72 protein-coding genes (2 of these 72 running past the window's edge) are annotated in these 53,403 nt (G+C 45.5%); 61 read left to right on the forward strand and 11 right to left on the reverse strand.

Features of this window, described 5'->3' with window-relative positions; translation table 11 throughout:
• From rpsJ to dsbD, 31 genes are all read left to right on the forward strand, one after another.
• Positions 1-268, forward strand: partial view of a 30S ribosomal protein S10 gene (rpsJ, locus tag NHB35_RS00300; RefSeq protein ID WP_011901899.1) — the 3' portion only. 44 nt of this gene lie to the left of the window's left edge; the window shows 268 of its 312 coding nt (coding positions 45-312); the start codon falls outside the window, past its left edge; it ends in the stop codon at positions 266-268.
• 198 nt (positions 269-466) lie between these two features.
• Entirely contained in the window at positions 467-1,123 is a 657-nt protein-coding gene (rplC, locus tag NHB35_RS00305; RefSeq protein ID WP_173956647.1) for a 50S ribosomal protein L3, read from the forward strand.
• An 11-nt stretch (positions 1,124-1,134) separates the two neighbouring features.
• On the forward strand, positions 1,135-1,755 hold the full coding sequence (rplD, locus tag NHB35_RS00310; RefSeq protein ID WP_114639433.1) for a 50S ribosomal protein L4: 621 nt from the start codon (positions 1,135-1,137) through the stop codon (positions 1,753-1,755).
• On the forward strand, positions 1,752-2,066 hold the full coding sequence (gene rplW, locus NHB35_RS00315) for a 50S ribosomal protein L23 (protein ID WP_068947693.1): 315 nt from the start codon (positions 1,752-1,754) through the stop codon (positions 2,064-2,066). Before rplD ends, rplW begins: the two co-directional genes overlap by 4 nt.
• 2 nt (positions 2,067-2,068) lie before the next feature.
• Entirely contained in the window at positions 2,069-2,899 is an 831-nt protein-coding gene (gene rplB / locus NHB35_RS00320) for a 50S ribosomal protein L2 (protein ID WP_353432395.1), read from the forward strand.
• Positions 2,900-2,918: 19 nt separating this feature from the next.
• Positions 2,919-3,197, forward strand: coding sequence for a 30S ribosomal protein S19 (gene rpsS, locus NHB35_RS00325; RefSeq protein ID WP_011901904.1), 279 nt, complete (start codon positions 2,919-2,921; stop codon positions 3,195-3,197).
• A 7-nt stretch (positions 3,198-3,204) separates the two neighbouring features.
• Positions 3,205-3,537, forward strand: a complete 333-nt coding sequence (gene rplV / locus NHB35_RS00330; RefSeq protein WP_215317762.1) for a 50S ribosomal protein L22 — start codon at positions 3,205-3,207, stop codon at positions 3,535-3,537.
• An 8-nt stretch (positions 3,538-3,545) separates the two neighbouring features.
• On the forward strand, positions 3,546-4,373 hold the full coding sequence (rpsC, locus tag NHB35_RS00335; protein ID WP_353432396.1) for a 30S ribosomal protein S3: 828 nt from the start codon (positions 3,546-3,548) through the stop codon (positions 4,371-4,373).
• A 2-nt stretch (positions 4,374-4,375) separates the two neighbouring features.
• Complete coding sequence (gene rplP, locus NHB35_RS00340) at positions 4,376-4,789, forward strand: 50S ribosomal protein L16 (protein WP_011901907.1); 414 nt, start codon at positions 4,376-4,378, stop codon at positions 4,787-4,789.
• A 14-nt stretch (positions 4,790-4,803) separates the two neighbouring features.
• A complete protein-coding gene (gene rpmC / locus NHB35_RS00345) occupies positions 4,804-4,998 on the forward strand; it encodes a 50S ribosomal protein L29 (protein ID WP_068947697.1) in 195 nt (64 codons plus the stop codon).
• 12 nt (positions 4,999-5,010) lie between these two features.
• On the forward strand, positions 5,011-5,280 hold the full coding sequence (rpsQ, locus tag NHB35_RS00350) for a 30S ribosomal protein S17 (RefSeq protein WP_114639437.1): 270 nt from the start codon (positions 5,011-5,013) through the stop codon (positions 5,278-5,280).
• 183 nt (positions 5,281-5,463) lie between these two features.
• Positions 5,464-5,832 (forward strand): 50S ribosomal protein L14, encoded by a 369-nt coding sequence (gene rplN / locus NHB35_RS00355; RefSeq protein ID WP_173954853.1) that lies wholly within the window; start codon positions 5,464-5,466, stop codon positions 5,830-5,832.
• Between the two features lie 9 nt (positions 5,833-5,841).
• The gene (gene rplX, locus NHB35_RS00360; RefSeq protein ID WP_173954854.1) at positions 5,842-6,150 is read left to right on the forward strand and encodes a 50S ribosomal protein L24; all 309 of its coding nucleotides are present in this window, start codon (positions 5,842-5,844) and stop codon (positions 6,148-6,150) included.
• Between the two features lie 16 nt (positions 6,151-6,166).
• Positions 6,167-6,709 (forward strand): 50S ribosomal protein L5, encoded by a 543-nt coding sequence (gene rplE / locus NHB35_RS00365; protein ID WP_173954855.1) that lies wholly within the window; start codon positions 6,167-6,169, stop codon positions 6,707-6,709.
• Positions 6,710-6,718: 9 nt separating this feature from the next.
• The gene (gene rpsN, locus NHB35_RS00370; RefSeq protein WP_353432397.1) at positions 6,719-7,024 is read left to right on the forward strand and encodes a 30S ribosomal protein S14; all 306 of its coding nucleotides are present in this window, start codon (positions 6,719-6,721) and stop codon (positions 7,022-7,024) included.
• A 24-nt stretch (positions 7,025-7,048) separates the two neighbouring features.
• Positions 7,049-7,444 (forward strand): 30S ribosomal protein S8, encoded by a 396-nt coding sequence (gene rpsH, locus NHB35_RS00375; RefSeq protein WP_068947700.1) that lies wholly within the window; start codon positions 7,049-7,051, stop codon positions 7,442-7,444.
• Between the two features lie 10 nt (positions 7,445-7,454).
• On the forward strand, positions 7,455-7,988 hold the full coding sequence (gene rplF / locus NHB35_RS00380; RefSeq protein ID WP_173954857.1) for a 50S ribosomal protein L6: 534 nt from the start codon (positions 7,455-7,457) through the stop codon (positions 7,986-7,988).
• Positions 7,989-8,001: 13 nt separating this feature from the next.
• The gene (rplR, locus tag NHB35_RS00385) at positions 8,002-8,355 is read left to right on the forward strand and encodes a 50S ribosomal protein L18 (protein ID WP_353432399.1); all 354 of its coding nucleotides are present in this window, start codon (positions 8,002-8,004) and stop codon (positions 8,353-8,355) included.
• A 17-nt stretch (positions 8,356-8,372) separates the two neighbouring features.
• Complete coding sequence (rpsE, locus tag NHB35_RS00390; RefSeq protein ID WP_114639443.1) at positions 8,373-8,891, forward strand: 30S ribosomal protein S5; 519 nt, start codon at positions 8,373-8,375, stop codon at positions 8,889-8,891.
• A 23-nt stretch (positions 8,892-8,914) separates the two neighbouring features.
• A complete protein-coding gene (rpmD, locus tag NHB35_RS00395) occupies positions 8,915-9,103 on the forward strand; it encodes a 50S ribosomal protein L30 (RefSeq protein WP_068947704.1) in 189 nt (62 codons plus the stop codon).
• Between the two features lie 27 nt (positions 9,104-9,130).
• Positions 9,131-9,571: a 50S ribosomal protein L15 gene (gene rplO / locus NHB35_RS00400; RefSeq protein WP_173954859.1), complete on the forward strand. Its 441-nt coding sequence runs from the start codon at positions 9,131-9,133 to the stop codon at positions 9,569-9,571.
• An 18-nt stretch (positions 9,572-9,589) separates the two neighbouring features.
• Positions 9,590-10,927: a preprotein translocase subunit SecY gene (secY, locus tag NHB35_RS00405; RefSeq protein ID WP_353432400.1), complete on the forward strand. Its 1,338-nt coding sequence runs from the start codon at positions 9,590-9,592 to the stop codon at positions 10,925-10,927.
• A 4-nt stretch (positions 10,928-10,931) separates the two neighbouring features.
• Entirely contained in the window at positions 10,932-11,150 is a 219-nt protein-coding gene (gene infA, locus NHB35_RS00410) for a translation initiation factor IF-1 (protein ID WP_068320132.1), read from the forward strand.
• Positions 11,151-11,184: 34 nt separating this feature from the next.
• Positions 11,185-11,301 carry a 50S ribosomal protein L36 gene (gene rpmJ / locus NHB35_RS00415; RefSeq protein ID WP_012357167.1) on the forward strand — a complete coding sequence of 39 codons (117 nt, stop codon included), beginning with the start codon at positions 11,185-11,187 and terminating at the stop codon, positions 11,299-11,301.
• A gap of 24 nt (positions 11,302-11,325) precedes the next feature.
• The gene (gene rpsM / locus NHB35_RS00420) at positions 11,326-11,691 is read left to right on the forward strand and encodes a 30S ribosomal protein S13 (RefSeq protein ID WP_173954861.1); all 366 of its coding nucleotides are present in this window, start codon (positions 11,326-11,328) and stop codon (positions 11,689-11,691) included.
• 18 nt (positions 11,692-11,709) lie between these two features.
• Positions 11,710-12,117: a 30S ribosomal protein S11 gene (rpsK, locus tag NHB35_RS00425; RefSeq protein ID WP_173954862.1), complete on the forward strand. Its 408-nt coding sequence runs from the start codon at positions 11,710-11,712 to the stop codon at positions 12,115-12,117.
• A gap of 115 nt (positions 12,118-12,232) precedes the next feature.
• The gene (rpsD, locus tag NHB35_RS00430; RefSeq protein ID WP_173954863.1) at positions 12,233-12,856 is read left to right on the forward strand and encodes a 30S ribosomal protein S4; all 624 of its coding nucleotides are present in this window, start codon (positions 12,233-12,235) and stop codon (positions 12,854-12,856) included.
• A gap of 23 nt (positions 12,857-12,879) precedes the next feature.
• Complete coding sequence (gene rpoA / locus NHB35_RS00435) at positions 12,880-13,860, forward strand: DNA-directed RNA polymerase subunit alpha (protein ID WP_173954864.1); 981 nt, start codon at positions 12,880-12,882, stop codon at positions 13,858-13,860.
• 16 nt (positions 13,861-13,876) lie between these two features.
• Entirely contained in the window at positions 13,877-14,272 is a 396-nt protein-coding gene (gene rplQ, locus NHB35_RS00440; RefSeq protein WP_215384400.1) for a 50S ribosomal protein L17, read from the forward strand.
• A gap of 77 nt (positions 14,273-14,349) precedes the next feature.
• A complete protein-coding gene (cutA, locus tag NHB35_RS00445) occupies positions 14,350-14,706 on the forward strand; it encodes a divalent-cation tolerance protein CutA (protein ID WP_353432401.1) in 357 nt (118 codons plus the stop codon).
• 2 nt (positions 14,707-14,708) lie between these two features.
• On the forward strand, positions 14,709-16,385 hold the full coding sequence (dsbD, locus tag NHB35_RS00450; protein ID WP_353432402.1) for a protein-disulfide reductase DsbD: 1,677 nt from the start codon (positions 14,709-14,711) through the stop codon (positions 16,383-16,385).
• 42 nt (positions 16,386-16,427) lie between these two features.
• Here the strand turns inward: dsbD and hemB are convergent, their stop codons facing one another.
• Positions 16,428-17,456, reverse strand: a complete 1,029-nt coding sequence (hemB, locus tag NHB35_RS00455) for a porphobilinogen synthase (protein ID WP_353432403.1) — start codon at positions 17,454-17,456, stop codon at positions 16,428-16,430.
• Positions 17,434-18,099, reverse strand: coding sequence for a ribosome biogenesis GTP-binding protein YihA/YsxC (gene yihA, locus NHB35_RS00460; protein WP_353432404.1), 666 nt, complete (start codon positions 18,097-18,099; stop codon positions 17,434-17,436). Before yihA ends, hemB begins: the two co-directional genes overlap by 23 nt.
• 114 nt (positions 18,100-18,213) lie before the next feature.
• On the opposite strand from yihA, the gene NHB35_RS00465 reads away from it, so the two are divergent.
• Positions 18,214-18,945, forward strand: coding sequence for a c-type cytochrome (locus tag NHB35_RS00465; protein ID WP_353432405.1), 732 nt, complete (start codon positions 18,214-18,216; stop codon positions 18,943-18,945).
• Positions 18,946-19,029: 84 nt separating this feature from the next.
• Here NHB35_RS00465 and lysA read toward each other — a convergent pair whose 3' ends face one another.
• Both lysA and NHB35_RS00475 read right to left on the reverse strand, forming a co-directional pair.
• Entirely contained in the window at positions 19,030-20,328 is a 1,299-nt protein-coding gene (lysA, locus tag NHB35_RS00470; RefSeq protein ID WP_353432406.1) for a diaminopimelate decarboxylase, read from the reverse strand.
• On the reverse strand, positions 20,328-20,531 hold the full coding sequence (locus NHB35_RS00475) for a lipoprotein (protein WP_353432407.1): 204 nt from the start codon (positions 20,529-20,531) through the stop codon (positions 20,328-20,330). Before NHB35_RS00475 ends, lysA begins: the two co-directional genes overlap by 1 nt.
• Between NHB35_RS00475 and cyaY the strand changes: the two genes are divergently transcribed.
• Entirely contained in the window at positions 20,530-20,961 is a 432-nt protein-coding gene (cyaY, locus tag NHB35_RS00480; protein WP_353432409.1) for an iron donor protein CyaY, read from the forward strand. The genes NHB35_RS00475 and cyaY overlap by 2 nt on opposite strands.
• Before the next feature lie 13 nt (positions 20,962-20,974).
• Here cyaY and aroB read toward each other — a convergent pair whose 3' ends face one another.
• Genes aroB through NHB35_RS00505 form a run of 5 tightly spaced genes read right to left on the reverse strand, consistent with a single transcriptional unit; the run spans position 20,975 to position 24,395 of the window.
• Positions 20,975-22,057 carry a 3-dehydroquinate synthase gene (gene aroB / locus NHB35_RS00485; RefSeq protein ID WP_353432410.1) on the reverse strand — a complete coding sequence of 361 codons (1,083 nt, stop codon included), beginning with the start codon at positions 22,055-22,057 and terminating at the stop codon, positions 20,975-20,977.
• Positions 22,058-22,065: 8 nt separating this feature from the next.
• Positions 22,066-22,590, reverse strand: a complete 525-nt coding sequence (locus NHB35_RS00490; protein ID WP_353432411.1) for a shikimate kinase — start codon at positions 22,588-22,590, stop codon at positions 22,066-22,068.
• 12 nt (positions 22,591-22,602) lie between these two features.
• Entirely contained in the window at positions 22,603-23,703 is a 1,101-nt protein-coding gene (locus NHB35_RS00495) for a secretin and TonB N-terminal domain-containing protein (RefSeq protein WP_353432412.1), read from the reverse strand.
• Complete coding sequence (locus NHB35_RS00500) at positions 23,700-24,200, reverse strand: hypothetical protein (RefSeq protein WP_353432413.1); 501 nt, start codon at positions 24,198-24,200, stop codon at positions 23,700-23,702. Before NHB35_RS00500 ends, NHB35_RS00495 begins: the two co-directional genes overlap by 4 nt.
• 18 nt (positions 24,201-24,218) lie before the next feature.
• Entirely contained in the window at positions 24,219-24,395 is a 177-nt protein-coding gene (locus NHB35_RS00505; RefSeq protein ID WP_353432414.1) for a hypothetical protein, read from the reverse strand.
• 120 nt (positions 24,396-24,515) lie between these two features.
• On the opposite strand from NHB35_RS00505, the gene NHB35_RS00510 reads away from it, so the two are divergent.
• The 17 genes from NHB35_RS00510 (at position 24,516) to NHB35_RS00590 (ending at position 44,306) form a co-directional block, all read left to right on the forward strand.
• Positions 24,516-26,852, forward strand: coding sequence for a penicillin-binding protein 1A (locus NHB35_RS00510; RefSeq protein ID WP_353432416.1), 2,337 nt, complete (start codon positions 24,516-24,518; stop codon positions 26,850-26,852).
• 12 nt (positions 26,853-26,864) lie between these two features.
• Positions 26,865-27,569, forward strand: coding sequence for a transposase (locus NHB35_RS00515; RefSeq protein ID WP_353432417.1), 705 nt, complete (start codon positions 26,865-26,867; stop codon positions 27,567-27,569).
• Between the two features lie 183 nt (positions 27,570-27,752).
• Positions 27,753-32,498 (forward strand): glutamate synthase-related protein, encoded by a 4,746-nt coding sequence (locus NHB35_RS00520; RefSeq protein ID WP_353432418.1) that lies wholly within the window; start codon positions 27,753-27,755, stop codon positions 32,496-32,498.
• 45 nt (positions 32,499-32,543) lie between these two features.
• Positions 32,544-34,007 (forward strand): glutamate synthase subunit beta, encoded by a 1,464-nt coding sequence (locus tag NHB35_RS00525; RefSeq protein ID WP_353432419.1) that lies wholly within the window; start codon positions 32,544-32,546, stop codon positions 34,005-34,007.
• 9 nt (positions 34,008-34,016) lie between these two features.
• Entirely contained in the window at positions 34,017-34,865 is an 849-nt protein-coding gene (locus tag NHB35_RS00530; protein WP_353432420.1) for an ABC transporter ATP-binding protein, read from the forward strand.
• Positions 34,865-35,665 (forward strand): lipid asymmetry maintenance ABC transporter permease subunit MlaE, encoded by an 801-nt coding sequence (mlaE, locus tag NHB35_RS00535; protein ID WP_353432421.1) that lies wholly within the window; start codon positions 34,865-34,867, stop codon positions 35,663-35,665. Before NHB35_RS00530 ends, mlaE begins: the two co-directional genes overlap by 1 nt.
• 21 nt (positions 35,666-35,686) lie before the next feature.
• Entirely contained in the window at positions 35,687-36,169 is a 483-nt protein-coding gene (mlaD, locus tag NHB35_RS00540) for an outer membrane lipid asymmetry maintenance protein MlaD (RefSeq protein WP_215316721.1), read from the forward strand.
• A gap of 29 nt (positions 36,170-36,198) precedes the next feature.
• Positions 36,199-36,927 (forward strand): VacJ family lipoprotein, encoded by a 729-nt coding sequence (locus tag NHB35_RS00545; RefSeq protein WP_353432422.1) that lies wholly within the window; start codon positions 36,199-36,201, stop codon positions 36,925-36,927.
• Positions 36,928-37,021: 94 nt separating this feature from the next.
• Positions 37,022-37,663 (forward strand): ABC transporter substrate-binding protein, encoded by a 642-nt coding sequence (locus NHB35_RS00550; protein WP_353432423.1) that lies wholly within the window; start codon positions 37,022-37,024, stop codon positions 37,661-37,663.
• 12 nt (positions 37,664-37,675) lie between these two features.
• Positions 37,676-37,933: an STAS domain-containing protein gene (locus tag NHB35_RS00555; RefSeq protein ID WP_353432424.1), complete on the forward strand. Its 258-nt coding sequence runs from the start codon at positions 37,676-37,678 to the stop codon at positions 37,931-37,933.
• 19 nt (positions 37,934-37,952) lie between these two features.
• Positions 37,953-38,705 (forward strand): ABC transporter ATP-binding protein, encoded by a 753-nt coding sequence (locus tag NHB35_RS00560; RefSeq protein ID WP_353432425.1) that lies wholly within the window; start codon positions 37,953-37,955, stop codon positions 38,703-38,705.
• The gene (locus tag NHB35_RS00565) at positions 38,702-39,508 is read left to right on the forward strand and encodes an ABC transporter permease (RefSeq protein ID WP_353432426.1); all 807 of its coding nucleotides are present in this window, start codon (positions 38,702-38,704) and stop codon (positions 39,506-39,508) included. Before NHB35_RS00560 ends, NHB35_RS00565 begins: the two co-directional genes overlap by 4 nt.
• 57 nt (positions 39,509-39,565) lie before the next feature.
• Positions 39,566-39,814, forward strand: coding sequence for a BolA family protein (locus NHB35_RS00570; RefSeq protein ID WP_215316732.1), 249 nt, complete (start codon positions 39,566-39,568; stop codon positions 39,812-39,814).
• 51 nt (positions 39,815-39,865) lie between these two features.
• Positions 39,866-41,140, forward strand: coding sequence for a UDP-N-acetylglucosamine 1-carboxyvinyltransferase (gene murA / locus NHB35_RS00575; protein WP_353432428.1), 1,275 nt, complete (start codon positions 39,866-39,868; stop codon positions 41,138-41,140).
• A gap of 42 nt (positions 41,141-41,182) precedes the next feature.
• Positions 41,183-41,809 carry an ATP phosphoribosyltransferase gene (hisG, locus tag NHB35_RS00580; protein ID WP_353432429.1) on the forward strand — a complete coding sequence of 209 codons (627 nt, stop codon included), beginning with the start codon at positions 41,183-41,185 and terminating at the stop codon, positions 41,807-41,809.
• 14 nt (positions 41,810-41,823) lie between these two features.
• Positions 41,824-43,161: a histidinol dehydrogenase gene (gene hisD, locus NHB35_RS00585; protein ID WP_353432430.1), complete on the forward strand. Its 1,338-nt coding sequence runs from the start codon at positions 41,824-41,826 to the stop codon at positions 43,159-43,161.
• Between the two features lie 5 nt (positions 43,162-43,166).
• Complete coding sequence (locus NHB35_RS00590; protein ID WP_353432431.1) at positions 43,167-44,306, forward strand: glycosyltransferase family 4 protein; 1,140 nt, start codon at positions 43,167-43,169, stop codon at positions 44,304-44,306.
• Positions 44,307-44,342: 36 nt separating this feature from the next.
• Here the strand turns inward: NHB35_RS00590 and hisC are convergent, their stop codons facing one another.
• A complete protein-coding gene (gene hisC / locus NHB35_RS00595) occupies positions 44,343-45,419 on the reverse strand; it encodes a histidinol-phosphate transaminase (protein ID WP_353432432.1) in 1,077 nt (358 codons plus the stop codon).
• A 116-nt stretch (positions 45,420-45,535) separates the two neighbouring features.
• Between hisC and hisB the strand changes: the two genes are divergently transcribed.
• From hisB to tatC, 10 genes are all read left to right on the forward strand, one after another.
• Positions 45,536-46,123, forward strand: a complete 588-nt coding sequence (hisB, locus tag NHB35_RS00600) for an imidazoleglycerol-phosphate dehydratase HisB (protein WP_173954894.1) — start codon at positions 45,536-45,538, stop codon at positions 46,121-46,123.
• Between the two features lie 47 nt (positions 46,124-46,170).
• Entirely contained in the window at positions 46,171-46,827 is a 657-nt protein-coding gene (hisH, locus tag NHB35_RS00605; RefSeq protein ID WP_353432433.1) for an imidazole glycerol phosphate synthase subunit HisH, read from the forward strand.
• 24 nt (positions 46,828-46,851) lie between these two features.
• On the forward strand, positions 46,852-47,613 hold the full coding sequence (gene hisA, locus NHB35_RS00610) for a 1-(5-phosphoribosyl)-5-[(5-phosphoribosylamino)methylideneamino]imidazole-4-carboxamide isomerase (RefSeq protein WP_353432434.1): 762 nt from the start codon (positions 46,852-46,854) through the stop codon (positions 47,611-47,613).
• Entirely contained in the window at positions 47,613-48,371 is a 759-nt protein-coding gene (gene hisF / locus NHB35_RS00615; protein WP_353432435.1) for an imidazole glycerol phosphate synthase subunit HisF, read from the forward strand. The genes hisA and hisF overlap by 1 nt, the downstream gene beginning before the upstream one ends.
• Before the next feature lie 38 nt (positions 48,372-48,409).
• On the forward strand, positions 48,410-48,835 hold the full coding sequence (gene hisI, locus NHB35_RS00620) for a phosphoribosyl-AMP cyclohydrolase (RefSeq protein ID WP_353432436.1): 426 nt from the start codon (positions 48,410-48,412) through the stop codon (positions 48,833-48,835).
• Positions 48,836-48,900: 65 nt separating this feature from the next.
• Entirely contained in the window at positions 48,901-49,302 is a 402-nt protein-coding gene (locus NHB35_RS00625; protein ID WP_353432437.1) for a phosphoribosyl-ATP diphosphatase, read from the forward strand.
• Positions 49,303-49,330: 28 nt separating this feature from the next.
• On the forward strand, positions 49,331-49,696 hold the full coding sequence (locus NHB35_RS00630; RefSeq protein WP_353432438.1) for a histidine triad nucleotide-binding protein: 366 nt from the start codon (positions 49,331-49,333) through the stop codon (positions 49,694-49,696).
• A gap of 68 nt (positions 49,697-49,764) precedes the next feature.
• Positions 49,765-49,986, forward strand: a complete 222-nt coding sequence (tatA, locus tag NHB35_RS00635) for a Sec-independent protein translocase subunit TatA (RefSeq protein WP_353432439.1) — start codon at positions 49,765-49,767, stop codon at positions 49,984-49,986.
• 56 nt (positions 49,987-50,042) lie between these two features.
• Positions 50,043-50,519, forward strand: a complete 477-nt coding sequence (gene tatB, locus NHB35_RS00640; protein ID WP_353432441.1) for a Sec-independent protein translocase protein TatB — start codon at positions 50,043-50,045, stop codon at positions 50,517-50,519.
• A 56-nt stretch (positions 50,520-50,575) separates the two neighbouring features.
• Positions 50,576-51,346: a twin-arginine translocase subunit TatC gene (gene tatC, locus NHB35_RS00645; protein WP_353432442.1), complete on the forward strand. Its 771-nt coding sequence runs from the start codon at positions 50,576-50,578 to the stop codon at positions 51,344-51,346.
• Here tatC and NHB35_RS00650 read toward each other — a convergent pair.
• Positions 51,343-52,803 carry a tetratricopeptide repeat protein gene (locus tag NHB35_RS00650; protein ID WP_353432443.1) on the reverse strand — a complete coding sequence of 487 codons (1,461 nt, stop codon included), beginning with the start codon at positions 52,801-52,803 and terminating at the stop codon, positions 51,343-51,345. The genes tatC and NHB35_RS00650 overlap by 4 nt on opposite strands.
• A 208-nt stretch (positions 52,804-53,011) precedes the next feature.
• Between NHB35_RS00650 and NHB35_RS00655 the strand changes: the two genes are divergently transcribed.
• Positions 53,012-53,403: the 5' end (the start) of a porin gene (locus tag NHB35_RS00655; protein ID WP_353432444.1), read on the forward strand. Its footprint extends 862 nt past the window's final position; only the first 392 of its 1,254 coding nucleotides appear in the window; it begins with the start codon at positions 53,012-53,014; the stop codon falls past the right edge of the window.

Here is a 53,403-nt window from a genome sequence, read left to right on the forward strand (position 1 = left end):
CCGTTTAATCGACCAGTCTGCAGCTGAAATCGTTGATACAGCTAAACGTACTGGTGCAGTTGTAAAGGGTCCAGTACCTTTGCCAACTCGTATTGAGCGTTTTGACATCTTGCGTTCACCACACGTAAACAAGACATCTCGTGATCAGTTAGAGATCCGTACCCATCTGCGTTTGATGGATATTGTTGATCCTACAGAGAAAACCGTAGATGCTTTGATGAAATTAGACCTCCCAGCAGGTGTGGACGTCGAAATTAAGTTGCAATAATTTGCTGTTTCCAGTCTCGGCACTTGCCAAGACTGGGTTTTCGGGATAGAATCTATGGCTCTGCTGAGTGAAATTTGGCAGATTTAGTGGTTTTATTAGCATTAAAAACGTTGTAAGTTATTGATTTAGAAGTACTTTTACTTGTAAATCACTTAAATTAATTTTGCCGACCAATCGAAGTCGGCGTGGAGCATGAATATGAGCTTAGGCTTAATCGGCCGCAAGGTCGGCATGACCCGTCTTTTTACGGACGAAGGGGAAGCGATTCCTGTCACCGTAATTGACGTGAGCGACAACAGAATCGCTCAAATCAAGACCCAGGCAACTGATGGCTATGACGCTATCCAGTTGGCACATGGCACACGTAGAGCTACTCGCGTTACCAAATCAATGGCTGGTCACTTTGCTAAAGCAGGTGTGATGGCTGGTAATGCACTTAACGAATTCCAATTAGATGCAGCAAAAATCGCAGAAATGACGCCAGGACAAGTAATTCCTGCTGACGCTGCGTTCACTGCTGGTCAAAAAGTGGATGTGCAAGGCGTAACAATCGGTAAGGGTTACGCGGGTACCATCAAGCGTTATCACTTCGCTTCTGGTCGCGCATCACACGGTAACTCTAGATCACACAACGTACCAGGCTCTATTGGTATGGCCCAAGATCCAGGTCGTGTTTTCCCAGGTAAGCGCATGACTGGCCACCTTGGTGACGTTACACGTACCGTACAAAATTTAGTCATCGCACGCATTGATGCAGAACGCAATCTCATCATGGTTAAAGGCGCTATTCCAGGTGCCCCAGGCGGTAAAGTTATTGTTACTCCAGCGGTTAAAACACCGTTGAAGAAGAAATAAGGAGAGCGAATATGGAACTTAAGCTTCTCCAAGACAACGGTACTTTAGGTGCGGGTGTACAAGCTTCACCAGAAGTATTCGAGCGTGAATATAACGAAGCATTGGTACACCAAGTTGTAGTGGCTTACCAAGCAAATGCACGTAGCGGTAACCGTGCACAAAAAGACCGTGAGCAAGTTAAGCACACAACCAAGAAGCCTTGGCGTCAAAAAGGCACTGGTCGTGCACGTGCTGGTATGAGCTCATCCCCGCTGTGGCGTGGAGGTGGTCGTATATTCCCGAATTCTCCAGAAGAGAATTTCAGCCAAAAAGTAAACAAGAAAATGTACCGCGCTGGCATGAGATCGATTTTGTCTCAGTTAGCTCGCGAAGGTCGTTTGAATGTGGTTGATCAATTCAATCTTGACGCTCCAAAGACCAAAGTTTTAGCTGAGAAAGTAAAAGCAATGGGCTTGGATTCAGTCTTGATCATCGTTGATCAAGTTAGTGAGAATTTGTACTTGGCATCACGTAACTTGCATAAAGTTGCCGTGGTTGAGCCACAGCACGCTGATCCATTGGCTTTGGTTCAATACAAAAAGGTATTGGTAAGCAAAGCTGCGATCGCAAAAATTGAGGAGTTGCTGAAATGAGCCAAGTCCGTAAAAACGATCACAACCTGATGAAGGTTCTGCTTGGTCCTGTTATCTCTGAGAAAGCCACTATGGTTGCAGAGAAAAACGAACAAGTAGTTTTCCAAGTAGCTCGCGATGCAAACAAGAGCGATGTGAAACAAGCAGTTGAATTGCTCTTCAAAGTGCAAGTTGACTCAGTTCAAATCGTGAATCAAAAAGGTAAGCCTAAGCGCTATGGCCGTTTTGAAGGTCGTCGTGACCACACCAAGAAGGCCTACGTGAATTTGAAGCCAGGTCAAGAAATTAACTTTGAAGCGGAGGCGAATTAATCATGCCTTTGATGAAAACTAAACCGACCTCGCCAGGTCGTCGCTCAATGGTCAAGGTGGTTAATCCCGACCTCCATAAAGGTAAGCCTTTTGCACCATTGTTAGAGCCGCAGTTTCAAAAAGCGGGTCGTAACAACAACGGCCACATTACTACTCGTCATAAAGGTGGTGGTCATAAGCATCACTATCGTGTTGTTGACTTTAAGCGCAACGACAAAGATGGTATTCCAGCAAAAGTTGAACGCTTGGAATATGATCCAAACCGCAGTGCAAATATTGCATTGATCGTGTTTTCTGATGGTGAGCGTCGCTACATCCCAGCTGCTAAAGGTATGACTGTTGGCCAGGCAATCATGAATGGCTCTGAAGCGCCAATCAAGTCTGGTAACAATTTGCCAATTCGTAACATTCCAGTTGGTAGCACTATTCACTGCGTAGAAATTCTCCCAGGCAAAGGTGCTCAGGTTGCTCGTTCTGCTGGTGGTTCAGCAGTATTGTTGGCGCGTGAGGGTGTTTACGCTCAAGTACGTTTGCGCTCTGGCGAAGTTCGCCGTGTGTTGATAGAGTGCCGCGCCACTATTGGTGAAGTTGGTAACGAAGAGCACAGCTTGCGTCAAATTGGTAAAGCAGGTGCAAATCGCTGGCGTGGTATTCGCCCAACCGTTCGCGGTGTGGCAATGAACCCAGTAGATCACCCACACGGTGGTGGTGAAGGTAGAACTGGCGAAGGCCGTGTACCTGTATCTCCATGGGGCACCCCAACCAAAGGTTATCGCACACGTCGCAATAAGCGCACAACTTCGATGATCGTTCAACGTCGTCAAAAACGTTAAGCGATAAGGATAAATAGATATGACACGTTCAGCTAAAAAAGGCCCATTCTGCGACGCCAGCTTAGTAAAAAAAGTTGAAGTTGCACAAGCCAATAAGGACAAAAAGCCGATCAAAACTTGGTCACGCCGTTCAACAATCCTCCCAGACTTCATTGGTCTGACGATTGCTGTGCATAACGGTCGCCAACACGTTCCGGTTTATGTATCAGAAAACATGGTGGGTCATAAGTTAGGCGAGTTCGCCTTGACCCGTACTTTCAAAGGTCACGCTGCTGACAAGAAAGTAACGAAGAAGTAAGGGGATGATGATGGAAGTTAAAGCTATTCACAAGGGTGCCCGCATTTCAGCGCAAAAGACACGTTTGGTCGCTGACCAAATCCGTGGTTTGCCGATTGCTCGCGCATTAAACATTTTGAACTTCAGCCCCAAAAAAGCTGCCTTCATTGTGAAAAAAGTAGTTGAGTCAGCGATCGCAAATGCTGAACACAACAAAGGTGCTGACATTGATGAGCTCAAGGTATCAGCGGTCATCGTTGATAAGGCAACATCCTTAAAGCGCTTCACAGCGCGCGCTAAGGGTCGTGGCAATCAAATTGAAAAACAAACTTGTCACATTAGCGTGACCTTGAGTAACTAAGGAAAAATATGGGCCAAAAAATTAACCCTACCGGATTCCGACTCGCGGTAACGAAGAATTGGACATCACGTTGGTATGCAAACAATACTGACTTCGCAAAGATGCTGAAAGAGGACGTAGATGTTCGCAGCTATTTGAAGAAGAAGTTAAAGAATGCATCTGTTAGCAAGGTTGTGATTGAGCGTCCTGCGAAGAACGCACGCATCACTATCTATAGCTCACGTCCTGGCGTTGTGATTGGTAAAAAGGGCGAAGATATTGAAGTTCTCCGTCGTGAATTACAAAAGCGTATGGGCGTTCCAGTTCACGTCAACATCGAAGAAATCCGTAAGCCAGAAGTTGACGCACAATTAATCGCTGACTCTATCACTCAACAGTTAGAGAAGCGCATTATGTTCCGCCGTGCCATGAAGCGTGCTATGCAAAACGCAATGCGTCTTGGTGCACAAGGCATCAAGATTATGTCTTCTGGTCGTTTGAATGGCGCAGAAATTGCACGTCGCGAATGGTATCGTGAAGGTCGCGTTCCACTTCATACATTGAAGGCGGATATTGATTACGCAACATCAGAAGCTGAAACTACATACGGCATCATCGGTGTAAAAGTTTGGGTTTACAAAGGTGACACATTGGGTCGCGGTGCAGAAGCTCAGGTAGCTGCTCCAGCTGCTGAACCTGCTGCAGAAGAAAAGAAAACTCGTCGTGCTCCAAGCAAAACAGCTGCTCGTAAACCAGCTGCTGGTGCTGACAAGCCATTAGTTGCTGCTAAGCCAGCAGTAAAGCGCGTGCGTAAGGTTGAAACACCTGCCGCTGATGCGCAGAAGTCAGGAGAGTAAGCATGCTACAACCAAAGCGTCGCAAGTATCGTAAGGAACAAAAAGGCCGTAACACTGGCGTGGCAACACGCGGTAGTTCTGTAGCCTTTGGTGACTTTGGATTGAAGGCCGTTGGTCGTGGACGTTTAACTGCTCGTCAAATCGAGTCAGCACGTCGCGCAATGACCCGTCACATTAAACGTGGTGGCCGTATTTGGATTCGTATTTTCCCAGATAAGCCAATTTCACAAAAACCTGCTGAAGTACGTATGGGTAACGGTAAAGGTAACCCAGAGTACTACGTAGCTGAAATTCAACCAGGTAAAGTGCTTTACGAGATGGATGGTGTGGATGAGCAATTGGCGCGCGAAGCTTTCAAGCTTGCCGCAGCTAAGTTGCCTTTACAGACTACCTTCGTGATTCGCCACTTAGGTTGATCGGGATAGAGATTATGAAAAATAAAGAATTAGCAGCGAAAGATCTGACTGCCTTAAATGCAGAATTGACAGAGCTCTTAAAGACTAACTTTAAGCTCCGTATGCAAAAGGGTACTCAGCAACTGACCAATACCAGCCAATTGGGTAAAACGAAGCGCGATATTGCTCGCGTGAAGACGTTTATTGCTCAAAAGACTGCTCAGAAATAAGGAAAAAGGGATATGACAGAATTATCTAAACCCTTGCGCCGTACCCTCGTGGGCCGCGTTGTTAGCGACAAAATGCAAAAAACTGTGACCGTGTTGGTTGAGCGTCAAGTTAAGCATCCAGTGATTGGTAAGTATGTTGGCCAGTCGAAAAAGTACCATGCTCATGACGAAGCAGGCACATACAAGATGGGTGATACCGTTGAAATTGCTGAATCTAAGCCAATTTCACGTACTAAATCTTGGGTTGTGACCCGTTTGGTTCAGGCTTCAAAGGGTATTTAAGGCTTTTTATAGGGTTTTGGAGAAGTTTCTTTCCAAAACCTTGTTTTTCGTAGTAGAATAGAAGGCTTCTCTGGTTTTATTGGAGAAGCAGTGTTTTTCATTAATTCCGGGTTTTAGCTTTCGTTAAAGCCCATAGACGGAACCAAGACTGTTTGCCTTTGGCTAATAAGTTGGGGATTAGAAATGATACAAACCGAAAGTAGATTGCAGGTTGCCGATAACACAGGCGCCAGTGAAGTGTTGTGCATCAAGGTATTGGGCGGCTCTAAGCGTCGTTACGCCAGTATTGGTGATGTAATCAAAGTCACTGTGAAGTCAGCTGCTCCACGCGGCCGTGTAAAAAAAGGTGATATTTATAACGCTGTTGTTGTTAGAACAGCTAAGGGTGTACGCCGTCCAGACGGTTCATTGATTAAGTTCGATGACAACGCTGCGGTATTGCTCAACGCTAAGTTAGAGCCAATTGGCACACGTATCTTTGGACCTGTCACACGCGAATTGCGTACTGAGAAGTTCATGAAGATCGTTTCTCTTGCCCCCGAAGTAATTTAAGAGGCTGACATGAATAAGATTCGTAAAGGTGATTCCGTCGTTCTATTGACTGGCCGTGATAAAGGCAAGCAAGGAACTGTAACGGCTGTTCTCGATGACAAACTCGTTATCGAAGGCGTAAATGTTTACAAGAAGAGTGTTAAACCTAATCCAGCTGCTGGTGTTACCGGTGGCTTGATTGATAAGACTATGCCCGTTCACATTTCTAATGTGGCTTTGGTTGACGGTAACGGCAAGCCATCACGTGTTGGTATAAAGCTCGTTGATGGCAAAAAGCAGCGTTTCCTCAAAACCACTGGTGCAACATTGAGCGCATAAGGGGCGGAGAGAGATTATGAGCACACGTTTTCAAGAGCACTATCAAGCTAAAGTTGTTGCAGATTTGATCGCTAAGTTTGGTTACAAGTCTGTAATGGAAGTTCCACGCATCACCAAGGTGACCCTCAATATGGGCTTGGGCGAAGCAGTGAACGATAAAAAAGTTATCGAAAATGCAGTTGGCGATTTAACTAAAGTTGCAGGCCAAAAGCCAGTTGTAACAAAAGCTAAAAAAGCGATTGCAGGTTTCAAAATTCGTCAAGGCTACCCAATTGGTGCCATGGTGACATTGCGTGGTCAACGCATGTACGAATTTTTAGATCGTTTTGTAACTGTTGCTTTGCCACGCGTACGTGACTTCCGCGGTATTTCTGGTAAAGCATTTGACGGCCGCGGTAACTACAACATCGGCGTTAAAGAACAGATTATTTTCCCTGAAATCGAATACGACAAGATTGATGCCCTCCGTGGTCTCAACATCAGTATTACGACGACTGCTAAGACTGACGAAGAAGCAAAAGCTTTGTTGGCGGCATTCAAATTCCCTTTCCGTAATTAAGAGGCTAACGTGGCAAAAGTATCCCTAATTGAGCGCGAAAATAAGCGCGCAAAAACAGTAGAGAAGTACGCTGCTAAGCGTGCCGAACTCAAGGCAATCATTGCTGATCAATCACGCAGTGATGAAGAGCGTTATGAAGCTCGTTTGAAGCTCCAGGCTCTCCCACGTAACGCAAGCCCGATTCGTCAAAGAAATCGTTGTTCATTAACCGGTCGTCCACGTGGCACATTCCGTAAATTCGGCTTGGCTCGCGGCAAGATTCGTGAAATCGCCTTCCGTGGCGAAATCCCCGGTTTAACCAAGGCCAGCTGGTAAGCGGCGAAAGAATTAGGAGAACTCATGAGTATCAGCGATCCAATCGCCGACATGTTGACCCGGATCCGCAATGCGCAAGCAGTGCAGAAGCCTTTGGTCACAATGCCGTCGTCAAAAGTTAAAGTAGCCATCGCAAAGGTATTGCAAGACGAAGGCTATATCGAGAGTTTTGAAATCAAAGGTGAAGCAGCTAAGCCAGTGCTCCACATTGATCTCAAATACTATGCAGGCCGTCCTGTTATCGAGCGTATCGACCGTGTATCAACACCAAGCCTACGTATCTATAAAGGCCGCCATGACATTCCAGAAGTTATGAATGGCTTGGGCATTGCAATTATTTCAACCCCTCAAGGCGTAATGACAGACCGTAAAGCACGTGCAACAGGCGTGGGCGGCGAAGTTATTTGCTACGTAGCCTAAGGAGAGAAATATGTCCCGCGTAGGTAAATCACCCATTACAGTTCCGAAGGGCGCTGAAATCAGCATCAACGGTGCAAACATTACTGTTAAGGGCCCATTGGGTACATTGACACATAACTTGCATCCTTCTGTTGGTTTGAAACAAGAAGATGGTGTACTGACAGTTGTTTTGAATAACGACTCACCAGAAGCTGGTGCTCAGTCAGGTACAGCACGCGCATTGGTTAACAACATGGTTGTTGGCGTAACTACTGGCTTTGAGCGCAAGCTTAGCTTGGTAGGCGTTGGTTACCGTGCTCAAGCTCAAGGCGAAACATTGAAGTTGCAGTTGGGTTTTTCTCACGACATCATTTACAACCTGCCAAAGGGTGTGAAGGCTGAGACTCCATCGCAAACTGAAATCATTATCAAAGGCTCCAACAAGCAACAAGTTGGCCAGGTTGCAGCAGAAGTTCGCGCATACCGTTCACCAGAGCCATACAAAGGCAAGGGTGTTCGCTACGTGGATGAGGTTGTGCATCTGAAAGAAACTAAGAAGAAGTAAGCGAGATTAGAAAATGAATAAAGACGAATCTAGACAAAGACGCGCTCGGCAGACTCGTATTCGCATTGCCGAAGCTCAGGCAAATCGCTTAACAGTTATCCGTAGCAATTCGCATATTTCTGCACAGGTTTATAGCCCATGCGGAACCAAAGTTGTCGCAGCTGCTTCAACAATGGAAAAAGATTTGCGCCAAGCAATCAAAAACGGCGGTAACGCTGAAGCAGCTAAACAAATCGGCAAGTTAGTTGCTGAGCGTGCCGTTAAGGCGGGCGTTGTGGATGTTGCTTTTGATCGCTCTGGTCATCGCTACCACGGCCGTATTAAGGCCTTAGCTGAAGCTGCGCGTGAAGCCGGCTTGAAGTTCTAATAGGTTTAGGAAAAAACATGGCAAAAATGCAAGCTAAGATGCAAAACGAAGAGCGTGATGATGGTCTTCGCGAGAAGATGATTGCTGTTAATCGTGTAACTAAAGTGGTTAAGGGTGGTCGTATTCTCGGCTTCGCTGCGCTCACTGTAGTTGGCGATGGTGATGGCCGCATCGGTATGGGTAAGGGCAAGTCAAAAGAAGTTCCAGTTGCTGTTCAAAAAGCAATGGACGAAGCTCGCCGCAAGATGATCAAGGTGCCTTTGCGTAAAGGTACATTGCAGCATTCAGTGATTGGTCAACATGGCGCTTCACGCGTTTTGATCTCTCCAGCTAAAGACGGTACTGGCGTTATTGCTGGTGGCCCAATGCGCGCTATTTTTGATGTGATGGGTGTAACAAACGTTGTAGCAAAGTCACTTGGCTCAACAAACCCTTACAACATGGTTCGTGCAACGATTGATGGTTTAAGCAAGATGAGTACTCCTGCTGAGATTGCTGCCAAGCGCGGTAAGTCAGTTGAAGAGATTCTCGGCTAAGACCCAATATTAGGAATCTACAAATGACAAAATCAAACTCCAAAGTCAAACTGCAATTAGTGCGCAGCTTGATTGGTACACGCGAAAGCCACCGTGCAACGGTACGTGGTTTAGGTCTTGGTCGCATCAACTCAGTTTCCGAGTTGGAAGACACCCCAGCTGTTCGCGGCATGATTAATAAAGTTTCTTATCTAGTGAAAGTCATTGGCTAATAACTAGCTAGTAAATAGGCGAAGAATATGCAACTCAATACACTCAAACCCGCAGAAGGCTCTAAGAAGGCACGTCGTCGCGTAGGTCGCGGCATTGGCTCTGGTCTTGGTAAAACTGCTGGCCGTGGTCACAAAGGTCAAAAATCCCGTTCTGGTGGTTTCCACAAAGTTGGATTCGAAGGCGGTCAGATGCCTATGTATCGTCGTTTGCCAAAACGCGGTTTCGTATCCTTGACACGTCGTCATGTTGGTCAAATTACATTGAACGACTTAGCAAAAATCAATTTGCCTGAAGTTGACCTCTTGGTTTTAAAAGCTCATGGTTTTGCTGGTGAGCAAATCAATGCAGTGAAAGTCATTAAAACTGGCGAACTCAAAATTGCTGTAACCCTCAAGGGTATTACAGCTACTGCTGGCGCAAAAGCAGCGATTGAAGCAGCTGGTGGCAAATTAGTTGAGTTGGCTTAACAGGTTTTCTGAGTAAACATGGCATTAGCACCTACCAATAGCGCAAGCGCTGCTTCAGCAGGAGGCAAGTTCGGCGACTTACGTCGTCGCTTGGTTTTCCTGGTGCTGGCATTGCTCGTTTATCGTTTGGGCGCACATATTCCAGTTCCTGGTATTGATCCAGACCAATTGGCCCAGTTATTTGCTGGTCAAAAAGACGGCATCTTGGGAATGTTTAACTTGTTCTCTGGCGGCGCCTTGTCTCGCTTCACCGTGTTTGCGTTGGGAATCATGCCTTACATTTCTGCATCAATCATCATGCAGTTAATGACCATCGTTCTCCCATCATTGGAAGCATTGAAAAAAGAGGGTCAAGCCGGTCAGCGCAAGATTACTCAGTACACCCGTTATGGCACTGTATTCTTGGCAACATTCCAAGCATTAGGAATTTCTGTTGCATTACAGGCGCAACCAGGCTTGGTGATCAATCCAGGTCTGATGTTTGAATTAAATACAGTTGTTACTTTAGTTACTGGCACGATGTTCTTGATGTGGCTCGGTGAGCAAATTACTGAGCGCGGCTTAGGTAACGGTATCTCCATCATTATTTTTGGTGGTATTGTGTCTGGCTTGCCAAATGCATTAGCTAGCCTTTTAGAGCTAGTTCGTACTGGTTCAATGAATATTATTTCTGCTCTCTTGATCGTGGTGATCGTTGTAGCAGTAACTTATTTTGTAGTGTTTGTAGAGCGTGGTCAGCGCCGTATTTTGGTGAATTACGCTAAACGGCAAGTTGGTAACAAGATTTACGGTGGCCAATCTTCATACTTCCCATTGAAGTTGAATATGGCTGGTGTTATCCCTCCAATTTTTGCTTCCTCGATTATTTTGTTCCCTGCAACTATTGCTGGCTGGTTTACATCAGGCGAGCCAACCAATATGTTTAGCAGAATCATTAAGGACTTGGCAGCTACTTTGGCTCCAGGCCAACCTGTTTACACCATTTTGTATGCAGCAGCGATCATTTTCTTCTGTTTCTTCTATACCGCTTTGGTATTTAACAGCCGTGAAACTGCTGAGAATTTGAAGAAGAGCGGCGCATTTGTTCCTGGTATTCGTCCTGGCGATCAAACAGCGCGTTATATCGATAAGATTTTGGTGCGCCTGACTTTGGCTGGTGCAATTTATATGGTTCTGGTTTGCTTGTTGCCAGAATTCTTGGTGTTGAAGTACAACGTGCCGTTCTATTTCGGTGGTACTTCATTGTTGATTATTGTGGTTGTTGCAATGGATTTCATGGCTCAAGTTCAGTCATTTGTCATGCAGCAGCAATATGGCTCTTTGATGAAAAAAGCCAACTTTAAGATGGGCGCTTAACTGAATGTCTAAAGACGATGTAATTCAGATGGCGGGAGAAGTTGTAGAGAATTTGCCGAACGCAATGTTTCGCGTGAAGCTAGAAAACGGACATGTGGTTTTAGGGCACATTTCTGGAAAGATGCGGATGCACTATATCCGTATTCTGCCTGGAGATAAGGTGACGGTGGAGATGACTCCTTACGACCTGACGCGCGCCAGAATCATTTTCCGTGCGAAGTAAAGATTAAGTAGTACCTATTTTTAAGAGGTGAGTTATGAAAGTTTTAGCATCCGTTAAGTGTATTTGCAGAAATTGCAAGATCATTAAGCGCAAACGCGTTGTGCGCGTGATCTGTTCTTCAGACGCACGTCATAAGCAGCGTCAAGGCTGATCTGGTTAATTAAGAGGAAATCTCATGGCACGTATCGCTGGGGTAAATATCCCAAATCATCAACATACTGTTATCGGTTTAACAGCAATCTTTGGTATTGGCACAACTCGGGCACATCAAATTTGCAAAACCACAGGTGTTGCAATTGACAAAAAAGTTAAAGATCTTACTGACGCTGACTTGGAAAAGTTACGTGATGAAGTAGGTAAGTTCATCACCGAGGGTGATCTTCGTCGTGAAGTAACTATGAGCATCAAGCGTTTGATGGACTTGGGTTGCTACCGTGGCGTTCGTCATCGCAAGGGCTTGCCTGTACGTGGTCAACGTACTAAGACAAATGCGCGCACTCGTAAGGGTCCGCGTAAGTCTGGCATCGCACTGAAGAAATAATCAAGAAAGTTTATTGACATGGCACAACAAAAATCCGCTTCCGCTGCTGCACAGCGCGCTCGTAAGAAGGTTAAAAAGAACGTTGCTGACGGTATTGCGCACGTTCACGCTTCTTTCAACAACACCATCATTACGATTACTGATCGTCAAGGAAATGCGCTTTCATGGGCAACTTCTGGTGGCCAGGGCTTCAAGGGCTCACGTAAATCAACACCTTTTGCTGCTCAGGTAGCTGCAGAAGTTGCTGGCAAAGTGGCTATTGAATGCGGTATCAAGAATTTGGAAGTTCAGATCAAGGGTCCAGGCCCAGGTCGTGAATCAGCAGTTCGAGCATTGAACTCATTGGGCATCAAGATCACTGAGATTCAAGACGTAACTCCAGTTCCACACAATGGTTGCCGCCCCCCTAAGCGTCGTCGTATTTAAGCTAGGAAGTTGGTAGTACAAGTTTTAGTAGTTTTTATTAAAGCCCACTGTTCGCCTGATTTAAAGGGCGAACTCACCGCCGGTCGCAAGACTGCGGCAAAGAAAGGAAAACATCGTGGCACGTTACTTAGGCCCTAAGGCCAAATTAGCACGTCGGGAAGGTACCGACTTATTTTTAAAGAGCGCACGTCGCGCCCTGTCAGACAAGTGCAAGTTAGATACTAAGCCTGGTCAACATGGTCGTACATCTGGCTCAAGAACATCGGATTACGGTAATCAGTTGCGTGAAAAGCAAAAGGTTAAGCGTATCTATGGCGTATTAGAGCGTCAATTCCGTCGTTACTTCGCAGAAGCTGAGCGTCGTAAAGGTAATACAGGTGAAACATTGCTTCAGCTGTTAGAGTCACGTCTCGATAACGTGGTCTATCGCATGGGCTTTGGTTCAACACGCGCAGAAGCACGTCAGTTGGTTTCTCATGGCGCCATTATGTTGAATGGTAGCGCGGTGAATATTCCATCGATTCAGGTTAAACCTGGCGATGTTGTTGCAATTCGTGAAAAAGCGAAGAAGCAAGCCCGTATTACAGAATCACTCAATTTGGTTCAGCAAATGTCTGCAGTTACCTGGGTTTCAGTTGACGCAGCTAAGCTGGAGGGAACATTTAAGCAAGTGCCTGACCGCGAAGATATCAGCGGTGAAATTAATGAAAGTTTGATCGTCGAATTGTATTCACGTTAATTAGGCACTCTCAAGGAAAAAATATGCAAACAAATTTGCTCAAGCCAAAAATTATTTCTGTTGAAGCGCTTACCGCCAACCAAGCTAAGGTTGTTATGGAGCCGTTCGAGCGTGGCTATGGTCACACACTCGGCAATGCACTACGTCGTGTACTTTTGTCCTCGATGGTTGGTTATGCTCCAACTGAAGTAGCTATTGCAGGTGTAGTCCATGAATATTCCACTTTGGATGGTGTGCAAGAAGACGTTGTAAACCTCTTGCTTAACCTCAAAGGTATCGTGTTTAAGTTGCAGTCACGTGACGAAGTCACTATCAATTTGCGTAAAGAAGGCCCAGGCGTCGTTACCGCTAAAGATATTGATTTGCCACACGATGTAGAAATTATTAATCCTGATCACGTGATCGCTCACTTGTCTGCTGGTGGCAAGTTGGATATGCAAATCAAAGTTGAAAAAGGTCGTGGCTATGTTCCTGGTAACGTTCGTCAATACAACGACGAAACTTCTAAGATCATTGGCCGCATCGTTTTAGATGCTTCATTTAGCCCGGTTAGCCGTGTTAGCTATGCTGTTGAATCTGCTCGTGTTGAGCAACGCACTGACCTCGATCGTCTCGTTATGACTATCGAAACGAATGGTGTGTTGTCTCCTGAAGAGGCAATTCGTCAAGCTGCAAGTATCTTGGTTGACCAATTGGTTGTATTTGCAGCTCTTGAGAGCAGCGAAGTTTCTGGCGATCTCGCACCAAGCCGCTCTTCAATGGTTGATCCAATGTTGATGCGCCCAGTAGATGATCTTGAGCTAACAGTTCGCTCTGCGAACTGCTTGAAGGCTGAGAACATTTACTACATCGGTGATTTGATCCAACGTACAGAGAATGAATTGTTGAAGACGCCTAATTTGGGCCGTAAGTCCTTGAATGAAATCAAAGACGTATTGGCTGCTCGTGGCTTAAGTCTCGGCATGAAACTCGAAAGCTGGCCTCCAGCTAACCTCGAGAAATAATTAGAAAGGAAGCATCATGCGTCACGGAAACGGCTTACGCAAACTAAACAGAACATCTTCGCATCGCTTGGCGATGCTACGCAATATGTCCAATTCTCTTTTGGAGCACGAAGTGATTAAAACCACTTTGCCAAAAGCAAAAGAATTGCGTATGGTTGTTGAGCCTTTGATTACCTTGGGTAAAAAAGACAACTTAGCAAACCGTCGTTTGGCATTTAATCGCACTCGTGATCGCGATATCGTGACTAAGCTCTTTACAGAACTTGGCCCACGCTATGCAACACGTCCAGGTGGCTACCTTCGTATTTTGAAGTTTGGCTTCCGTCATGGCGACAATGCTCCAATGGCATTGGTTGAGTTGGTTGATCGCCCAGAAGTTGAAGAAACAGCAGCTGTAGCTGAAGAGGCTTAAGCCCTTTAGTTGTGCGGTAAATTAAAAAAGCCAGGCCTCGGTCTGGCTTTTTTCATTGATCGGTTTATAAATACGATATGCCTCAAAACCCTTCCGAAATGCTCTCAGTAAAGCCCAACCAGCTATTGGTGGTAGTTACCAGTCTTCCTAGCTTGGAAACCGCTCAAAGCCTTGCTCATGCGCTTGTAGAGAAAAGGATTGCGGCTTGCGTTCAGCTTAGTAGTGGCATCCAATCGATCTATCGTTGGGAGGGTAAAGTTTGCGAGGAAGCGGAAGTATTGCTATCTGCCAAAACAACTGTGAATCAATGGCGAACCATCTCCAGTTTTATTGAAAAAAATCATCCTTATGATTTGCCGGAGATTTTGGCGTTTACTCCGGAACAACATTCAGAGCAATATGGCGCATGGGTAAGTTCAGAGGTAAATTCCTAGTCATGAAATTGCATTTATTAATTACGAGAGTTCTCGCACTCCTATTGCTCGCATCCACTCAACTGTTTGCAGCCCCAGAATTTTTACCTCCTGAAAAAGCGTTTCGTGTAGAAGCTACTTGGTTGGAAAATTCTAATCAAATTGAACTCGAATTTTTCCCTGCTAAAGGCTATTACATTTATCAAGAGTCCCTAAAATTTCAAATCGGGCAACAGACAGCAAAGCTAAGCAATATAAGGCCCTCACTGCCATCTGGTGTTGAGAAGTTTGATGAAACATTTGGAAAAAAACTGCAAGTCTACAAAGAGCCATTTTTGGTATTTGTAGATACAAAAGTAAATCCAAGTAAACCAATTCATTTAGAAGTAACGCTGCAGGGTTGTGCAGAAGCTGGGATTTGTTATCCGCCAATGACTTTGAAATTGCTTCTCTCAGGTCCTGGTGTTAAGGTGTCGCCAATTCCAGAAGTAATTGATCCGCAAGCACAGGGGCAAGTTTTTTTATCTACAGAATTTAGTTTGAGCGATTTGTGGCGCGAGCGTGATGATGTTAGTGCGATTGGACGCTTTCTAGAAAATGCCTCAACCCATTATTTATTCTTGGCGTTCTTTGTTTTGGGTCTTGCCTTGGCGTTTACGCCCTGTGTATTGCCAATGCTGCCGATTTTGTCTAGCGTCATATTTGGTGTGCAAGATGGCAAAGCTATATCCAAGGGGCGCGCTAGTGTTTTAGCCCTCGCCTATGTATTTGGCATGGCTTTGATATATGCGTTGGCGGGTGTCCTGATGGCTGCTCTTGGTGGAAGCGTGCAGCGTGTTTTGCAAAGCCCAATCGCCCTAATCGCCTTTGCAGTATTGCTTCTCGTCTTGTCGGGCAGTCTATTTGGACTATATGACCTACGTTTACCTCAAGCCTGGCATCAGCGCATTGATAGACTAGCAGGGCGCCAAAAAGGGGGTAGCGTCTTTGGTGCCTTTGCCTTAGGCGGTATTTCTACATTGGTGGCCAGCCCCTGCATTACGGCCCCATTAGCCGGTGTCTTGGCCTTTATTGCTCAAACAGGTTCAATGAGTCTTGGCGCAAGTCTGCTCTTTGTAATGGCTCTTGGTATGGGTTTGCCTTTGTTTTTCATTGCGATTGAAGCGCGCATATTAATTCCCTCAACCGGTATCTGGATGGTATGGCTACAGCGCACCCTCGGAGTTTTATTAGTGGCAACCGCAGCATGGATAGCGTCACCCTTAATGCAAAAAAATGATGTCGGCGGACTTGCCAAAATCAGCAACGATCAAAGTGTTCATCAGGTAGGCGATTTATCTTTTGTTGTAATTCACTCACTAGCAGAGTTGGATGCGCAATTAGTAAAAGCAAAACAAGAAAAGAAGTTTGTCATGCTTGATTTTTATGCCGACTGGTGTATTAGTTGCAAAGAAATGGAAGTGAATACCTTCGCAAATGCAGAGGTCAGCAAGCAATTAAAACAACTAGTTTTAGTGCAAGCCGATGTGACTGCGAATAGCCCTGAGAACCAGGCATTACTTAAGAAATTTGGTTTGTATGGCCCGCCTGGAATTTTGTTTTTCAATCAAGATTCTGAAGAGCAAAAAGACCAAAGGGTGATCGGCTACATGTCGCCACAGCGTTTTATTGACCGCTTAAAACAGGTGATAACGCAGTAAAAAAGCCAGCAGGCAAACAGAAACAACAGCAAATAAATAAAATTATTTGCTGTTTGCTTTTATTAAACGCGCTGCTTCTAGCGCAAAATAAGTTAATACACCATCTGCTCCAGCGCGCTTAAATGCGAGCAGTGATTCCATCATGACAGCGTTGTGATCGAGCCAGCCATTTTGAGCTGCTGCTTTGAGCATGGCGTATTCACCGCTAACTTGGTAGGCATAGGTAGGGTAATCAAACGCTTCGCGTACTCGGCGCACAATATCCAAATAAGGCATACCAGGTTTGACCATAACCATGTCAGCGCCTTCGCTAATGTCGAGAGCAACCTCCCGCAAAGCCTCGTCGCCATTGGCGCAGTCCATTTGGTAGGTTTTTTTATCTGCTTTGCCAAGATTTTTTGCTGAGCCAACAGCATCTCTAAATGGACCATAAAAAGCGGACGCGTACTTAGCTGAATAAGCCATGATGCGCGTGTGAATCAAACCATGCTCTTCAAGTGCTTCACGAATTTTTCCGATACGTCCATCCATCATGTCGGAGGGCGCAACGATATCTACGCCTGCTTGCGCTTGTGCAATTGCTTGCTTAACTAGGATGGCGGTAGTTTCATCATTGAGAATGCGACCTTGTTCATCTAGAACACCATCTTGACCGTGACTTGTGTAAGGATCAAGCGCAACATCCGTCATGATTCCTAAATTAGGAAAATGTTTTTTGAGTTCACGAACCGCATTTGGGATCAAGCCATTAGGATTAAATGCTTCTTTGCCATCGGGCGTTTTTAGTGAGACATCGATCACAGGAAAGAGTGCTAGAACCGGAATGCCCAAATCAACACACTCTTGTGCGACCGGAATAAGCAGGTCTAAGGAGAGGCGGTTCACTCCTGGCATAGAAGCGACAGCCTCGGACTTGCCTTTGCCCTCTAACAAGAAGACGGGATAAATCAAATCATTTGCAGAAACAGTATTTTCTTGCATGAGGCGACGAGACCAGTCGTCGCGGCGCATACGGCGAGGACGATGATTGGGAAAGCTGAGCAAAGCGTTAACTTGGGTTTTGGTCTTCATGGTTTTGTGGTTCAAATAGCCATTTAATAATGAGATTATCTGCCTCTTCTAGGCCGATACGCTTGGTGCTTGAAAATAATTGTGCCGTAAGCTGCTTTGACTCTCCAGTGCCGTCGGGTAGTGCTGGATCGTATTGTTGAAGCTGTTTAAGAACCGCCTCCAGCGCGTGCTTGCATTCACTTTTATTGAGTTTGTCGCACTTACTTAATAAAACATGAATAGGTTTGCCTGTTGGCACAAACCATTGAATCATCTGCTCATCCAAATCCGTGAGTCCACGCCTTGAGTCCACAATCAGGATCATGCCAACCAATTGCTCGCGCTCTTGGAGATAGTCGCTAAGTAGGGTATTCCAGTGGTATTTGGTCTCGTGATTGACTGCTGCATAGCCGTACCCCGGTAAATCGACTAAATAGGCCAAAAGCTCGTCTTTTGAGAAAAGACCGAAATAGTTGATGTGCTGGGTGCGGCCCGGGGTTTTACTGGCAAAGGCGAGCCTTTTTTGATTGCATAGGACATTAATTGCGCTGGATTTACCCGCATTTGAGCGACCAGCAAACGCTACCTCCCTCAGGGGGGCGGCAGGCAGGCAATGGGTGTCATTGACTGTGGTGGCGAATCGGGCTTGAAAGAGTTTAGACATGTCTAGAAGCTATTGTAAAATCACGCAAAATCATGAAATATCTCATGGTGTTGGGTAAAAGGTTGTAAAAGTAGGGCCCAAACACTTTTAGGAATTTTTGCCAAGGTAAACATAATGCGTCAAACCTCCCAAATCTCCAAATTCACTAGCTTGCGCGCCGGTTTTGCTGCCCTCTCCATTTTCGCCTTGATTGGCGTTTCTGGATTGGCAATTGCAAATGATGCTGCTCCGGCTGCTGCAGCTCCTGCAGCTGAAGCAAAGCCTGCAGTTCCAGGTAAGCCTAAAGTTGACCCAGCTGCTGGCGAAGCGCTGTATTCCAATGGAGAAGCTAGTCGTGGAGTTACTGCTTGCCTAACTTGTCACGGACCTAAGGGTCAAAGCGCCACTGCTACTTGGCCCAAGTTATCCGCTCAGCATGCTGCCTACACAACCAAGCAATTGAAAAACTTCAAAGAAGGCACTCGTGCAAATCCAGTCATGATGGGAATGGCTGCCACTTTGACGGATCAAGATATGCAAAATATTTCTGCATACTTGGTTAAGCAACCTGTTTCACAAGGTGTTGCTCAAAACAAAGACACGATTGAATTGGGTCAAAGCATTTACCGCGGCGGTATTGCCGCAAAAGGTGTTCCTGCTTGCGCTGCATGCCATAGTCCTAATGGCGCCGGTATCCCTGCTCAGTACCCACGTTTGGGCGGTCAATGGGCTGATTACACGAACGCACAATTACTTGCATTCCGTGATGGTGTTCGTAAGAACAGCAGCCAAATGACAACGATTGCTTCCAAGCTCTCTGATCAAGAAATGAAAGCAGTGTCTGACTACATCGCAGGCTTACATTAAAAAATAAGTAGTAACCAAAAACAAACCCCGCTGTTCTAGCGGGGTTTTTATTTGTTCATTTCAGATGAATCAAACTCGAAAAAATTATTTAGGCAAAACACTTTCACTTGCAAATAGATCTTGTGTATTTTCACGTACACGAATGACATAAGCATTCTTGCCATCCACCATAATCTCTGCGGGCTTGGGGCGTGTGTTGTAGTTTGAGGCCATCACAAATCCATAAGCTCCAGCTGAAAGAATCGCCAGCAAATCGCCTTCATCTACTGCAAGCTGACGATCTCTACCAAGCCAGTCTCCAGATTCACATACTGGGCCAACAACATCATATTTGAGGCTTTTTGCTTGTTTTGCCTGAACCGGAACAATGCCATGGTGAGCTTCATATAAGGCCGGGCGCATGAGTTCAGTCATGGCCGCATCAACGATGCAGAAGTTCTTTTCTGCACCTGGCTTGAGGTATTCCACGGTAGTTAGAAGAATGCCAGCATTGCCTACTAAGGATCTTCCAGGTTCTAAAACAACATCTAGATGGCCAAAGCCACGCTCTGCCACGCGATCTAAAAGAGTGTTGGTGAATTCGGTAATGTCAGGTGGAGTTTCATCGCTGTAGGCGATTCCAAGGCCCCCACCCAAATCCAAATGGTGAATCACAATACCTTCTTTTTTGAGTTGCTCAACTAGGTCTAGCACTTTATCGAGCGCATCAAGATAAGGCGAAGTGGTGGTGATTTGAGAGCCAATATGACAATCAATGCCGACCACATCAATTTGAGAAAGTAATGATGCCTCACGATAAGTTTTTAAAACTTCGTGATATGCGATACCGAATTTATTTCCCTTTAATCCCGTAGAGATGTAGGGATGCGTTTGTGCATCTACGTCTGGATTAACGCGCAGAGAAATTGGGGCGCGCAATCCAAGTTCAGTAGCAACCCGATTAATTTTGTGTAGCTCTGCAATGGATTCCACGTTGATGCATTTGACGCCTGCTTTAAGGGCGCTAGCAATTTCAGCTGCGGATTTGCCAACCCCAGCAAAGACAAGGCTCTTCGGGTCTGCGCCAATGGCTAGGGCGCGCGCGAGTTCACCGCCGCTCACTAAATCGAAACCAGCACCGAGCTCTTTGAAGCAGTTAATGACTGCTAAATTGCTATTGGCTTTCATAGCGTAATGAACGCGAGCACGACGTTTGCCTTTGGAGTCAACGCAGGCTTTGTCATAGGCTTGGTATGCCTCAGTCAGTGCCTTTTTGCTATACACATATAGTGGTGTGCCAAATTCTTTTGCCAAGTCTGCTAAAGCAATATCTTCGGCATACCAAGTGCCATTGCGCTCTGTAAAACCAGATAAGCGAGGAAGTGAAAGTGAATTGCTTGTCATTACTTAGCCGATGAAGAAATATTATTGCTTGTTGGTGTGGTTGATGTAGTTTGGGGTGGATAGAGCTTGCCCTTGGGCTCTGGCTCTGTTGGCGCAGTTGGAGCTGGTGGCACATTTGGCATATATAAAGGACCTCTAACCCCACATCCAATAAGGGGTATTAGGAAGGCAATACCAAGGGTTCTATAAAGAATCGCTATCATGAATGTCTCTAAACGAATGATTGAATATAGCACGCAGGCCCTTTTTATGAATGCAAATAGCTCGAATGTAGAAGCCATTGATGACAAGCAGTTTCACCAGCTAGGCGCACAATTGTTGCACTCCATTGAGGTGGCTTTAGAGACTGCCGATGATGAGCTCGATTTAGACCTTGATGTTGAGCGACAAGGTGGCAATGTCATCAATATTCGATTTCGGGATAAAAGCGTCATCGTGGTCAATACACAACCGCCTTTGCATGAAATATGGGTGGCTGCAAAATCTGGCGGCTATCACTATCGTTGGGCTGGCACTATAGCTCAACCGGTGTGGCTCGATACAAAAACAGGTAAAGAGTTGCTAAGTGATCTTTCTGAATTTGCTAGCGTGCAAGCTGGTCAGCCAATCAAAATTCAACTAATAAAAAATTAATAACTACAGGAGCTTAAGCAGCCCCTGTTGCGGTCAAAGTTTCAAGAACCTGAGCATCTGGCACCCCCTGAATTTGGGCCTTGCCGATTTTCTCTAGAACAACATAGCGGATTTGACCGCCCTCGGTTTTCTTGTCTACTTGCATGAGTTCAAGATAGCGTTCCCCACCAAATTTTGGAGGAATGATCGGAAGATTCATGGACTGAATAATTTTTGTTAAGCGATCTGCTTCTGCCTTGGTGATGTAGTTGAGACGGCAAGATAAATCGGCGCCGAGGACCATGCCACATCCCACGGCTTCACCATGAAGCCATTCACCATAGCCCATGCCCGCTTCAATGGCGTGACCAAATGTGTGTCCAAAGTTTAAGGTTGCACGAATTCCACCTTCTCGCTCATCAGCTGACACCACTGCTGATTTAATTTCACAAGACCGTAAAACAGCATGACTCATTGCATCGGTATTGCATGCCAGCAGTGGCTTTGCATTTGCCTCAATCCAATCTAAAAACTTGGCATCGGCAATAGCGCCATGCTTGATCACTTCTGCTAAACCTGCGGAGAGCTCTCTGGCAGGAAGCGTCTTTAAAGTATTCAGATCGGCAATGACGGCAACGGGCTGATGAAATGCGCCGATCATATTTTTGCCTAGCGGATGATTGATCCCTGTTTTGCCGCCAACGGAAGAATCTACTTGAGCTAAAAGCGTTGTTGGTACTTGAATGAAACGAACACCACGCATAAAGCTCGCAGCCGCAAATCCTGTCATATCACCAATAACGCCACCACCCAGGGCTACTAGCATCGTTTGTCTATCGGCGCCAAACTTTAGGAGGTCATCAAAAATCAGCTGAAGATTTTTCCAGTCTTTATAAGACTCGCCGTCAGGCAAAACAATTGTCCTAACTGTCTTTCCAAAAGTTTCCAAGGTCTTTGTAAGTCGCTGTGCATACAAGGGTGCAACAGTAGTATTAGTAACGATGAAGATAGAGCTCGACTTTTCGCAGGCTTTAAAGAGACCGGACTGATCAATTAAATCAGCGCCGATGTAAATAGGATAGCTACGATTACCAAGATCTACTTCAAGTGTTTTCATGATTGTGTTCAAGCGGAAAGTTCAAGCTGCATGATAAGTGTATTGACCAGTTGATTGACGCTGGGCTTGCCAGTCTCAATAACGTGGTCAGCAATTTCTCGATACAAAGGATCGCGAATTGCATATAGGTTCTCTAGAATTTTTTTAGCGTCACCGTTGCGTAGCAAGGGACGGCCTTCACTACCTTTGGTGCGATGCCATAGCTCAATTGGATTTGCGTGAAGATAAATAACCGTACCATGATCGCTTAGTGCTTTGCGATTTTCAGGAAGCAGCACTGCCCCACCGCCAGTCGCTAAAACAATATTGTGTTCGTTTGTGATTTCTCGAATAGCTTGAGCTTCACGTTTCCGAAACCCTTCCTCGCCTTCCATTTCAAAGATCACCGGAATCTTGACGCCACAACGCTCTTCAATGACATGATCAGCATCTAAAAAACGGCGGCCTAATTTTTTGGCGAGAACCTTACCGACGGTCGACTTTCCGGCGCCCATGAGGCCGATTAGAAAGATATTGTTTGTCGTAGAGTTCACCCCTCGATTTTATTAGGGTTTATCAAGGACGGTAGGGGTAAGAAAGACCAAGAGTTCGGTTTTGTCTTGTAATTTAGATTTATGGCGAAATAAATGGCCAAGAAGGGGGATATCTCCCAATAAAGGGACTTTGACTTCATCCTCTCGCTCTGTGGTTTGAAAGATTCGCCCGATGATTGCAGTTCCTCCATTTTCTACAGTGACTTCAGAACTTAGGCTTTTAGTATCGATGGCATAACCTTGCTCTGTTTTCATTCCAATCGTGTCTTTATTGATGCCTACCAGCATGGAGATTTTTCCATCCGGATGAATCTTGGGTAAAACTTCCAAGCGAAGATTGGCTTTGCGGAATTGCAATTTGCTGCCATTTTGTGAGGTGGTTTGGTAGGGCAGCTCAGTGCCTTGTTCAATGGTTGCTTTCACTTGATCCCCAGTCATGATTCTTGGATTGGACAAAATCTTTCCTTGTCCTTCAGACTCCAGTGCTGATAGCTCGATTTGTAAAAGACGGCTGGCGTTCTTAGATACCAAGGTTGCCGCTACTGCGGCAGGGTTAAAGCCATTTAAACCAGATCCAGATAGATCGAAATTGCTGCTAATTTTATTTTCTGGATTGTTGTTAATTGAGCTTGCCTGGTGATTGAGTTTTACCCCAAGCTCTCGTGCAAAGCGTTCGTCAGCTTCCACAATCCGCGCCTCAATCAAAATCTGTCTAGGGCTATTGATGTGGTCGCCACCAAATGGAAGTGCCGCATCTTCTCGTCGAAATTTTTGGAATGCCACAATTTCCGCATGGAGTCCAATCCAATAAATGTCGCCATTGCGAATGATGCGCAAACCACGGCTAGCCAAAATGGAATGAAGAGCTGTTTGCCATGGTGTATTTTGAAGATCCACTGTGATCTTCCCTTTGATGGATTCGCTTAATAAAAAATTGGTGCCACCCAGTTTTGCCAGAATTTGTAAAAGTTCAGCCAGCTCAATATCAGTAAATTGCAGACTAATTTGGGCCTGCAAATTTGTGTTTGCAGGGGTCGAACCTGTAGCTGGGGCAATCAATAAAACCAGTAAGAGGACTGCCCACAGATTGGTAATTTTGGATTTGAAAGTCATTCGGAAATCGCAGCTTTAAGAGTGAGGGATTTGCCTTGGGGGTGGTTGATGGTGGCCGTCTCTTTATCCGCATTGCTTAGCCTCCAATCCCCAAGCAAAAGCCCTCCCATTTCAATCATCAAAGTGGTCTTGCCGTTGTGGAAAAAGGCGCGATGTGAACCTCCCATTTGACTGAGCCCCAAATAGCGCCAGCGACGGACTTCAGACTCAAAAGGAATGGTAGTGGACTTGGCTTTGGGGGTGGATTGTGTCTTGATTTTCTCTAATGAGTGAACACTCACTTCTATTAAATCAATTGATTCATAAAGACTATTTTCTAAATCGAGCATTTCCTCTCGCAACAAATCAAGCTCCTTTTTCAGTTCGGAGATTTCTTGTATGGACTGTTCGGTGCTGGGATCCTGTGTGGGGCTGATTGGGTTAAAGCTTAAAAATAGCGCCAGTGCAGAGGCGATTAGTAGCCCTCCACCCCCTACATATAAGCCAACCCTTTTCAAGCTTTCCAGTTGAAGGATTTAATCTTGAAAATTGAGTTGAATTTTGGGCTTTTGGGGAGGGTCAATCTCGGCCCAAGCTGGGTGTTTTGGGGCGTTAGGTTTTCGAATTCCGTGGGGGTCTGGGATGGCTGGGTCATCGCCAAGTTCGATCAGAATGTCATCAAAAGATTGTGGGGAGATTTTGCGAGCAGGCATGCCCTTTATTGTGAAAATTGGCGCTTAGCAAAAACATCGGATTTGACCGAATGGTTTGTCAGAAAACACGGGTTTTAGATGTTTTATTGAAATAGGCTAAGCACCCTATAATTTGAACTTATGGCGCTTCCCCCAAAAGACAAGCCGACGTTTAATCGACGTCCCATTCGTCCGCCCGATAGACGTCCTCGTCAACCAGGAGTAAATCCAGGTTCACCTCGGCAATCATCTGGCAGTCCTTTGATGAAGGCATTGCTCATCATTGGTGTTGCGGTAGCTTTCGTGGTGACGCTGCTATTTGGCTATGCATTCTTGGTGGCAAAACCGAATTTGCCAAAAATTTCTGCTTTAACTGATTACAACCCAAAAACGCCTTTGCGCATTTACACCGCTGACAAAGTATTAATCGGTGAATTTGGTGAAGAACGCCGCAAAGTAATTCCCCTCAATGAGATTCCGCGCAGCATGCGTAATGCCGTGTTGGCCATTGAAGACGATCGCTTTTATTCCCATGGTGGTGTGGACTATGTGGGTATATTAAGAGCGGCAGCGACCAACCTACGTGGCCACCTGTCTCAGGGCGCTTCTACCATCACGATGCAGGTTGCGCGTAATTTCTTCTTGAGCAATGAAAAAACTTTCAGCCGAAAAATTTATGAAGTGCTGCTGGCTTGGGAGATTGAATCGCAATTAACAAAAGACAAGATCCTAGAAATCTATATGAACCAGATTTTCTTGGGTCAGCGAGCATTTGGATTTTCTAGTGCAGCACAAATTTATTTTGGCAAAGAGTTGAAGGATATTACGATCGCTGAATCTGCGATGTTGGCAGGCCTACCAAAAGCCCCATCTGCATACAACCCGGTAACGAATTTCAAGCGCGCCAAGGTGCGCCAAGAATATATCTTGCAGCGTATGCGTGATCTTGGGTATATCAGCACCGATGAGTATCAAAAGGCCATGGCAGAAGAGTTGCATATACGTGGACTAGGTAATGAGTTTGCTGTTCGCGCAGACTTCCCCGCTGAAATGGTGCGCCAGTTACTTTTCGGCCAATATGGTGAAGCGATCTATTCGCAGGGAATTGATGTTTACACAACTATTAGTAAGGCCGATCAAGATGCGGCTTATAGGGCGGTTCGTCGTGGGATTTTCGAATACGACTTGCGTCATGCTTACAGAGGTCCTGAAGGTTTTATTGATTTACCAGAGGACCCAGTCAAGCGACAACGCGCAATTGATGAAGCATTATTGGCCTATCCTCAATTAGATGACTTACAGTCCGGCGTCGTCTTAGACGTGAAGCCAAAAGAAATGCAGGTAATGATTGCTACTGGCGACACCATCACCATCAAGGGTGATGGTATGAAGTTGGCGGCAGCATCAATCACTGACAGCACTCAGCCTAAAAAACGTTTACGTCCTGGTGCTATAGTTAGATTGCTGTCTGATGATAGTATTTGGAAATTAGCGCAATTACCTCAAGTTGAGGCTGCGTTTGTTTCGATGAACCCCGAGACGGGCGCGATTCTTTCTTTAGTGGGCGGCTTTGATTTCCGTCGCAATCAATTTAATCACGTCACTCAAGCGCTACGGCAACCAGGCTCTTCATTTAAGCCTTTTATCTACGCCGCTGCAATTGAAAAAGGCTTTGCACCTAGCACTATGGTCAACGATGCGCCATTATCTATTGGTAGCCTAGAGACTGGTAGTCAAGCCTGGGAGCCGAAAAACTATGATGGTAAATATGACGGCATGATGCGTTTGCGTAATGCTCTAGCGAAATCAAAGAATTTAGTCTCTGTTCGTATCATTCGCGCGATTGGTCCTTCATATGCTCAGGAATATATTCAACGTTTTGGTTTTGAACCTGAAAAACATCCACCGTACTTAACTATGGCTCTTGGTGCTGGTTCAGTCACCCCATTGCAAATGGCTTCTGCGTATAGCGTATTTGCTAACGGTGGCTATCGCGTCGATCCATTCTTAATTGACAAGATGGTAGATTCAAAAGGCACCGTATTATTTGAAGCTAAACCTGCGAGTGTTGGCTATGGTGCGCCTAGGGTATTAGATGCGCGCACAGCATTTGTGATGGATAGCATGTTGCAAGAAGTAACCAAGACGGGTACTGCAGCAAGTGCCCGTGGCAAGTTGGGCCGCTCTGATATTGCTGGTAAAACCGGTACAACCAATGAGTCACACGATGCTTGGTTTGCTGGCTATAACCCTAAAGTCGTTGCCATAGCTTGGATAGGCTTTGATAAGCCTGCGAGCTTGGGCGACCGTGAGACGGGCGGCGGCTTGGCTCTGCCAATGTGGATCTCCTATATGGGCACAGCGTTAAGAGATGTTCCACAAATCTCTCGTGAAGTACCAAGCGGCGTAACTCAGCTTGATGGTGATTGGTATGTTCCCGACTTCGCAACCAATGGCGGAGTGCGCGAACTGCAGTAGTTCGGAATCACGATGGCTCGGCAAGCGCGTACTGTTATACCTGGCCAAGCAATGCATGTGATGGTTCGCGGCAACAACCGCGAAACACTTTTTTTCAAAGAAGAAGATCGACAAATTTATTTAGAGTGGTTACGTGACGCTGCAAGACAATTTTCTTGCGCGGTGCATGCATTTGCATTGATGCCAAATCATGTGCATTTATTGCTCACCCCGCAAAATGATGATTCACTTGCAAAAACAATGCAGTCCTTGGGTCGTCGTTACGCACAATACTTCAATCAGCAACATCATCGATCTGGAACGATTTGGGAAGGTAGGTACCGTTCTTCCCTGATTGACCCCGATTATTTTTTGCGTTGTCAGCGCTACATTGAACTAAATCCAGTAAGAGCCGGTTATGAATCTAGCCCCCAAGATTCCAAGTGGACTAGCTTTGCTACTCATATCGGTGGGAATGCAGAGCCTTGGCTTATGGACCACCCCCAATTTTGGAGGTTGGGAAATACTCCTTTTGAACGTCAGATGAATTGGGCCAATATTGTGAAGGAGGGCGCCCCCCATTGGGAAGATCGCCAAATCACAGAATCCTTAATTCGATCGAAGCCCTGGGTAAGCGATGCCTACGCTAAGAAGTTATTCAAAGATTCGCCAGAGTTGATTCAAATGCGCCACAGAGGACGCCCGAAGAAAATAATCCCTTTAAATTCAGTGCCATAGGTATTAAAGAGGATTAATCTACAGAGTCTAAAGTTTGACTCTGTCCCTAATTAAAAGAATTGATCCCAAAAAATATCAAAATAAATGGGACAGAGTCATTTTATTTCTATTGCATGAGTATGGGTATTCACCTATATTTGATCCTCCAAACGTAATCAGGCCGTTGTGCCTCTGAGAAATACTATGACTACTCAATTAAATACCCAGATTCGTCCAGTTGCTCAAGGGATGTATGACCCACAAAATGAACATGATGCTTGTGGCGTAGGATTCGTTGCACACATCAAGGGCAAGAAATCTCATGAGATTGTTTCTCAGGGTTTGAAGATTCTGGAAAACCTAGATCACCGGGGAGCGGTTGGTGCCGATCCTTTAATGGGTGACGGCGCTGGTATCTTGATTCAGATTCCAGACACCTTGTATCGCGAAGAAATGGCAAAGCAAGGCGTCACATTGCCACCATTAGGCGAGTACGGTGTTGGCATGATCTTCTTGCCAAAAGAGCACGCTTCACGTTTAGCATGCGAGCAAGAGTTAGAGCGCACTGTTCGTTTAGAGGGTCAAGTAGTTTTAGGTTGGAGAGATGTGCCGGTTGATGTGAAGTTACCGATGTCTCCAACAGTGCAAATGACTGAGCCATTCATCCGTCAAATTTTTATTGGGCGCGGCCGTGACATCATGACAACTGATGCGCTTGAGCGTAAGTTGTATGTGATTCGTAAAACAGCAAGTCATGCGATTCAAGATTTGCACTTAAAGCATGGCAAAGAATATTTTGTCGCATCAATGTCCGCGCGAACCATTGTTTATAAGGGTTTGCTGTTAGCTAACCAAGTTGGCGCTTATTACCAAGATTTGCAAGATCCTCGTACGGTATCTGCCTTGGCATTGGTGCATCAACGCTTCTCAACCAATACATTCCCAGCTTGGGAGTTGGCTCACCCATATCGCATGATTGCGCACAACGGTGAAATTAATACTGTTAAAGGTAACGTGAATTGGGTGAATGCTCGTGAGGGCGCGATTAGCTCCCCAGTGCTTGGCGATGATCTACAAAAATTATGGCCACTGATTTATCCAGGTCAGTCAGACACTGCATGTTTTGATAACTGCTTAGAGTTATTGGTGATGTCTGGTTACCCATTGGCACAAGCCATGATGATGATGATTCCTGAGGCATGGGAACAGCACACATTAATGGATGACAATCGTCGCGCATTCTATGAATACCACGCATCGATGATGGAGCCATGGGACGGCCCAGCAGCGATGGCATTTACTGATGGTCGCCAGATTGGCGCAACTTTGGACCGCAATGGTTTACGTCCAGCGCGTTACTACGTTACTGATGATGATTTAGTCATTATGGCTTCTGAGGCAGGTGTACTACCAATTCCTGAGAGCAAGATCGTTCAAAAATGGCGCTTGCAACCAGGCAAGATGTTCATGATCGACATGGAACAAGGTCGCATCATTGATGACGTTGAGCTTAAGAATGCTGTTTCTAAAGCGAAGCCATACAAGAGTTGGATTGATGCAGTACGCGTGAAGCTTGATGAAGTTGACGCTAGCAAAGCAGACTTGGTAGATGAAAAGACCACCATTCGTCCCGCTGCTAAATTGCTTGATCGTCAGCAGGCTTTTGGTTACACACAGGAAGATATCAAGTACCTCATGGCCCCAATGGCTATGAATGGTGAAGAGGCAATCGGCTCAATGGGCAATGACAGCCCATTAGCGGTTCTTTCAAATAAGAACAAACCTTTGTACAACTACTTCAAACAGTTGTTTGCACAGGTGACCAATCCTCCGATTGATCCGATTCGTGAAAACATGGTGATGTCTTTGGTTTCCTTCATTGGGCCAAAGCCAAACTTGCTTGATACCAACAACATCAACCCTCCAATGCGACTTGAAGTCAGTCAGCCTATTTTGGATTTTGATGACATCACCAAGATTCGTCACATTGGTCATTACACCAATGGCAAGTTCCGTTCTTATGAGCTTGATATCTGCTATCCAGCTGCTTGGGGTAAAGCAGGTATTGAAGCGCGTTTAGCATCATTGTGCGCAGAGGCTGCTGATGCGGTGCGTTCTGGCTACAACATCTTGATCGTAAGCGATCGTCAAGTTGACGAGAAGCACGTTGCTATTCCTGCGCTCTTGGCAACATCAGCAATTCATCAGCATTTGGTACAAAAGGGTTTACGTACTAGCGTTGGTCTCGTGGTTGAGACAGGTAGCGCACGTGAGACTCACCACTTTGCTCTCTTAGCTGGTTATGGTGCTGAAGCAGTCCATCCATACCTTGCAATGGAAACATTGGTTGATATGGCCAAAGGTTTATCGGGCGATTTGTCTGGTGAGAAAGCTGTTAAGAATTTTGTAAAAGCGGTTGGTAAAGGTTTGCAAAAAGTGATGTCCAAAATGGGTATCTCTACTTATATGTCCTATACCGGCTCGCAGATTTTTGAAGCGATCGGTTTAAATCGCGACATCATTGATCAATATTTCAAAGGCACGCCATCTAATGTGGGTGGTATCGGCGTATTTGAAGTGGCTGAAGAAGCTTTGCGTATGCATACAGCTGCCTTTGGTAATGATCCTGTATTGACTAATATGCTGGATGCTGGTGGTGAGTACGCCTTCCGTATTCGTGGTGAGAACCACATGTGGACTCCAGATACGATTGCGAAATTGCAGCACTCCACTCGTATTGGCGCAGAGAAGGGCTATCAAACTTATAAAGAGTACGCCAACATCATCAATGACCAAACGAAGCGTCAGATGACTTTGCGTGGTTTGTTTGAGTTCAAGATTGATCCAAGTAAAGCTATTCCTTTGGATGAGGTTGAGCCTGCAAAAGAGATTGTTAAGCGTTTTGCAACAGGCGCAATGTCCTTGGGCTCTATCTCTACCGAAGCTCATGCTACCTTGGCAATCGCCATGAACCGCATTGGCGGCAAGTCTAATACTGGTGAGGGTGGCGAGGATCCAAATCGTTATGTGAATGAACTCAAAGGCATTCCAATTAAGAAGGGCGAGTCCCTTGCTAGCATCTTGGGAGATGATGTCGTTGAGGCAAATATTCCATTACAAGATGGCGACTCATTGCGTTCAAAGATTAAGCAAGTTGCTTCTGGTCGTTTTGGTGTGACCACTGAGTACTTACGTTCTGCTGATCAAATTCAGATCAAGATGGCGCAGGGTGCAAAACCAGGTGAAGGTGGTCAATTGCCTGGTGGCAAGGTTTCTGACTACATTGGTAAGTTACGCTTCTCCGTACCAGGTGTAGGCTTGATTTCTCCTCCTCCGCACCATGATATTTATTCGATTGAAGATATAGCTCAGTTGATCCATGACCTCAAGAATGTCAATCCAAAATCAGACGTTTCTGTGAAGTTGGTATCTGAAGTCGGTGTTGGTACGGTTGCCGCTGGTGTTGCCAAAGCAAAAGCAGATCATGTTGTGATCGCGGGTCACGATGGTGGTACTGGCGCATCTCCGCTCTCCTCAATTAAGCATGCCGGATCCCCATGGGAGTTGGGTTTGGCTGAGACTCAGCAAACACTGGTGCTGAATGGTTTGCGTAGTCGTATCCGTGTGCAAGCTGATGGCCAAATGAAGACAGGTCGAGATGTCGTCATCGGTGCCTTGTTAGGTGCGGATGAGTTTGGTTTTGCAACGGCCCCATTGGTGGTTGAGGGTTGCATCATGATGCGTAAGTGTCATTTGAATACCTGCCCAGTTGGTGTTGCGACTCAGGATCCAGAATTACGTAAGAAGTTCTCTGGTAAGCCTGAGCATGTGGTGAATTTCTTCTTCTTTATTGCGGAAGAAGCTCGCGAAATCATGGCGCAATTGGGAATCAGAAAATTTGATGACCTTATTGGTCGTGTTGATCTCTTGGATACTCGCAAGGGTATTGAGAACTGGAAAGTGCATGGCTTGGATTTCAGCAAGATTTTTGCTGAGCCGCAGGTGGCAAGCGATGTTCCTCGCTACCAAGTGCTCACTCAAGACCATGGTTTGGCCAATGCGCTAGACAATATCTTGATTGAGAAGAGTGAGCCTGCTATCGAGCGTGGTGAAAAAGTTTCTTTTATCGTGCCAGTGAAGAACGTCAATCGTACTGTTGGCGCAATGCTTTCAGGTGAGGTGGCTCAACGTTATGGCCACGCTGGTTTGCCTGATGACACCATTCATATTCAGTTAAATGGTACTGCTGGTCAAAGCTTTGCGGCCTTCCTAGCTCGCGGTATCACTTTGGATTTGGTGGGTGATGGCAACGACTACGTTGGTAAAGGTTTGTCAGGCGGCCGCGTAATAGTACGTGCTCCACATGAGTTCCGTGGCGATACATCTAAGAACATCATTGTTGGTAATACGGTTCTTTATGGTGCAATTGCTGGTGAAGCCTTCTTTAACGGTGTTGCAGGTGAGCGTTTCGCAGTTCGTAACTCGGGCGCAACCACGGTTGTTGAGGGTACTGGCGATCACGGTTGTGAGTACATGACTGGTGGGACTGTTGTGGTGCTCGGTACTACTGGCCGTAATTTTGCAGCGGGTATGAGCGGCGGTGTTGCTTATGTTTATGACGAAGATGGTTTATTTAGTCAGCGTTGCAATACCAGCATGGCGACTTTAGAAAAAGTGTTGCCTTCTGCCGAGCAAATTGCCAAGATGCCTAAATCAGAGTGGCATGCCCCTGTTGATGTTAAAGACGGTGGCGAGCGTTTGACTGATGAGCAAATCTTGAAAGGTTTGATTGAGCGTCATTTCCGCTACACCGGCTCAGAGCGCGCTAAGGCGCTGCTTGCTGATTGGGAAAATGCCCGTACTCGCTTTGTGAAGGTTCTCCCAACTGAGTACAAACGTGCGCTCGGTGAGCTTTGGGAAAAGTCACAAAAGAATACGGTTGCAGCGTAATCAACATAGCGAATAGACATTAAGAAAAGATACTAAGGATTAGATATGGGTAAGGTCACTGGATTCATGGAGTTTGAGCGCGTAGATGAAACATACGAAGCGCCTGCTAAACGTCTCCACCACTACAAAGAGTTTGTTGCCGCATTGACTGATGAAGAAGCAAAAGTTCAGGGTGCGCGTTGCATGGATTGCGGCATTCCGTTTTGCAATAACGGATGCCCAGTTAACAACATCATTCCTGACTTCAATGATTTAGTTTTTCATAGTGATTGGAAAAATGCATTAGATGTTTTGCAATCAACCAACAATTTCCCAGAATTTACAGGCCGTATTTGCCCGGCACCATGTGAGGCAGCTTGTACTTTAGGAATCAATCGTGCCCCTGTAGGTATTAAGTCAATTGAACATGCCATTATTGATAAGGGTTGGGAAAGTGGTTGGGTTAAGCCGCAACCACCCAAAACAAAGACGGGTAAGAAAGTAGCGATTGTTGGTGGTGGCCCTGCAGGCATGGCGGCTGCACAGCAATTGGCGCGCGTTGGTCATGATGTCACTGTATTTGAAAAGAATGACCGTATCGGTGGTTTACTCCGTTACGGCATCCCTGACTTCAAGATGGAAAAGTGGCTTATCGATCGTCGTGTAGAGCAAATGCAAGCTGAAGGCGTGAAATTTGAAACGGGTGTATTTGTCGGCAAAGAGGCCATTGGCGCCGAAGTAAAAAATTACTCTACTAAAACAATTTCACCTGAGCAGCTCATGAAAGACTTTGATGCTGTGGTAATTACTGGCGGCGCAGAGCAGCCACGTGATCTTCCTGTACCAGGCCGTGAGCTTGCTGGCGTGCATTTTGCTTTGGAATTTTTGATTCCGCAAAATAAAGAAAACGCAGGCGACTTTAAAAATGAAATTCGTGCAACGGATAAACACGTTGTTGTGATCGGTGGTGGTGATACAGGTTCTGATTGCGTTGGCACTTCTAATCGTCATGGCGCAACAAAAATTACCCAGTTTGAATTGTTGCCTCAACCACCGGAAGTAGAGAACAAGCCATTGGTTTGGCCATACTGGCCTACCAAATTGCGTACATCTTCTTCTCATGAAGAAGGATGTGATCGTGATTGGTCTGTAGGAACAAAGCGTTTTGAAGGTAAAAACGGCAAGGTTGAAAAACTCATTGGTGTTCGTTTGGAGTGGAAAGACGGAAAAATGTCAGAAGTTCCAAATTCTGAATTTGAGATCAAGGCGGATTTAGTACTTTTGGCAATGGGATTCGTTTCCCCAGTGCAGCAGGTACTAAATGCATTTGGCGTTGAGAAAGATGCTCGCGGTAATGCAAAAGCGACTGTAGAAGGTCAAAATGCCTATCAAACGAATGTTCCCAAGGTCTTTGCTGCTGGCGATATGCGTCGTGGCCAATCGCTAGTGGTTTGGGCTATTCGCGAAGGTCGTCAATGTGCTCAGGCAGTAGACCAGTATTTAATGGGGTCATCCGTTTTGCCCCGATAATGTGGGCATATGAATAGCCATCAACCAAGCGCGCTGGATATTAATCAATCCCTAGGCGAAGTTGTCGTCTCTATTAAAGACGTCGACTTTTCCTACGCGCCTGGTGAGCGACAAATTTTGTCTGGTCTCAATATGGAGTTCCGCCGTGGCCAAGTCGTTGCGGTGATGGGCGGTTCCGGCTGCGGTAAAACTACCATTCTGCGTTTAATCGGTGGCCAATTTTCCGCGCAATCTGGACAAGTGCTATTTGAAGGCCAAGATATTGGCAAGATGAGTAGCAAGGAATTAATGGCCGCACGTCGTCGCATGGGAATGCTATTTCAGTTCGGCGCTTTATTTACTGACTTAAGTGTTTTTGAAAATGTCGCATTTCCATTGCGCGAGCACACGAATTTAAGTGAAGAGCTCTTACGCTCTTTGGTATTAATGAAGCTGAATGCTGTAGGTCTTCGAGGTGCACGCGATTTAATGCCATCGCAAATTTCTGGTGGCATGGCTAGACGTGTTGCGCTTGCTAGAGCAATTGCCTTGGATCCACCACTCATCATGTATGACGAGCCCTTTGCCGGTCTAGATCCTATCTCTTTGGGAATCACGGCAAGATTGATTAGAGATTTAAATACCGCCCTGGGAGCCACGAGTTTATTGGTGACTCATGATGTTGAAGAGACCTTTGAGATTGCGGATTACGTGTATTTCATTGCCAATGGAAAAATTGGTGCGCAAGGTACACCAGATGAGCTGAGTCGATCAACAGACGCTTTTGTAAGGCAATTTCTGGATGCGGCGCCAGATGGTCCTGTGCCTTTTCATTATCCAGGGCAAAGCTTGGAAGATGATTTTGGAGTGAGGGCTTAATGACTAACTTAATGACCTCGCTTCTGAATTTATTTGGCGACCTCGGTTTTTTTATTCGTCGTAATTTAAGCAGTCTCGGCTTATCTGCACGCATGTTCGTAGCGGTAATTTGGCGTTCGGGGTTTTTGTTAAAGAGACCTCGTTTGGTAATCGATCAAATTTTGTTTGTTGGTAATCACTCTTTTGTGATCATTGCCGTCTCTGGTTTATTTGTTGGCTTTGTTTTGGGATTGCAGGGTTATTACACCTTGAATCGCTATGGCTCTGAACAGGCGCTGGGTTTATTGGTTGCCCTATCGCTTACTCGAGAATTGGGTCCCGTGATTACAGCACTTTTGTTTGCCGGTCGCGCTGGAACCTCATTGACTGCAGAAATTGGTTTGATGAAGGCCGGGGAGCAATTGAGTGCTATGGAAATGATGGCTGTGGACCCATTAGGCCGCGTCATTGCTCCACGCCTATGGGCAGGCATCATTGCCATGCCGATTTTGGCGACCATTTTTACTGCGGTGGGTGTGCTGGGCGGCTATTTTGTTGGGGTGCCATTGATTGGCGTCGATTCTGGAGCATTCTGGTCTCAAATGCAGGGTGGCGTAGATCTGTTCTCTGATATTGGAAACGGCCTGATCAAGAGTTTGGTGTTTGGTATGGCGGTGACGTTTATTGCCCTATATCAGGGTTATGAGGCGAAGCCAACACCTGAGGGTGTTTCACAGGCGACGACTCGCACTGTGGTGATTTCATCTTTATCGGTTTTGGCATTGGACTTCTTGTTAACCGCAATGATGTTCTCGAATTAGAAAGAATAAACTGGGGCTCTTATGAGAAAAAGCGCAATTGATATCTGGGTTGGAATTTTTGTTGCCATTGGTTTGTTGGCTGCATTATTTCTAGCATTGAAAGTTGGCAATATGAATGCTGTGTCATTCGCTCCAACTTATAAAATTTCCGCGCGCTTTGATAACATTGGCGGTTTAAAACCTCGTGCGCCTGTAAAGAGTGCGGGTGTGGTGGTTGGTCGTATCGCCAATATTTCATTCGACGATAAGACCTATCAAGCAACGGTTGTCATGACCATTGAAGATGCTTATAAGTTTCCAAAAGATTCTTCAGCCAAGATTTTGACTTCAGGTCTATTGGGAGAGCAGTACATTGGCCTTGAGGCTGGCGGCTCGGATGATATGTTGGCTAATGGTGAAAAAATTACCCAAACTCAATCTGCCATCGTTTTAGAAAGCTTAATCAGTCAGTTCTTGTACAACAAGGCAGCTGATAGCGGTCAAGAGAAAAGCGCAGCTAAATAATGTTTTCAGTTGTAGCTCTGATTAACAAGATGAAACAATTTCTCTTGCTTTGCATGGCTACAGTGCTAGTTGCTTGTGCTTCTATTCCTGCTGGAGTGGAGCCTTCACCCCAAGATCCTTGGGAGTCATTCAATCGATCCGTATTTGAATTCAACGAGGGCTTAGATGCTTATCTATTAAAGCCCGTTGTTGCTGGGTATCGGTTTGTATTGCCCGAGTTTGTGCGGGAGGGTATTTACAACTTCTTTAGTAACTACAACGATATTTACACCGCATTATTTAATTTATTGCAAGGCAAACCTGGCTATGCCTTTAATGACTTTATGCGAGTTGCTGTCAATACCACAATGGGACTTGGTGGCTTATTGGATCTAGCTACTCCCGGCGGTCTTGAAAAGCACAAAGAGGATTGGGGTCAAACGCTAGGCGTATGGGGCGTTCCAGCTGGCCCATACGTGGTTCTTCCTTTCTTTGGTCCGAGCAATGTACGCGATACCTTTGGAACAGTTGCTGACTTGGAGTCTGATTATTTATTTAGGCTGCTTCCAGATGTCGCTTTACGTAACAGCATCACGGGATTGCGTGTAGTGAATGCCCGAAATACCTATTACGAGGCAGGTGATTTGTTGGATGGGGCAGCAATTGATAAGTACAGCTTTATGAGGGATGCGTATATTCAAAGACGCCAGTATCAGATCAATGAAGGCCGGGATGATGAAGAGCCTCAAATGCCTGTTTATGAAAATCCCTATGAATAAGCACAGGGCTTAAGGGTCTAAAATAAGGCCTAACCAATTCACAAACTGAGTAACAAGCAAAGTAATAAGCTAGGCGAGTCGAAAGATAGTTCCCATGAAAAACATCAAAGTAGCATCATTATTTTTTGCGTTAAGCATGTTTTTGTTCTCTGGGGCGTCTCGTGCCCAGACTCCTGATGCAACAACACCTCCTGATGCCCTCATTAAGATGGTGGTTACCGATGTGATGGCTTCGGTGAAAGCAGATCCAGAGATCCAAAAGGGTAGCATTCCAAAGATTGTCGATTTAGTGGAAAAGAAAATTGTTCCCTATACCGATATGCGTCGTACAACCGAAATGGCGATGGGTCCGAATTGGAAAAAGGCAAGCGCAGAACAGCAAGCGCAATTGACTTCAGAGTTTAAAAACTTATTGATCCGAACTTATTCAGGCGCGCTAAGTCAGTTACGTGATCAGACTGTGCAATTTAAGGCTCTTCGCGCTGCGCCAGACGATAAAGAAGTAGTTGTGAAAACCGTTGTTCTCGGCCGTGGTGATCCGGTTCCTTTGGATTACCGTTTAGAGAAGACAGACAAGGGCTGGAAGGTTTACGACATGAATATTATGGGTGTCTGGTTAGTCGAGGCATACCGTAATCAATTCGCTAACCAGATTAGCCAGAATGGTATTGAAGGTCTTGTGAAGTTTTTACAAGATCGTAACAAACAGTTAGCAAGTGCTAAACCTGCAAACTAAATATCTAGCAAAATGCCTTTTTCTTTGCCTGCTTCCGTTACGCAAGATAATGCAACACAAATGGAGATCGATGGTATCGGTAATCTTGCTAGTCTAAGCTCCATTGATTGCTCTCGGTTGAAAGATTTTGATTCGACGGTATTAGCAGTGCTCTTAGCTTGGAGAAAAAAGTTGCATGAAAATAATCAATCCTTGCTTATTGAGCATGCCCCAGAAAAACTCAAAGTATTGGCCAAGGTGTATGGTGTTTCCGCTTTGCTAGGTCTCTAAGTAAAAATAAAATAGAAGCATGCACTCAGCAATTTCGATTCAGCATATTTCAAAGCAGTATGGGGCTTTGCAGGCACTCAATGATGTTTCATTGACTATTGAGCCCGGTGAGTTTTTCGGCCTTTTAGGCCCAAATGGTGCGGGCAAGACTACTTTGATTTCTATATTGGCTGGCTTGGTCAAGTCCGATAAGGGTCATGCATCTATCTTGGGTGCTGATGTTCAGAAATCCTTTCGTGATGCGCGCCGGATGCTCGGGGTGGTTCCACAAGAGTTGGTTTTTGATCCTTTCTTTACCGTTCGTGAAACTTTGCGCTTTCAATCGGGTTACTTTGGTATTCGGAATAACGATGCTTGGATTGATGAGATCATGGCTAACCTCGATCTCACCGGCAAGGCTGATAGCAATATGCGCGCCTTATCAGGTGGCATGAAGCGGCGAGTTCTGGTAGCCCAGGCATTAGTGCATCGCCCACCAGTCATCATCTTGGATGAGCCGACTGCAGGTGTCGATGTGGAGTTACGTCAATCGCTGTGGCAATTTATCAGCAGACTAAATCAAGACGGCCACACGATTGTTTTGACGACGCACTATCTTGAAGAAGCTGAGGCGCTTTGTCAGCGTATTGCCATGCTCAAGCAGGGCGAGATTGTGGCACTGGATACCACTGCGAATTTATTAACACGTTACGGCTCAGCTAAAAAAGATGGTGAAGGTAAAACAGATCTCGAAGATGTTTTTGTAAACATCATGTCGGGGGCAGCGCAATGACTATGTTGAATAAAGCACCTCAAGCCCTTAATAAACCAAGCTTAGAGTACGGCAGTGGCTTTCCAACTTTATTGCGCAAGGAGGTGAAACGCTTTTATAAGGTGGCGTTTCAGACGGTTGCCGCGCCAGTATTGACTGCCATTTTGTACCTCATGATTTTTGGTCATGTGCTTGAGGGTAAAGAGGTCTATGGGCGTTTAAGCTATACCGCATTTTTGATTCCTGGCTTAGTCATGATGAGTGTGTTGCAAAACGCATTTGCGAATACTTCTTCATCTCTCATTCAGTCAAAGATTACAGGCAACCTCGTATTTGTTTTGTTGGCGCCCCTGAGTCACCTTGAGTTTTATACAGCCTATATATTGGCAGCAGTTTTTCGAGGAATTGTCGTTGGCTTAGGCGTATTGTTGATCACGCTTTGGTTTGATGTCCCCACACTTGAGTATCCACTTTGGATCTTAGTATTCGCATTTTTGGGTGCCGCCATCTTGGGCAGTCTTGGTCTAATCGCAGGAATTTTGGCTGATAAATTTGACCAATTAGCTGCATTTCAAAACTTCATCATCATGCCTGCAACGATGCTGTCCGGGGTTTTCTATTCCATTCATTCTTTGCCTGCTGCTTGGCAGGTGGTTTCGCATTTCAACCCATTCTTTTACATGATCGATGGCTTTCGTTTTGGGTTTTTCGGGATTTCGGATGTATCGCCTTGGAGCAGCCTAGCTATTGTGTTTTGTTTCTTTGTAGCAGTTTCAGCAATTGCTTTGCGACTCTTGCAAAAGGGTTATAAGTTACGCCATTAATATTGGTAGATTGTTTGGCCGTATTCGTCGTATGTAATGTTTTATTAGGAGAGAAGTATGTTGCCAACCCCAGAACAAATTGAAGGTTATATCAAGCAAGGCATTCAATGCACTCATATTCAGGTTGAGGGTGATGGACAACATTTTTTTGCAACCATTGTTAGTCCAGAGTTTGATGGCAAACGCCTTGTACAGCGTCATCAGCTGGTATATGCAGCAATGGGCGATCGCATGAAAGCAGAAGTGCATGCACTATCAATAAAAGCATTTACTCCTGAAGAGTTTGCGCAAAACCCGTCGGCATAACAATCAAATTTAAATAAGCAAACTCACTAAAGTTTTTACTGGAATCGTTTAATGGATAAATTACGAATGGTAGGCGGGACTCCGCTGAAGGGCGAAGTCAAAATTGCCGGGGCTAAGAATGCCGCTTTACCAATTTTGTGTGCTTGTTTATTAACAGACCAGCCAGTTACATTACGCAATGTGCCCGATCTTCAGGATGTGCGCACGATGCTGAAATTACTTCAGGAAATTGGCGTAGTAGTTAGTTTTCCTGATGCAAAAGATCGTAGTCATGTTGTCTTGAATGCGGCAGTGATTAAAAGCTCTGAGGCAACGTATGAGATGGTAAAAACCATGCGTGCCTCCATCTTAGTCTTAGGTCCATTGCTTGCCAGAATGCATAGCGCAAAGGTTTCTCTACCAGGTGGTTGCGCTATTGGCGCACGCCCTGTAGATCAGCATATCAAGGGCTTAAAAGCCATGGGTGCCAGCATCAAAATTAAGAGTGGTTACATTCAGGCAGAAACAAAACCGCCATCTGATCGCCTTAAGGGCACATCTATTTTGACGGACATGATCACAGTGACAGGTACTGAGAACTTGTTGATGGCGGCGACTTTGGCATCTGGAACCACGATTCTAGAAAATGCTGCACGGGAACCGGAAGTTGGCGATCTTGCTGAATTGCTTGTCAAGATGGGTGCAAAAATTTCCGGGATCGGAAGCGACCGCTTGGTGATTGAGGGTGTTGAAAAATTACATGGCGCCGAACATTCTGTGATTCCTGATCGCATTGAAGCGGGCACTTTCTTGTGCGCAGTGGCCGCAGCGGGTGGCGAGGTGCTTGTTAAAGACTGTCGCCCCGATACTTTAGACGCTGTCATGGTGAAGTTGAAAGAGGCTGGCTTACAAATGGAAGTGGGCCCAGATTGGATTAAAGCTTCTATGCAAACCCGTCCAAAAGCAGTGAGTTTTCGCACTTCTGAATACCCTGCATTCCCAACAGATATGCAGGCTCAGTTAATGGCGGTTAATGCCGTAGCAGCTGGTAACTCAACCATTACCGAGACAATTTTTGAGAATCGTTTCATGCATGTGCAAGAGCTCAACCGCTTGGGTGCCGATATTGCTATTGAAGGAAATACGGCGATTGCACAGGGAGTAGAAAAACTCTCAGGTGCGATTGTGATGGCAACGGACCTGCGAGCATCTGCCAGTTTGGTTATTGCTGGGCTTGCCGCTCAGGGTGAGACCCAGGTAGACCGTATTTACCACCTAGACCGTGGCTATGACCGCATGGAGCAGAAGTTAACCCTGTTGGGTGCCAAGATTGAGCGGGTTAAGTAAGGGTTGCGCAAGTAAATTACTTAACTAAGAGATAATTGAGTCATGAAATTGACTTTAGCCCTCTCCAAGGGGCGAATCTTCGAAGAGACCGCAGAGATCCTATCTAAGGTTGGTATTGTGCCAAAAGAGGATCCTGAAAAGTCTCGCAAACTCATTATCGAGACATCCAATCCCGATGTGCGGTTAATTATTGTGCGTGCATCTGATGTGCCCACTTATGTGCAATTTGGTGGCGCTGATTTTGGTGTAGCTGGGTTAGACGTTCTAATGGAAAAAGGCACTGATGGTTTATATGTGCCTTTTGATTTAAATATCGCAAAGTGTCGTATGTCCGTTGCAGTACGTGATGGCTTTGACTACGCTGCTGCGGTCAAGCAAGGCTCACGCCTAAAAGTGGCAACTAAGTATGTCAATTGCGCTCGAGATCACTTTGCTAACAAAGGTGTTCACATTGACACTATTCAGCTATATGGCTCAATGGAACTTGCGCCACTAGTCGGTTTGGCTGATGCGATTGTGGATCTCGTTTCTACTGGCAATACCTTAAGGGCAAATGGTTTGGTTGAGGTCGAGCCAATTTCGGATATCAGCGCTCGCTTAGTAGTGAACCAAGCTTCCTACAAGCGTAAGCGTGCTCAGTTACAACCTATTTTTGATTTGCTGAAGTAAATCAATACAGATCAATGTCATCTCAAGTTCAGGTTAAGCGACTCAATAGTGGAGATCCAGGTTTTAAAGAAACCCTGCTCTCCAGTCTTTCTTTACCTACAGCTGATGATGTAGCCATAGATGCTGCGGTTGTCAAAATATTAGCCGCGGTAAAAGAGAAGGGCGATACTGCGGTTCTAGAATTTACAAAGCAATTTGATCGACTCAATGTTTCTAGTGTTTCTGAGCTTGAGATACCTCGTCAGGATCTAGAGAAGGCCTATAAAGACCTAATGGTCGAGCAAAAAAATGCTCTAGATATTGCTGCAAAGCGGGTTCGCGCCTATCACGAGCGTCAGAAAATCGAAGCCGGTTGTCATTCATGGGAATACGAAGAGGCTGACGGCACAAAGCTTGGTCAAAAAGTGACCCCATTAGATCGCGTTGGGATTTATGTTCCCGGCGGTAAGGCGGCCTATCCTTCATCGGTATTGATGAATGCCATTCCTGCCAAAGTGGCAGGTGTGACAGAAGTCATCATGGTGGTGCCTACTCCTGATGGCGCACGCAATCCTTTGGTATTGGCGGCTGCATATCTAGCTGGTGTTGATCGCATATTTACGATTGGTGGTGCTCAAGCCGTCGGTGCATTGGCATACGGTACGCAAACCATCCCATCGGTCGATAAGATTGTGGGTCCAGGTAATGCTTATGTTGCCGCCGCAAAGCGTAGGGTATTTGGTACGGTTGGCATCGATATGATTGCTGGCCCGTCAGAGATTTTAGTTTTATGCGATGGATCTACTAACCCTGACTGGGTTGCTATGGATCTCTTCTCTCAAGCAGAGCATGATGAGCAAGCGCAATCTATTTTGTTATGTCCTGATGCCGCTTTTATTGAGCAAGTGCAAGCGAGCATCAATCGCCTGCTTCCAGAAATGCCAAGAGCTAAGGTGATTACCGCTTCACTATCCAATCGCGCCTTATTAATTCAGGTAAAGGATATGGCAGAGGCATGTGATATTGCTAATGCAATTGCTGCTGAGCATTTAGAGATCTGCGCTGTTGAGCCACGCCAGTGGGCTGAGAAAATTCGTCATGCCGGCGCTATTTTTATGGGTAACTACACTAGTGAGTCCTTAGGGGATTACTGTGCAGGCCCCAATCACGTATTGCCAACAGCCCGAACCGCTCGTTTTTCTTCACCTTTGGGCTTATACGACTTCATTAAGCGCTCAAGCATGATTGAGGTGAGCGAGGCTGGCGCACAAAGCTTAGGTCAAGTAGCCAGTACGCTTGCGCATGGAGAAGGCTTACAAGCGCACGCACGCGCTGCCGAGATGCGCATATCTTTAGGGAAAATTAATCCTTAGTGGTTATGAAAAAAGTTTTAATCGAGGGTTGGAGGGGGATAAATCATTCTTATGCAATAGTCAATCAAAACCAATTACTTCAATTAAGGAAGAGCCATTTTGACCTGTACCATAACGACTTACCTTTTTACAATCATGAATGGAACATAGGCTCTAACGCATCAGGATTTGCTGATCAGGATCTGATGCTCATAAATGAAATTCCATCATTTCACATAAATTCGACGCCGGTTGATGTTACTTACAGGATTAGTTTTCCGTATCGATTTTATAAGGCTAATAGTAGAAAACTGTTCGTTTTTGGGACGTCTGAATATCAAAGCATCAATGGATTGATTTATGAGGACGATCTAAATCGCGGTCTTGAGAACTCAGACCTAATGATCATAACCCCATCAAACTGGTCTAAGGAGGGTTTTTTAATAGCTGGTTTTAGGGATGAGAGAGTGTATGTAGTTCCGCATGGGGTTTCTGAAATATTTAAGCCAGTTGATTCTCATCGAAAATCAGAATTTAGGAAAGCTTTGGGTTGTTCTGCGGATGAATTTTTGCTTTTATCTGTAGGGGCAATGACTGGTAATAAGGGCATTGATTTATTAATAGCTGCTTATGCATTGCTAAAAAGAAAATACAAACATATAAGATTAATTTTGAAAGACTCCAGCAACCTATATGGAATTAAAGCTAAGGAGATTTTCATAGAGCTTCAAAAGCAACATCCAGAACTACTCTCGCAGGAAATTTATAAGTCTATTATTTTTATTTCTGAAAACTTAACGCAAAGTCAATTAAATGGTCTTTACGGAACATGTGACTGTTACGTTTCTCCATACAGGGCTGAGGGCTTTAATTTGAGCCCCCTTGAGGCTGCGGCAAGTGGCAGCCTTGTTTTGGTTACCGAAGGAGGTTCTACAGATGACTATTTTCACAGCTCCTTTGGTCTAAAGATCGAGGGCAAAAGAGCCTCTAATGGAGCGGATGGTTTTTATATTGAGCCTAATATGGAAAGCTTGCTAAATCAATTGACATCAGTTATTGAGGGTAAGGTGGATGCTAAAAATTCAGATGAGGCTCAAAAATATATACGAGAAAACTTTAGCTGGGACGCGGTCGTGCAAAAACTTATAAATATTTTTGATGCTTAGTGACTTAAATGGTTGTATTTTCACTGATGCGTTTCATCACGAAGTCTGTAGCAGTATTTCTCTAAAAGCCAAGACGAGTTCGGCGCTCTGCTCATCGGTACCGATCGTAATACGCAAAAACTCTTTAATGCGGGGCGCATTAAAGTGGCGCACGATAACGCCTCGATCTCTTAGTGCTTGATATAGCTTGGCGCCAGAATGTTTTGGATGACGTGTGAAAATAAAGTTCGCAGTAGAGGGTAGGGTGTTAAAGCCCAGCTCATTTAACTGCTCAATTAGTTTGAGCCGAGTCTGAATTACTTTCGCACTCGTTGATTCAAGGTGAGCTTGATCTTCGATTGCGGTAATTGCCCCGGCTTGTGCCAAGCGACCCAAGGGGTAGGAGTTAAAGCTATTTTTGACCCGCTCAAGACCCTCGATGAGGTCAGGGTGGCCGAGTGCAAAGCCTACTCTTAGACCAGCTAGCGCCCTTGATTTGGAGAGAGTGTGAACGACTAAAAGATTTTCTGGGCAGTTCATGCTTCGCAATAGCGGAATGCAGGATTCTGTTCCGTAATCGACATAGGCTTCATCGATCACTAAAACGGAGTCTTTGTTCTGAGAAAGTAATTTTTCAATTTCTGAACGTGCAACTGATCGACCAGTTGGAGCATTGGGATTGGGAAAAATGATTCCGCCGTTTGGTGTCACATAGTCATTGAGATTGATTTCAAAATCATTGCCTAACGGAACGGTTTTGTATTCGATACCAAAGAGTTTGCAGTAGACCGGGTAAAAACTATAAGTAATGTCAGGGAAATGAATTGGCTTACTTTGTTTTAGTAGTCCTGCAAAAACGTGAGCCAATACCTCATCGGAACCATTACCCAAAAATACTTGGTTTGGGTTTAGGCCATGTAATTTAGCAATCGCTTGCTTTAAGGCATTTCCCTCTGGATCTGGATAGAGGCGTAAATCGTCAGTGGTTTGCTGGTTAATTGCTGCAAGAGCCTTGGGAGATGGCCCGTAAGGACTCTCATTGGTATTGAGCTTGATCAGCCGCTGCATTTGCGGCTGCTCCCCTGGGGTATAAGGGGTCAGACTTCTGACGACAGGGCTCCAAAAACGGCTCATGCGGCTACTCGGGTTAAATATGGGTAAGAAAGTGAAATTATTTGAGCATTTATATCTCTGCTAGGAATGATATTATGAGGCTTCAATTAACACTTCGCCTCGCGGCGTAAAGAAGTATGCGGCAAGCCGACGTAACCCGAAACACTTCGGAAACCAAAATTCAAATTTCCATCAATTTAGATGGTACCGGTAAAGCTGAGCTTGCCTCAGGCGTACCTTTCTTGGATCACATGTTGGATCAAATCGCGCGTCACGGGATGATCGATCTCAAGGTGGTGGCTCAAGGCGATACCCATATCGATGATCACCATACCGTTGAAGATGTGGGCATTACATTGGGTCAGGCATTTGCAAAAGCAGTAGGCGATAAAGCAGGCATCACTCGTTACGGACATTCCTATGTGCCTCTTGATGAAACACTGTCTCGTGTAGTGATCGACTTTTCTGGTCGTCCAGGCTTGGAATTTAATGTGCCCTTTACACGTGCACGTGTAGGTGACTTTGATGTTGATCTCAGTATTGAGTTCTTCCGTGGTTTTGTGAATCACGCGGGAGTGACTTTGCACATTGATAACTTGCGTGGCATCAATGCTCACCACCAAATTGAAACAGTCTTCAAAGCCTTTGGTCGTGCCTTACGTATGGCCCTGGCAATAGACCCACGCGCCTCTGGCGCAGTTCCTTCAACTAAGGGAAGCCTTTAATCTCGATTTTTGCTTCTTCTTAGAACAGTGCAAAAGATAGGCTAATTTTGGCGCAAACCATTGCGATCGTTGACTACGGGATGGGTAACCTTCGTTCCGTGTATCAGGCATTCCATCATGTAGCTCCCAATGAAAATGTATTGATTGCTCGTAAGCCAGAAGAAATTCGCAATGCGGATCGCGTTGTGCTTCCGGGGCAGGGAGCTATGCCCGATTGCATGAAGCACCTTGAGGAATCTGGTCTTCTGGAAGCGCTACTAGAGGCGTCCAAAAATAAACCCTTATTGGGCGTTTGTGTGGGCGAGCAAATGCTGTTGGATAAGAGTGCGGAAGTGCGTCCTGGCGAGCAGTGGACAGCCTGTCTAGGCCTTATTCCAGGTGAAGTGCGCCGCTTTGAGTTGGCTGGAAAAAAGCAGGCGGATGGTTCTGCTTACAAGGTCCCCCATATGGGCTGGAATCAAGTGCGTCAAGATCGTCAGCACCCTATTTGGAAAGGGATTCCAGATTTAAGCACTTTTTATTTTGTGCACAGCTACTATGCTGTTCCTAAACGCGCAGAAGATATCGTTGGCTCGACAGAATACGGCGATTGGTTTACTTCTGCTGTGGCAAGAGATAATATTTTTGCAACACAATTTCATCCAGAAAAAAGTGCAGAATACGGATTAAAGTTGTATCAAAATTTTGTTCATTGGCAACCCTAACAATCTAATTTTTAGCGCCTTACTATGCTACTCATTCCTGCAATTGATCTTAAAGATGGACACTGCGTTCGATTAGAACAAGGTGACATGGATAAGGCCACTATCTTCTCTGAAGATCCTGGCGCGATGGCTGCTCACTGGATTAGTAAAGGGGCGCGTCGTTTGCACTTAGTGGATCTGAACGGGGCTTTCGCTGGCAAATTAAAAAATGAATCTGCAATTAAATCCATTCTGAAAGCAGTTGGCGATGAGATTCCAGTTCAGCTTGGTGGCGGAATTCGTGATCTAGAAACGATTGAGCGTTTGTTGGATGATGGAATTAGTACCGTCATCATCGGTACTGCCGCAGTAAAAAATCCAGGTTTTGTGCAGGATGCTTGCACCGCCTTTCCTGGGCATGTCATGGTGGGCTTGGATGCACGTGATGGCAAGGTAGCCACGGATGGCTGGAGCAAGATTACCGGCCACGAGGTAATTGACCTTGCGAAGAAGTTCGAAGACTGGGGCGTTGAGGCAATTATTTATACCGATATCGGTCGGGATGGAATGCTCAAGGGTGTCAATGTTGATGCCACAATCAAATTGGCTCAAGCGATTCGTATTCCGGTGATTGCTAGTGGAGGCCTCTCTAATAACCAAGACATTGAGGCGCTATGTAAGGCCGAAGAAGAGGGCGTCATGGGCGTGATTGCTGGTCGCTCAATTTATTCAGGTGATTTAGATTTGGCGGCGGCTCAAAAATACGCCGATGAATTAACGCTGAAGTATGCAAAGAAAATTATCTAGTGCTAACTAAACGAATTATTCCTTGTCTTGATGTAACCGCGGGAAGAGTTGTTAAAGGTGTCAATTTTGTGGGCTTGCGTGATGCTGGCGATCCCGTAGAAATCGCTAAACGCTACAACACGCAGGGCGCTGATGAGCTGACGTTTCTTGATATCACTGCAACATCAGATGGTCGCGACTTAATCCTGCACATCATTGAAGACGTTGCCTCTCAAGTCTTTATTCCGTTAACGGTTGGTGGTGGTGTTCGTGCCGTTGCCGATGTACGTCGTCTGCTCAATGCTGGCGCGGATAAAGTGAGCATGAATTCTTCTGCAGTGGCTAATCCTGATTTGGTATCCGATGCTGCTGCTTATTATGGCTCGCAGTGCATCGTTGTGGCGATTGATGCCAAGCAGACAGAGGCAGGTAATTGGGAAGTATTTACCCATGGCGGTAGAACCGCTACTGGTATTGATGTAGTGGCTTGGGCTACTGAAGTAGCGCAACGTGGCGCTGGTGAAATTCTCCTGACCAGTATGAATCGCGATGGTAGTAAAGATGGCTTTGATCTTGCTTTAACTGCCGCAGTAAGTGATGCAGTGTCTGTGCCTGTGATCGCCTCTGGTGGGGTTGGTAATTTGCAGCATTTGGTCGATGGCATTACTAAGGGCCACGCTGATGCAGTCTTGGCTGCCAGCATTTTTCACTATGGTGAATATACCGTTGGGCAAGCAAAAGAATATATGGCAGCCCAAGGAATCCCAGTTCGTATCTAGCGGCGCTCATAGGGCGCGTTTCACGGTAAAGTTGAGGTATGACGCAATCCCAAAATAATCCTAACAGCACATTTACCCCTATTCAATCGCTTGAGGCGGGCCCATGGCTTGACGCAGTCACTTGGAATGAACAAGGCTTGGTGCCTGTTATTGCGCAAGAGTTCGGTAGCAATGACATTTTGATGATGGCTTGGATGAATCGTGATGCCTTGTTGGCAACCTTGCGGTTGGGTGAGGCCGTCTATTGGACGCGTTCACGACAAAAGCTCTGGCATAAGGGTGAAGAGTCTGGCCACACTCAAAAAGTGAAAGAAATTCGGCTGGATTGTGATGGCGATACGATTTTGCTGATTGTGGAGCAAAAGGATGGGATTGCTTGCCATACGGGCGAACATAGCTGTTTCTTTCAGCAATGGGATTCTAGTCAAGCCGCCTGGTTAGATGAATCCAGCAAAAGCAAGTAATAGATAAAGTCATGGGCATTGAGAAGTTAGCCCAGGCTTTTAAATAAAAGACATAAAATAAGCCTATGAGCAGTTCAGTGAATAAACCTTCTGATTTGGACTCCGCATTAGCGCATTTGGCTGATGTGGTCGATCAACGTCGAGATGCTTTTAAGGCTGGCAATGCCGACCCAAAGACTTCTTACACCGCTTTGCTGTTCTCAAAAGGTGATGACGGTATTCTGAAAAAGATTGGCGAGGAAGCTACAGAAGCGGTCATGGCCGCTAAAGATGTGCGCTCTTCCAATCTTGCTTCGGATCAGAAAAAATTATTCGTTGGTGAAATGGCGGATCTTTGGTTCCACTGTTTGATCGCGCTTTCACAATTTGACTTACGTCCCGAAGACGTGATTGCTGAGTTAGATCGCCGTTTGGGAACTTCTGGCATTGAAGAAAAAGCTGCTAGAAAAGCAGCGAATAAAGAGTAACGAATCAGTCGCTACACAGAATATAAGCATGAGTCACGATCCTAATTGCCTGTTTTGCAAAATATCGCAAGGCTTAATACCTTCATCCAAAGTTTATGAGGATGAAGAAATTTATGCCTTCAAAGATATCAATCCTGCAGCGCCAGTTCACTTTTTAATGATTCCTAAGAAACATATTCCCATGCTCGAATCAGCGGAAAGCACAGATGCCCCTTTGCTGGGTAGAATGATGGAATTAGCGCCCCGTCTCGCCAAAGAGCAGGGCTGCCGTCCTGGAAAAGATGGTGGCTTTAGATTAATGGTGAATAACGGTGCAGATGGTGGTCAGGAGGTTTATCACTTGCATTTGCATGTGATGGGCGGGCCCCGCCCCTGGAAAAAGCAAGGCATGTAAGCAACACAAATTAGAAATTTAAGTAAGAAACTTAAGTAAGAAATTTAGGTATTCCAAGGAGATTCAAAATGGGTTCATTTAGCATTTGGCATTGGTTAATTGTTTTAGTGATTGTGATGTTGGTTTTTGGTACTAAGAAATTACGCAACATCGGTCAAGATTTAGGTGGCGCCGTCAAAGGATTTAAAGATGGCATGAGGTCCGGCGAAGAGACTAAAGAGCAGATTGCTCAAGGCAATAGCGCTACGGATAAAACCGTTGACGTCCAAGCTAAAGACGTCAATAAGTAATTCTTATTGGCATATCGCGACAGTTGAAATAGATATGGTCTTATTGATTGCGATAAATGATTGATTTAGGGGTTTCAAAACTTGCATTGATTGCAGTAGTTGCCCTAGTAGTGGTTGGGCCAGAACGTTTGCCAAAGGTGGCCCGAATGGCCGGCAACCTTTTTGGGCGTGCACAGCGCTATATGGCAGACGTGAAGTCTGAAGTCAATCGACAAATGGAGATGGAGGAATTTAAAAAATTCCGTGAAGAGAGCGCCTCCGCCTTAAAAGAAGTCGAAAACAGTATTCACTCAGTAACGAATGAAGCCAGCGCAAATCTGACAGATCAAGCAGATATTTTCGAAACTAGCTTTGAAAAACCTCCTCTTGATGAAAAAGAGGTTCTTCGCAAAACGAAGCGACAAGGACGTAATAGCTGGGGCGTCAGGCGCGCAGCTAGGCCAGTTTGGTTTAAGCGTAGCTCCGGAATGCGCACTCGAGTGCAATCAGGCGCAGCTAGAATGAAACGCTTTCACCATAGTGCTGGTAAGTAGTATTGACAAGAAGCAACCAGCATAAAAATAATCACATAAGTAGAAAAAAAGATTGCATGACTGATAACAACGCTACAGAAGATTCAGGAATTCAGGAATCTTTCTTATCGCATCTCTTTGAGTTACGCGATCGCGTAGTGAAGTCCGCTCTAGCAATCATCGTTGTATTTGTTTGCTTGGTCTATTGGGCTCCGGATATTTTTCATCTTTTTGCTCAGCCATTGCTGCAGGCTTTGCCAGCCGGAGGGAAGATGATTGTGACGGATGTTACCGGCTCATTTTTTGTGCCAATGAAGGTGACGATGCTGGTAGCGTTTTTGATTGCCTTGCCTGTAGTGATGTATCAGTTGTGGGCTTTCATTGCGCCAGGTCTTTATCTGCATGAACGAAAGCTGATCTTGCCTTTAGTGGTGAGTAGCTACACCCTCTTCATTATTGGAATGGCATTTGCATACTTTCTAGTGTTTCCAACCGTATTTAAATTCATGGCTAGTTATAACGCTCCACTTGGTGCGGAGATGTCCACGGATATTGATAACTATTTGAGTTTCGCCATGACCACCTTCTTGGCTTTTGGTATTACCTTTGAAGTACCTGTTGTAGTGGTGGTTCTGGTGCGTATGGGCATGGTCTCATTAGCAAAGCTAAAAGAAATACGCCCATATGTGATTGTTGGTGCTTTTGTAATTTCTGCAGTCGTAACGCCACCAGACGTCTTATCTCAATTACTCCTAGCAGTGCCAATGACTTTGCTCTATGAGCTTGGTTTGCTTGTCGCCCGCCTCTATGTGCCTAAGTCAACCGAAGATTCTGCGGCAACAGCTTAAGCTGGCTCCGAATCGGCTTGCTTGATCAAACTTTTTGAAAAGGTTTTCCTGAGCCAGTCAGTGACCCGGTCAAAGCGATAACGCCTTTGGCGTAAATTACCTTCAATATCGATATCTGATCCTGCAAAAGCTTTTCCGGCGGCTAATAGAGCACGACGTTGCTGAATGGTTTCAATTTGAATGAGTCTAGGCAAGATCTTGGGTAGTTCCCATCGAATATCTACAACCACACAGTGTTCATGCTGAAGTTGCCCTACTTCACAAAGCAATAATTCCGCTTTAGTAAAGTTAAAGTGATTGGCAATGACAATTCGGTGACAAAGTAAAAGCCAATCTTCATTGAGTTTGTGTTCGACATGGTGATTTAGTGCAATATCGGCAAATTGCGCAAGCTCATGCCAATCGTTTTTCTTTGGATCAGGACAACTGATCAGAATCTTGCCCAGTAATTCTGTTGCTTCGGGAATGCCTTGTTGGTGTGCTTGCCATATCCAATAAGATGCTTGTAGGCCACGAACTTTTTCTTCAATTTTTTCTCGCTTGCGCCAAAGATTCGCTCCCTTGCGATATTGCGCTTGGGTGTGCCCAAGATCGGCCGCTCGATCAAAGCAATGGTCGCTTTCTTCGGCGCTATAGCCCGAGAACTGTGGGCGACGATAAATTTCTCCTAAGGCGTACCATGCATCACGATCACCATCTTTTGCAGCAAGTTCTAGCCAATAAGCTGCTTTTTTCAAAGAGGCGTTGGATTTTTTATCAACATTTGAATCTAAATGTGCAAGGCGCAAACCTAACGTGAGTTTTGCAGTTGTATGCCCAAGTTCGGCTGCTTGCTTAAGGGTATCTTCATTTTGATCTTCCAGCCAAGCATTCCATAACGAGGAGAGGGCTTCGTTTTTCGGTTGTAGTTTTATTAACAGCTCTTTGGCTAATTGCGCGAAGGGTTGATCACTTTTTGCAACTTCTTCAAGAAACTGCTGAGCACTTTCTTGAATGGCACCTATCTCTGGTGAAACAATATTTTTTGTTTGAATAGGCCTCTTTTTTAGCCAGTCAAAAATCTGACTTTGTGTTTCTTGAAATGTTGGATTCGTGAGTAGATTGGCAAGCTGCCACTTCGCCAACAGAATAGTCTCAATGGGCGCTGAGGAGGATTTGGAGAGATCCCACAATTTGTCCCATCCGAAACCAAATGCAGGGGTATTAAACGTTTCAGCGAGGGGGATACTGGCAACTTGTCTTAAAACCCCCAGAATTTGGTTATTCTCCAGACTTTCTTGTGCTTGCCCTTGGTTTTGCAGGGATAAAAACGATTTTTCAAGCCAAATCAATGCATTAGCGGGCTGAATGGGTGTTTTGAACAATCCAGTAAGGTAGGCCTCAGCTAACTTTTGTTGTGCTAAAACATCACCTATACGCGCTGAACTGAGGATTTTTAAGAATTCGCGGCTTGCCATATGACAATTTTGTCATTCAACGCGCAAAAAAAGCAAGAAATAGGGGGCTTGTTGCCGTCATACAACGAAGAAAACCAAAAAACTGCCTTTTGACAAGCAAAAAGAGTCCCTAAATGCCCCAACTCCCAGTCTAGCAAGGCAAAAGATTGAAAATTCATAGGTCCCAGCTTTATTTGGGCATTACTTTCAATTTATGGAGATTTACAGAATGAAAAAATCGCTATTTGCAGTAGCAGCTTTGTCAGCAGTTGCTGGCGCAGCTCAAGCTCAGTCCAGCGTTACCGTTTACGGTATTTTGGACGTTGGCTATATTGGCACAAACATGCGCGGTACAACTACCAAGCCTGCTAACCTTCAGCAAACTAGTTCTTTCGGCCAAAGCGCTGAAAGCACCAGCCGTTTAGGTTTCAAGGGTACTGAAGATTTGGGTGGCGGTGCTAGTGCATTCTTCACTATTGAGACTGGTTTAACACCTTCAACTGGTGCTGTTGCTTCTACATGGAACAACCGTCAATCATTTGTTGGCTTGAAGAAAAATGGCATTGGTCAGTTTGCTGTTGGTACACAATACACTCCAATGTTTAACCAGGCGTCTGCAAC

The organism is Polynucleobacter sp. MWH-UH23A, assembly GCF_040409805.1.
Classification (GTDB): Bacteria; Pseudomonadota; Gammaproteobacteria; order Burkholderiales; family Burkholderiaceae; genus Polynucleobacter.

Bases quoted from the DNA above. Each gene is read 5' to 3' on its own strand.
- rplC (WP_173956647.1), top strand. From the start codon at position 467: ATGAGCTTAGGCTTAATCGGCCGCAAGGTCGGCATGACCCGTCTTTTT.
- rplD (WP_114639433.1), top strand. From the start codon at position 1,135: ATGGAACTTAAGCTTCTCCAAGACAACGGTACTTTAGGTGCGGGTGTA.
- rplW (WP_068947693.1), top strand. From the start codon at position 1,752: ATGAGCCAAGTCCGTAAAAACGATCACAACCTGATGAAGGTTCTGCTT.
- rplB (WP_353432395.1), top strand. From the start codon at position 2,069: ATGCCTTTGATGAAAACTAAACCGACCTCGCCAGGTCGTCGCTCAATG.
- rpsS (WP_011901904.1), top strand. From the start codon at position 2,919: ATGACACGTTCAGCTAAAAAAGGCCCATTCTGCGACGCCAGCTTAGTA.
- rplV (WP_215317762.1), top strand. From the start codon at position 3,205: ATGATGGAAGTTAAAGCTATTCACAAGGGTGCCCGCATTTCAGCGCAA.
- rpsC (WP_353432396.1), top strand. From the start codon at position 3,546: ATGGGCCAAAAAATTAACCCTACCGGATTCCGACTCGCGGTAACGAAG.
- rplP (WP_011901907.1), top strand. From the start codon at position 4,376: ATGCTACAACCAAAGCGTCGCAAGTATCGTAAGGAACAAAAAGGCCGT.
- rpmC (WP_068947697.1), top strand. From the start codon at position 4,804: ATGAAAAATAAAGAATTAGCAGCGAAAGATCTGACTGCCTTAAATGCA.
- rpsQ (WP_114639437.1), top strand. From the start codon at position 5,011: ATGACAGAATTATCTAAACCCTTGCGCCGTACCCTCGTGGGCCGCGTT.
- rplN (WP_173954853.1), top strand. From the start codon at position 5,464: ATGATACAAACCGAAAGTAGATTGCAGGTTGCCGATAACACAGGCGCC.
- rplX (WP_173954854.1), top strand. From the start codon at position 5,842: ATGAATAAGATTCGTAAAGGTGATTCCGTCGTTCTATTGACTGGCCGT.
- rplE (WP_173954855.1), top strand. From the start codon at position 6,167: ATGAGCACACGTTTTCAAGAGCACTATCAAGCTAAAGTTGTTGCAGAT.
- rpsH (WP_068947700.1), top strand. From the start codon at position 7,049: ATGAGTATCAGCGATCCAATCGCCGACATGTTGACCCGGATCCGCAAT.
- rplF (WP_173954857.1), top strand. From the start codon at position 7,455: ATGTCCCGCGTAGGTAAATCACCCATTACAGTTCCGAAGGGCGCTGAA.
- rplR (WP_353432399.1), top strand. From the start codon at position 8,002: ATGAATAAAGACGAATCTAGACAAAGACGCGCTCGGCAGACTCGTATT.
- rpsE (WP_114639443.1), top strand. From the start codon at position 8,373: ATGGCAAAAATGCAAGCTAAGATGCAAAACGAAGAGCGTGATGATGGT.
- rpmD (WP_068947704.1), top strand. From the start codon at position 8,915: ATGACAAAATCAAACTCCAAAGTCAAACTGCAATTAGTGCGCAGCTTG.
- rplO (WP_173954859.1), top strand. From the start codon at position 9,131: ATGCAACTCAATACACTCAAACCCGCAGAAGGCTCTAAGAAGGCACGT.
- secY (WP_353432400.1), top strand. From the start codon at position 9,590: ATGGCATTAGCACCTACCAATAGCGCAAGCGCTGCTTCAGCAGGAGGC.
- infA (WP_068320132.1), top strand. From the start codon at position 10,932: ATGTCTAAAGACGATGTAATTCAGATGGCGGGAGAAGTTGTAGAGAAT.
- rpmJ (WP_012357167.1), top strand. From the start codon at position 11,185: ATGAAAGTTTTAGCATCCGTTAAGTGTATTTGCAGAAATTGCAAGATC.
- rpsM (WP_173954861.1), top strand. From the start codon at position 11,326: ATGGCACGTATCGCTGGGGTAAATATCCCAAATCATCAACATACTGTT.
- rpsK (WP_173954862.1), top strand. From the start codon at position 11,710: ATGGCACAACAAAAATCCGCTTCCGCTGCTGCACAGCGCGCTCGTAAG.
- rpoA (WP_173954864.1), top strand. From the start codon at position 12,880: ATGCAAACAAATTTGCTCAAGCCAAAAATTATTTCTGTTGAAGCGCTT.
- rplQ (WP_215384400.1), top strand. From the start codon at position 13,877: ATGCGTCACGGAAACGGCTTACGCAAACTAAACAGAACATCTTCGCAT.
- cutA (WP_353432401.1), top strand. From the start codon at position 14,350: ATGCCTCAAAACCCTTCCGAAATGCTCTCAGTAAAGCCCAACCAGCTA.
- dsbD (WP_353432402.1), top strand. From the start codon at position 14,709: ATGAAATTGCATTTATTAATTACGAGAGTTCTCGCACTCCTATTGCTC.
- hemB (WP_353432403.1), bottom strand. From the start codon at position 17,456: ATGAAGACCAAAACCCAAGTTAACGCTTTGCTCAGCTTTCCCAATCAT.
- yihA (WP_353432404.1), bottom strand. From the start codon at position 18,099: ATGTCTAAACTCTTTCAAGCCCGATTCGCCACCACAGTCAATGACACC.
- NHB35_RS00465 (WP_353432405.1), top strand. From the start codon at position 18,214: ATGCGTCAAACCTCCCAAATCTCCAAATTCACTAGCTTGCGCGCCGGT.
- lysA (WP_353432406.1), bottom strand. From the start codon at position 20,328: ATGACAAGCAATTCACTTTCACTTCCTCGCTTATCTGGTTTTACAGAG.
- cyaY (WP_353432409.1), top strand. From the start codon at position 20,530: ATGAATGTCTCTAAACGAATGATTGAATATAGCACGCAGGCCCTTTTT.
- NHB35_RS00475 (WP_353432407.1), bottom strand. From the start codon at position 20,531: ATGATAGCGATTCTTTATAGAACCCTTGGTATTGCCTTCCTAATACCC.
- aroB (WP_353432410.1), bottom strand. From the start codon at position 22,057: ATGAAAACACTTGAAGTAGATCTTGGTAATCGTAGCTATCCTATTTAC.
- NHB35_RS00495 (WP_353432412.1), bottom strand. From the start codon at position 23,703: ATGACTTTCAAATCCAAAATTACCAATCTGTGGGCAGTCCTCTTACTG.
- NHB35_RS00505 (WP_353432414.1), bottom strand. From the start codon at position 24,395: ATGCCTGCTCGCAAAATCTCCCCACAATCTTTTGATGACATTCTGATC.
- NHB35_RS00510 (WP_353432416.1), top strand. From the start codon at position 24,516: ATGGCGCTTCCCCCAAAAGACAAGCCGACGTTTAATCGACGTCCCATT.
- NHB35_RS00515 (WP_353432417.1), top strand. From the start codon at position 26,865: ATGGCTCGGCAAGCGCGTACTGTTATACCTGGCCAAGCAATGCATGTG.
- NHB35_RS00520 (WP_353432418.1), top strand. From the start codon at position 27,753: ATGACTACTCAATTAAATACCCAGATTCGTCCAGTTGCTCAAGGGATG.
- NHB35_RS00525 (WP_353432419.1), top strand. From the start codon at position 32,544: ATGGGTAAGGTCACTGGATTCATGGAGTTTGAGCGCGTAGATGAAACA.
- NHB35_RS00530 (WP_353432420.1), top strand. From the start codon at position 34,017: ATGAATAGCCATCAACCAAGCGCGCTGGATATTAATCAATCCCTAGGC.
- mlaE (WP_353432421.1), top strand. From the start codon at position 34,865: ATGACTAACTTAATGACCTCGCTTCTGAATTTATTTGGCGACCTCGGT.
- mlaD (WP_215316721.1), top strand. From the start codon at position 35,687: ATGAGAAAAAGCGCAATTGATATCTGGGTTGGAATTTTTGTTGCCATT.
- NHB35_RS00545 (WP_353432422.1), top strand. From the start codon at position 36,199: ATGAAACAATTTCTCTTGCTTTGCATGGCTACAGTGCTAGTTGCTTGT.
- NHB35_RS00550 (WP_353432423.1), top strand. From the start codon at position 37,022: ATGAAAAACATCAAAGTAGCATCATTATTTTTTGCGTTAAGCATGTTT.
- NHB35_RS00555 (WP_353432424.1), top strand. From the start codon at position 37,676: ATGCCTTTTTCTTTGCCTGCTTCCGTTACGCAAGATAATGCAACACAA.
- NHB35_RS00560 (WP_353432425.1), top strand. From the start codon at position 37,953: ATGCACTCAGCAATTTCGATTCAGCATATTTCAAAGCAGTATGGGGCT.
- NHB35_RS00565 (WP_353432426.1), top strand. From the start codon at position 38,702: ATGACTATGTTGAATAAAGCACCTCAAGCCCTTAATAAACCAAGCTTA.
- NHB35_RS00570 (WP_215316732.1), top strand. From the start codon at position 39,566: ATGTTGCCAACCCCAGAACAAATTGAAGGTTATATCAAGCAAGGCATT.
- murA (WP_353432428.1), top strand. From the start codon at position 39,866: ATGGATAAATTACGAATGGTAGGCGGGACTCCGCTGAAGGGCGAAGTC.
- hisG (WP_353432429.1), top strand. From the start codon at position 41,183: ATGAAATTGACTTTAGCCCTCTCCAAGGGGCGAATCTTCGAAGAGACC.
- hisD (WP_353432430.1), top strand. From the start codon at position 41,824: ATGTCATCTCAAGTTCAGGTTAAGCGACTCAATAGTGGAGATCCAGGT.
- NHB35_RS00590 (WP_353432431.1), top strand. From the start codon at position 43,167: ATGAAAAAAGTTTTAATCGAGGGTTGGAGGGGGATAAATCATTCTTAT.
- hisC (WP_353432432.1), bottom strand. From the start codon at position 45,419: ATGAGCCGTTTTTGGAGCCCTGTCGTCAGAAGTCTGACCCCTTATACC.
- hisB (WP_173954894.1), top strand. From the start codon at position 45,536: ATGCGGCAAGCCGACGTAACCCGAAACACTTCGGAAACCAAAATTCAA.
- hisA (WP_353432434.1), top strand. From the start codon at position 46,852: ATGCTACTCATTCCTGCAATTGATCTTAAAGATGGACACTGCGTTCGA.
- hisI (WP_353432436.1), top strand. From the start codon at position 48,410: ATGACGCAATCCCAAAATAATCCTAACAGCACATTTACCCCTATTCAA.
- NHB35_RS00625 (WP_353432437.1), top strand. From the start codon at position 48,901: ATGAGCAGTTCAGTGAATAAACCTTCTGATTTGGACTCCGCATTAGCG.
- NHB35_RS00630 (WP_353432438.1), top strand. From the start codon at position 49,331: ATGAGTCACGATCCTAATTGCCTGTTTTGCAAAATATCGCAAGGCTTA.
- tatA (WP_353432439.1), top strand. From the start codon at position 49,765: ATGGGTTCATTTAGCATTTGGCATTGGTTAATTGTTTTAGTGATTGTG.
- tatB (WP_353432441.1), top strand. From the start codon at position 50,043: ATGATTGATTTAGGGGTTTCAAAACTTGCATTGATTGCAGTAGTTGCC.
- tatC (WP_353432442.1), top strand. From the start codon at position 50,576: ATGACTGATAACAACGCTACAGAAGATTCAGGAATTCAGGAATCTTTC.
- NHB35_RS00650 (WP_353432443.1), bottom strand. From the start codon at position 52,803: ATGGCAAGCCGCGAATTCTTAAAAATCCTCAGTTCAGCGCGTATAGGT.